This is a genomic window from Mycobacterium sp. E3198 (assembly GCF_001667015.1).
In the GTDB taxonomy this organism is placed as follows: domain Bacteria; phylum Actinomycetota; class Actinomycetes; order Mycobacteriales; family Mycobacteriaceae; genus Mycobacterium.
The window spans coordinates 1-53,980 of record NZ_LZIS01000257.1; the positions used below are offsets into that span (position 1 = coordinate 1).

The 53,980-nt window shown below is 67.9% G+C and carries 62 protein-coding genes and 1 tRNA gene (1 of these 63 cut by a window edge); 28 read left to right on the top strand and 35 right to left on the bottom strand.

The features are described from left to right. The 11 genes from A5673_RS25855 to A5673_RS25905 all read right to left on the bottom strand — a co-directional run. A partial coding sequence (locus tag A5673_RS25855; protein ID WP_156748642.1) for an MCE family protein occupies positions 1-1,311 on the bottom strand: 1,311 nt, incomplete at its 3' end. Between the two features lies 1 nt (position 1,312). Beyond that, complete coding sequence (locus A5673_RS25860; RefSeq protein ID WP_068239163.1) at positions 1,313-2,449, bottom strand: virulence factor Mce family protein; 1,137 nt, start codon at positions 2,447-2,449, stop codon at positions 1,313-1,315. Further along, on the bottom strand, positions 2,446-3,687 hold the full coding sequence (locus A5673_RS25865; RefSeq protein ID WP_156748647.1) for an MCE family protein: 1,242 nt from the start codon (positions 3,685-3,687) through the stop codon (positions 2,446-2,448). Before A5673_RS25865 ends, A5673_RS25860 begins: the two co-directional genes overlap by 4 nt. Beyond that, positions 3,687-4,922 carry an MCE family protein gene (locus tag A5673_RS25870; RefSeq protein WP_082958970.1) on the bottom strand — a complete coding sequence of 412 codons (1,236 nt, stop codon included), beginning with the start codon at positions 4,920-4,922 and terminating at the stop codon, positions 3,687-3,689. The genes A5673_RS25865 and A5673_RS25870 overlap by 1 nt, the downstream gene beginning before the upstream one ends. Next, positions 4,919-5,947 carry an MCE family protein gene (locus tag A5673_RS25875; protein ID WP_068239171.1) on the bottom strand — a complete coding sequence of 343 codons (1,029 nt, stop codon included), beginning with the start codon at positions 5,945-5,947 and terminating at the stop codon, positions 4,919-4,921. Before A5673_RS25875 ends, A5673_RS25870 begins: the two co-directional genes overlap by 4 nt. 27 nt (positions 5,948-5,974) lie before the next feature. Continuing rightward, entirely contained in the window at positions 5,975-7,402 is a 1,428-nt protein-coding gene (locus A5673_RS25880) for an MCE family protein (RefSeq protein ID WP_068239173.1), read from the bottom strand. A gap of 2 nt (positions 7,403-7,404) precedes the next feature. Beyond that, on the bottom strand, positions 7,405-8,256 hold the full coding sequence (locus tag A5673_RS25885) for an ABC transporter permease (protein ID WP_068239178.1): 852 nt from the start codon (positions 8,254-8,256) through the stop codon (positions 7,405-7,407). Further along, positions 8,253-9,017: an ABC transporter permease gene (locus tag A5673_RS25890; protein ID WP_082958971.1), complete on the bottom strand. Its 765-nt coding sequence runs from the start codon at positions 9,015-9,017 to the stop codon at positions 8,253-8,255. The genes A5673_RS25885 and A5673_RS25890 overlap by 4 nt, the downstream gene beginning before the upstream one ends. Before the next feature lie 5 nt (positions 9,018-9,022). Continuing rightward, on the bottom strand, positions 9,023-9,373 hold the full coding sequence (locus tag A5673_RS25895) for a DUF732 domain-containing protein (RefSeq protein ID WP_068239180.1): 351 nt from the start codon (positions 9,371-9,373) through the stop codon (positions 9,023-9,025). Continuing rightward, the gene (locus A5673_RS25900; RefSeq protein ID WP_156748648.1) at positions 9,370-9,825 is read right to left on the bottom strand and encodes a CAP domain-containing protein; all 456 of its coding nucleotides are present in this window, start codon (positions 9,823-9,825) and stop codon (positions 9,370-9,372) included. The genes A5673_RS25895 and A5673_RS25900 overlap by 4 nt, the downstream gene beginning before the upstream one ends. 41 nt (positions 9,826-9,866) lie before the next feature. Next, complete coding sequence (locus A5673_RS25905) at positions 9,867-10,253, bottom strand: STAS/SEC14 domain-containing protein (RefSeq protein WP_231971460.1); 387 nt, start codon at positions 10,251-10,253, stop codon at positions 9,867-9,869. Between the two features lie 256 nt (positions 10,254-10,509). Between A5673_RS25905 and A5673_RS25910 the strand changes: the two genes are divergently transcribed. The 4 genes from A5673_RS25910 to A5673_RS25925 all read left to right on the top strand — a co-directional run bounded on the left by A5673_RS25910 (position 10,510) and on the right by A5673_RS25925 (position 14,271). Beyond that, positions 10,510-10,800, top strand: a complete 291-nt coding sequence (locus A5673_RS25910; protein WP_156748643.1) for a hypothetical protein — start codon at positions 10,510-10,512, stop codon at positions 10,798-10,800. Between the two features lie 200 nt (positions 10,801-11,000). Then, complete coding sequence (locus tag A5673_RS25915) at positions 11,001-12,512, top strand: Hsp70 family protein (RefSeq protein ID WP_068239200.1); 1,512 nt, start codon at positions 11,001-11,003, stop codon at positions 12,510-12,512. A 34-nt stretch (positions 12,513-12,546) separates the two neighbouring features. Beyond that, complete coding sequence (gene ppk2 / locus A5673_RS25920; RefSeq protein ID WP_068239204.1) at positions 12,547-13,425, top strand: polyphosphate kinase 2; 879 nt, start codon at positions 12,547-12,549, stop codon at positions 13,423-13,425. Between the two features lie 18 nt (positions 13,426-13,443). Then, the gene (locus A5673_RS25925) at positions 13,444-14,271 is read left to right on the top strand and encodes an oxidoreductase (RefSeq protein WP_068239207.1); all 828 of its coding nucleotides are present in this window, start codon (positions 13,444-13,446) and stop codon (positions 14,269-14,271) included. A 3-nt stretch (positions 14,272-14,274) separates the two neighbouring features. Here A5673_RS25925 and A5673_RS25930 read toward each other — a convergent pair whose 3' ends face one another. After that, complete coding sequence (locus A5673_RS25930; protein WP_068239210.1) at positions 14,275-15,231, bottom strand: LLM class F420-dependent oxidoreductase; 957 nt, start codon at positions 15,229-15,231, stop codon at positions 14,275-14,277. A 136-nt stretch (positions 15,232-15,367) separates the two neighbouring features. On the opposite strand from A5673_RS25930, the gene A5673_RS25935 reads away from it, so the two are divergent. The 3 genes from A5673_RS25935 to A5673_RS25945 are packed head-to-tail and all read left to right on the top strand — an operon-like array spanning position 15,368 to position 18,581. Beyond that, the gene (locus A5673_RS25935) at positions 15,368-16,144 is read left to right on the top strand and encodes an enoyl-CoA hydratase/isomerase family protein (RefSeq protein ID WP_068239212.1); all 777 of its coding nucleotides are present in this window, start codon (positions 15,368-15,370) and stop codon (positions 16,142-16,144) included. Then, positions 16,141-17,403, top strand: coding sequence for a CaiB/BaiF CoA-transferase family protein (locus tag A5673_RS25940; RefSeq protein ID WP_156748644.1), 1,263 nt, complete (start codon positions 16,141-16,143; stop codon positions 17,401-17,403). The genes A5673_RS25935 and A5673_RS25940 overlap by 4 nt, the downstream gene beginning before the upstream one ends. Beyond that, positions 17,286-18,581, top strand: coding sequence for an acyl-CoA dehydrogenase family protein (locus A5673_RS25945; protein ID WP_068239214.1), 1,296 nt, complete (start codon positions 17,286-17,288; stop codon positions 18,579-18,581). The genes A5673_RS25940 and A5673_RS25945 overlap by 118 nt, the downstream gene beginning before the upstream one ends. 9 nt (positions 18,582-18,590) lie before the next feature. Here A5673_RS25945 and A5673_RS25950 read toward each other — a convergent pair whose 3' ends face one another. Continuing rightward, a complete protein-coding gene (locus A5673_RS25950) occupies positions 18,591-19,274 on the bottom strand; it encodes an MspA family porin (RefSeq protein ID WP_231971461.1) in 684 nt (227 codons plus the stop codon). 186 nt (positions 19,275-19,460) lie between these two features. Between A5673_RS25950 and A5673_RS25955 the strand changes: the two genes are divergently transcribed. After that, the gene (locus A5673_RS25955) at positions 19,461-19,688 is read left to right on the top strand and encodes a hypothetical protein (protein ID WP_068239220.1); all 228 of its coding nucleotides are present in this window, start codon (positions 19,461-19,463) and stop codon (positions 19,686-19,688) included. On the opposite strand, the gene A5673_RS25960 is transcribed toward A5673_RS25955, so the two are convergent. Together A5673_RS25960 and A5673_RS25965 are read right to left on the bottom strand one after the other, a co-directional pair. Continuing rightward, positions 19,685-20,644 carry a phosphotransferase family protein gene (locus tag A5673_RS25960; RefSeq protein ID WP_068239223.1) on the bottom strand — a complete coding sequence of 320 codons (960 nt, stop codon included), beginning with the start codon at positions 20,642-20,644 and terminating at the stop codon, positions 19,685-19,687. The two genes, A5673_RS25955 and A5673_RS25960, sit on opposite strands and share 4 nt — an antisense overlap. Continuing rightward, on the bottom strand, positions 20,645-21,436 hold the full coding sequence (locus A5673_RS25965; protein ID WP_068239224.1) for an SDR family NAD(P)-dependent oxidoreductase: 792 nt from the start codon (positions 21,434-21,436) through the stop codon (positions 20,645-20,647). A 123-nt stretch (positions 21,437-21,559) separates the two neighbouring features. Between A5673_RS25965 and A5673_RS25970 the strand changes: the two genes are divergently transcribed. Beyond that, positions 21,560-21,805 carry a hypothetical protein gene (locus tag A5673_RS25970; protein WP_068239228.1) on the top strand — a complete coding sequence of 82 codons (246 nt, stop codon included), beginning with the start codon at positions 21,560-21,562 and terminating at the stop codon, positions 21,803-21,805. A gap of 2 nt (positions 21,806-21,807) precedes the next feature. Here A5673_RS25970 and A5673_RS25975 read toward each other — a convergent pair whose 3' ends face one another. Next, positions 21,808-22,224, bottom strand: a complete 417-nt coding sequence (locus tag A5673_RS25975; protein ID WP_068239231.1) for a DoxX family protein — start codon at positions 22,222-22,224, stop codon at positions 21,808-21,810. Further along, positions 22,221-23,138 (bottom strand): alpha/beta hydrolase, encoded by a 918-nt coding sequence (locus tag A5673_RS25980; protein ID WP_068239234.1) that lies wholly within the window; start codon positions 23,136-23,138, stop codon positions 22,221-22,223. The genes A5673_RS25975 and A5673_RS25980 overlap by 4 nt, the downstream gene beginning before the upstream one ends. Positions 23,139-23,206: 68 nt before the next feature. Between A5673_RS25980 and A5673_RS25985 the strand changes: the two genes are divergently transcribed. The 3 genes from A5673_RS25985 to A5673_RS25995 are packed head-to-tail and all read left to right on the top strand — an operon-like array spanning position 23,207 to position 24,661. Then, positions 23,207-23,602, top strand: a complete 396-nt coding sequence (locus tag A5673_RS25985) for a hypothetical protein (RefSeq protein ID WP_068239241.1) — start codon at positions 23,207-23,209, stop codon at positions 23,600-23,602. Positions 23,603-23,606: 4 nt separating this feature from the next. Next, positions 23,607-23,930, top strand: a complete 324-nt coding sequence (locus A5673_RS25990; RefSeq protein WP_068239252.1) for a multidrug efflux SMR transporter — start codon at positions 23,607-23,609, stop codon at positions 23,928-23,930. A gap of 26 nt (positions 23,931-23,956) precedes the next feature. Next, on the top strand, positions 23,957-24,661 hold the full coding sequence (locus A5673_RS25995; RefSeq protein WP_369806530.1) for a hypothetical protein: 705 nt from the start codon (positions 23,957-23,959) through the stop codon (positions 24,659-24,661). On the opposite strand, the gene A5673_RS26000 is transcribed toward A5673_RS25995, so the two are convergent. From A5673_RS26000 to A5673_RS26010, 3 genes are all read right to left on the bottom strand, one after another. Beyond that, positions 24,651-25,496 (bottom strand): alpha/beta fold hydrolase, encoded by an 846-nt coding sequence (locus A5673_RS26000; RefSeq protein ID WP_068239258.1) that lies wholly within the window; start codon positions 25,494-25,496, stop codon positions 24,651-24,653. The genes A5673_RS25995 and A5673_RS26000 overlap by 11 nt on opposite strands. Positions 25,497-25,644: 148 nt before the next feature. Then, on the bottom strand, positions 25,645-26,451 hold the full coding sequence (locus A5673_RS26005; protein WP_068239401.1) for an SDR family oxidoreductase: 807 nt from the start codon (positions 26,449-26,451) through the stop codon (positions 25,645-25,647). Then, positions 26,451-27,947 (bottom strand): PE-PPE domain-containing protein, encoded by a 1,497-nt coding sequence (locus A5673_RS26010; protein ID WP_068239404.1) that lies wholly within the window; start codon positions 27,945-27,947, stop codon positions 26,451-26,453. The genes A5673_RS26005 and A5673_RS26010 overlap by 1 nt, the downstream gene beginning before the upstream one ends. A gap of 122 nt (positions 27,948-28,069) precedes the next feature. Here A5673_RS26010 and A5673_RS26015 point away from each other — a divergent pair, with 122 nt between their 5' ends. The 4 genes from A5673_RS26015 to A5673_RS26030 all read left to right on the top strand — a co-directional run bounded on the left by A5673_RS26015 (position 28,070) and on the right by A5673_RS26030 (position 32,221). Next, positions 28,070-28,354 (top strand): hypothetical protein, encoded by a 285-nt coding sequence (locus tag A5673_RS26015; RefSeq protein ID WP_068239265.1) that lies wholly within the window; start codon positions 28,070-28,072, stop codon positions 28,352-28,354. Positions 28,355-28,365: 11 nt separating this feature from the next. Further along, a complete protein-coding gene (locus tag A5673_RS26020) occupies positions 28,366-28,791 on the top strand; it encodes a hypothetical protein (protein ID WP_068239268.1) in 426 nt (141 codons plus the stop codon). A 164-nt stretch (positions 28,792-28,955) separates the two neighbouring features. After that, positions 28,956-29,399: an MmpS family transport accessory protein gene (locus tag A5673_RS26025; RefSeq protein ID WP_082958959.1), complete on the top strand. Its 444-nt coding sequence runs from the start codon at positions 28,956-28,958 to the stop codon at positions 29,397-29,399. Further along, positions 29,396-32,221 carry an RND family transporter gene (locus A5673_RS26030; protein ID WP_068239280.1) on the top strand — a complete coding sequence of 942 codons (2,826 nt, stop codon included), beginning with the start codon at positions 29,396-29,398 and terminating at the stop codon, positions 32,219-32,221. Before A5673_RS26025 ends, A5673_RS26030 begins: the two co-directional genes overlap by 4 nt. 7 nt (positions 32,222-32,228) lie before the next feature. Here A5673_RS26030 and A5673_RS29360 read toward each other — a convergent pair whose 3' ends face one another. After that, positions 32,229-32,381 carry a long chain fatty acid-CoA synthetase Faa4p gene (locus A5673_RS29360; protein WP_156748651.1) on the bottom strand — a complete coding sequence of 51 codons (153 nt, stop codon included), beginning with the start codon at positions 32,379-32,381 and terminating at the stop codon, positions 32,229-32,231. Positions 32,382-32,655: 274 nt separating this feature from the next. Here A5673_RS29360 and A5673_RS26035 point away from each other — a divergent pair, with 274 nt between their 5' ends. Continuing rightward, positions 32,656-33,405 (top strand): alpha/beta fold hydrolase, encoded by a 750-nt coding sequence (locus tag A5673_RS26035; protein WP_068239283.1) that lies wholly within the window; start codon positions 32,656-32,658, stop codon positions 33,403-33,405. Positions 33,406-33,412: 7 nt separating this feature from the next. Here A5673_RS26035 and A5673_RS26040 read toward each other — a convergent pair whose 3' ends face one another. Then, complete coding sequence (locus A5673_RS26040) at positions 33,413-34,153, bottom strand: SDR family NAD(P)-dependent oxidoreductase (RefSeq protein ID WP_068239285.1); 741 nt, start codon at positions 34,151-34,153, stop codon at positions 33,413-33,415. A gap of 38 nt (positions 34,154-34,191) precedes the next feature. Here A5673_RS26040 and A5673_RS29755 point away from each other — a divergent pair, with 38 nt between their 5' ends. Beyond that, positions 34,192-34,350, top strand: coding sequence for a hypothetical protein (locus tag A5673_RS29755; RefSeq protein ID WP_197518474.1), 159 nt, complete (start codon positions 34,192-34,194; stop codon positions 34,348-34,350). A gap of 18 nt (positions 34,351-34,368) precedes the next feature. Here the strand turns inward: A5673_RS29755 and A5673_RS26045 are convergent, their stop codons facing one another. From A5673_RS26045 to A5673_RS26060, 4 genes are read right to left on the bottom strand one after another with little or no spacing between them, the layout of a single operon-like run. Continuing rightward, positions 34,369-35,637 (bottom strand): amidohydrolase family protein, encoded by a 1,269-nt coding sequence (locus A5673_RS26045; protein ID WP_068239287.1) that lies wholly within the window; start codon positions 35,635-35,637, stop codon positions 34,369-34,371. 14 nt (positions 35,638-35,651) lie between these two features. Beyond that, on the bottom strand, positions 35,652-36,866 hold the full coding sequence (locus A5673_RS26050) for an amidohydrolase family protein (protein ID WP_068239291.1): 1,215 nt from the start codon (positions 36,864-36,866) through the stop codon (positions 35,652-35,654). Between the two features lie 4 nt (positions 36,867-36,870). Beyond that, entirely contained in the window at positions 36,871-37,674 is an 804-nt protein-coding gene (locus A5673_RS26055; protein WP_068239294.1) for an acetoacetate decarboxylase family protein, read from the bottom strand. Next, a complete protein-coding gene (locus A5673_RS26060; protein ID WP_068239407.1) occupies positions 37,671-38,600 on the bottom strand; it encodes an SDR family oxidoreductase in 930 nt (309 codons plus the stop codon). The genes A5673_RS26055 and A5673_RS26060 overlap by 4 nt, the downstream gene beginning before the upstream one ends. 65 nt (positions 38,601-38,665) lie before the next feature. Between A5673_RS26060 and A5673_RS26065 the strand changes: the two genes are divergently transcribed. Further along, positions 38,666-39,544: an IclR family transcriptional regulator gene (locus A5673_RS26065; protein ID WP_068239296.1), complete on the top strand. Its 879-nt coding sequence runs from the start codon at positions 38,666-38,668 to the stop codon at positions 39,542-39,544. On the opposite strand, the gene A5673_RS26070 is transcribed toward A5673_RS26065, so the two are convergent. Continuing rightward, entirely contained in the window at positions 39,541-40,812 is a 1,272-nt protein-coding gene (locus A5673_RS26070; RefSeq protein ID WP_068239299.1) for an amidohydrolase family protein, read from the bottom strand. The genes A5673_RS26065 and A5673_RS26070 overlap by 4 nt on opposite strands. A gap of 88 nt (positions 40,813-40,900) precedes the next feature. Here A5673_RS26070 and A5673_RS26075 point away from each other — a divergent pair, with 88 nt between their 5' ends. Beyond that, positions 40,901-41,788 (top strand): TauD/TfdA family dioxygenase, encoded by an 888-nt coding sequence (locus A5673_RS26075; RefSeq protein ID WP_068239303.1) that lies wholly within the window; start codon positions 40,901-40,903, stop codon positions 41,786-41,788. A gap of 12 nt (positions 41,789-41,800) precedes the next feature. On the opposite strand, the gene A5673_RS26080 is transcribed toward A5673_RS26075, so the two are convergent. Then, on the bottom strand, positions 41,801-42,145 hold the full coding sequence (locus tag A5673_RS26080) for a hypothetical protein (RefSeq protein ID WP_068239304.1): 345 nt from the start codon (positions 42,143-42,145) through the stop codon (positions 41,801-41,803). A gap of 54 nt (positions 42,146-42,199) precedes the next feature. Between A5673_RS26080 and A5673_RS26085 the strand changes: the two genes are divergently transcribed. From A5673_RS26085 to A5673_RS26100, 5 genes are all read left to right on the top strand, one after another. Then, positions 42,200-43,606, top strand: coding sequence for an adenylate/guanylate cyclase domain-containing protein (locus tag A5673_RS26085; protein WP_068239307.1), 1,407 nt, complete (start codon positions 42,200-42,202; stop codon positions 43,604-43,606). A gap of 138 nt (positions 43,607-43,744) precedes the next feature. Continuing rightward, positions 43,745-44,539: a DUF1906 domain-containing protein gene (locus tag A5673_RS26090; protein WP_068239311.1), complete on the top strand. Its 795-nt coding sequence runs from the start codon at positions 43,745-43,747 to the stop codon at positions 44,537-44,539. Positions 44,540-44,644: 105 nt separating this feature from the next. Continuing rightward, a complete protein-coding gene (locus A5673_RS26095) occupies positions 44,645-44,962 on the top strand; it encodes a hypothetical protein (protein ID WP_068239410.1) in 318 nt (105 codons plus the stop codon). After that, positions 44,959-45,180, top strand: a complete 222-nt coding sequence (locus A5673_RS30540; RefSeq protein WP_082958960.1) for a YlcI/YnfO family protein — start codon at positions 44,959-44,961, stop codon at positions 45,178-45,180. The genes A5673_RS26095 and A5673_RS30540 overlap by 4 nt, the downstream gene beginning before the upstream one ends. A 218-nt stretch (positions 45,181-45,398) precedes the next feature. Further along, entirely contained in the window at positions 45,399-46,637 is a 1,239-nt protein-coding gene (locus tag A5673_RS26100; protein ID WP_231971459.1) for a DUF6880 family protein, read from the top strand. A 247-nt stretch (positions 46,638-46,884) separates the two neighbouring features. On the opposite strand, the gene A5673_RS26105 is transcribed toward A5673_RS26100, so the two are convergent. Both A5673_RS26105 and pgm read right to left on the bottom strand, forming a co-directional pair. Further along, positions 46,885-46,957: transfer RNA gene (locus A5673_RS26105), tRNA-Ala, on the bottom strand. A gap of 61 nt (positions 46,958-47,018) precedes the next feature. Beyond that, the gene (pgm, locus tag A5673_RS26110; RefSeq protein WP_068239319.1) at positions 47,019-48,647 is read right to left on the bottom strand and encodes a phosphoglucomutase (alpha-D-glucose-1,6-bisphosphate-dependent); all 1,629 of its coding nucleotides are present in this window, start codon (positions 48,645-48,647) and stop codon (positions 47,019-47,021) included. A 133-nt stretch (positions 48,648-48,780) separates the two neighbouring features. Here pgm and crcB (A5673_RS26115) point away from each other — a divergent pair, with 133 nt between their 5' ends. Continuing rightward, the gene (gene crcB / locus A5673_RS26115) at positions 48,781-49,179 is read left to right on the top strand and encodes a fluoride efflux transporter CrcB (RefSeq protein ID WP_068239322.1); all 399 of its coding nucleotides are present in this window, start codon (positions 48,781-48,783) and stop codon (positions 49,177-49,179) included. Further along, positions 49,176-49,541, top strand: a complete 366-nt coding sequence (crcB, locus tag A5673_RS26120) for a fluoride efflux transporter CrcB (protein WP_068239325.1) — start codon at positions 49,176-49,178, stop codon at positions 49,539-49,541. The genes crcB (A5673_RS26115) and crcB (A5673_RS26120) overlap by 4 nt, the downstream gene beginning before the upstream one ends. Here crcB (A5673_RS26120) and A5673_RS26125 read toward each other — a convergent pair whose 3' ends face one another. From A5673_RS26125 to A5673_RS26135, 3 genes are read right to left on the bottom strand one after another with little or no spacing between them, the layout of a single operon-like run. After that, positions 49,542-50,171 (bottom strand): GNAT family N-acetyltransferase, encoded by a 630-nt coding sequence (locus A5673_RS26125; RefSeq protein ID WP_068239328.1) that lies wholly within the window; start codon positions 50,169-50,171, stop codon positions 49,542-49,544. Positions 50,172-50,184: 13 nt separating this feature from the next. Further along, a complete protein-coding gene (locus A5673_RS26130; RefSeq protein ID WP_068239331.1) occupies positions 50,185-51,057 on the bottom strand; it encodes an LLM class F420-dependent oxidoreductase in 873 nt (290 codons plus the stop codon). A 21-nt stretch (positions 51,058-51,078) separates the two neighbouring features. Further along, the gene (locus A5673_RS26135) at positions 51,079-51,474 is read right to left on the bottom strand and encodes a DUF488 domain-containing protein (protein WP_068239334.1); all 396 of its coding nucleotides are present in this window, start codon (positions 51,472-51,474) and stop codon (positions 51,079-51,081) included. On the opposite strand from A5673_RS26135, the gene A5673_RS26140 reads away from it, so the two are divergent. Further along, a complete protein-coding gene (locus A5673_RS26140) occupies positions 51,473-52,723 on the top strand; it encodes an HNH endonuclease signature motif containing protein (protein WP_068239338.1) in 1,251 nt (416 codons plus the stop codon). The two genes, A5673_RS26135 and A5673_RS26140, sit on opposite strands and share 2 nt — an antisense overlap. Here the strand turns inward: A5673_RS26140 and A5673_RS26145 are convergent. Then, a complete protein-coding gene (locus tag A5673_RS26145) occupies positions 52,685-53,401 on the bottom strand; it encodes a DsbA family protein (RefSeq protein WP_068239341.1) in 717 nt (238 codons plus the stop codon). The genes A5673_RS26140 and A5673_RS26145 overlap by 39 nt on opposite strands. A gap of 16 nt (positions 53,402-53,417) precedes the next feature. Then, positions 53,418-53,980 carry the 3' portion of a CoA ester lyase gene (locus A5673_RS26150; RefSeq protein ID WP_068239413.1) on the bottom strand. Its footprint extends 373 nt past the window's final position, so the window shows 563 of its 936 coding nt (coding positions 374-936); its start codon lies off the right edge, out of view — the gene reads right to left on this strand; it ends in the stop codon at positions 53,418-53,420.

A 53,980-nucleotide genomic window follows, 5' to 3' on the forward strand; every position in this document is an offset into this window, starting at 1 on the left:
CAGCACCAGATCGGCGGCCGCGGCGGCGGCCAGCCGCGCGGAGATCACCTCCCACGGCTTGAGCTGGCCGGACAGCGTGGCGTTCGGGTCGCCTTTCCAGTTGTAGCCGTCGTTGAGCGGGACGTAGTCTTCGTCGCTCTCACACATCTGGACCGTAGGGGCGCGCTTGCCGGGATGGCCTACGCACGGCGTGTTTCGGACGCCGCGGACGTTCTGCGGCGAGTCCTGGGGCACCCGGCAGTACAAGTCGCCATCGGGTCGATCCGGGTAGTCCTGCCACGACGGCACCCGCTGTTGCTGGGCGGGCAAGAAGCCGGTGGTGCACGGTGGCGGCAGGTTGAGGCGCAAGTTGAAGCTCAGGAAGACGCCCTTGTAGCCCTGCTTGGTGTTCCGGTTCGGCACGCCGATCGCCTGGACGGTGGCCACCGCCTGGGGCAGCAGCACCAAGAGTTGCTCGAGGCCGGCGTGATAGGCCACCGCCACCTGCCCGACGCTGATCAGGTTGGCGAGCAACACCGGCACCGCCGGGTTGACCCGATCGAAAAGCTGACGAACTTCCGCGGCGGCGGCGCCTCCCCGCTGCAGCACGCCGTGGACGGCGGGGTCGTTCGCCTTCAGCCCTCGGGTGATGTCGGCCAGGTGAGCGGCCCACGCCTGCACGGCATCACGCGAACCGGTCTGGCTGTCCAGGAGCGGCTTGGACTGGTCGATCAGAGTGAGCAACGCCCCCAGATTCTTGCGGGCGTCGATGGACAGCGAGCTGGTGCCGGCCACCAGCCTGGACAAATCCGGCCCCAACCCGCCGATCGCCGTGTACGCCTCGTCGACAACCGTCTTGAGGTTTTCGCGCGGCACCGACTCCATGCCCTTGTTCACCGAATCCAACAGCGTGTCGAGATCCGGTGGCACCGAGACGCGGTCGACGGGGATGATGTCACCGTCCTTGAGGGGCCGGGAATCTCGGCGTGGCAGCAGCGTCACGTACTGCTCGCCGACCGCCGACTGGCTGTGCACCTGGGCCTCGACATCCGAGGGGATGTTGATGCCGGACTTCAACGAAAGAACCGCCGCGACACCGTCGTTGGTCAGGTGCACGCTCTCCACCCGGCCGACCTCGGTTCCGCGGTAGGTCACATTCCCGCTGGCGTAGAGACCGGCGGCCTGGGGCAACTCGACGGTGACCCGATAGCGCCCGATCCCGAACATGGCCGGCAACTGGATGTAGCCGAACACCATCACCCCGCCGCCGATCAGCGCGACAACCCCGAAGATCGCCAACTGGATGAGGATTCGTCTCGTCAAGGGCGGCATGTCAACGACCCTGATCCCAATGGTAGGGCGCGACAAGGGGATTGCCCGCGGTGTACGGGCTCGGCATCTGGCCGATGGTGCGTCCCCACTGCAGCTCCAGCTCCGTCAGATTGCCCTCCCAGCGAGTGCCGGTGAAAAACGATGCGTCGAGGCGGCTCAGCGTCAAATCGATGATGGCCGTCAAGTTGGCATAGTCGCCGCGCGCCCACTTGCTGATGGTGTCCTTGGGAAACGGGTAGGTGGGCAGGAGGCCCAGCGCGCGGGTCAGGGCTGGACCGGCGTTGGCCAGTGACTCCAGCACCGGCGCCAGGTCCTTGAGCTCCTTGACCAGAGCTTCCTTGGTCTGGTTTGTGGAGTCGGCCGCCAACGCGCTGAACTTGCCGAATTGATCGAGCGCATCCACCAGCTGCTGCCGCTCGTCCTTGAGGGTCCGCAGCGCATCCGGGATGGTTTGCAGCGCCCGGTCCACCACGGGGGTCTGGTCGGCGAACTGGCCGACCAGATTGTTCAGGCTGTCGGTCGCGGCGATGATGTCACCGCTCTGGTCGCCGACGCGGCCGGTGAAAATGTCCAGTTGTTCGATCAGGCTGCGCAGGTCGTCGGCGCGCCCGGCCAATGCCGTGCTCAGCGACTCCGTGACGTCTTGAATCTGCCCGATGCCACCGCCGTTGAGCAGCAACGAGATCGCGGCGAGGGTCTGCTCGGTCGTGGGGTAACTGCCGGCCGAGGCCAGCGGGATCAGCGATCCCTCTGTCAACCTGCCCCTGGGCGGGACGCCCGTCGGCGGGGCCAGCTCGATGTGCAGCGAGCCCAGCAGGCTGGTCTGGCCGATCGTCGCGGTCGCATTGGCCGGCAGATCGACGTCGCCGTTGAGCCGAATTGTCAGCAGCGCATGCCACCCCTGCCGCTGAATCCTGGTGACGTTGCCCACCGTGACGTCGCCCACCTGTACGCGGGAGTTCTGTTCGATGGTGCCCACGTCCGGCAGCTGGGCCTGGATCGTGAACGCACCCGGCCCCCGGCCCGCGGTGCCCGGCAGGGCGACGGAGTTGAGGCCCCGCCAACCACAGCCGGCCAACCCGGCCACAGCCAGCGCCACCAGCAGACCCGCCCCGGCCCGCCGAGACCGGGCCGTCATGACCCGCCCCCGTCGGGCAACAGCAAGCCGCGCAGGCCGTCCGCGGGGTTGCTCTTCGGCTGCGGCGGAACGTAATCCGGTCGCAACCAGTCCTCGCTGTAGGTCACCTCGTTGGGCCGTGCCGCGGCACCCACGATCAGGTTCTCCCCCAGCGGCGGGAAGTTGTACTGGCGGTTCTTGAAGATCGGCGCCAGATACTGGACACACAGCTTCGACGACTGCTCCCAGCCCAGGCGCGATGCCGCTTGAACCGCTCCGCACAGGAACGCGATCGGGTTCGCGAAGTTATTGAAGGCCGGCGCACCGCTCAGTGTGCCCTGGGCGGGCTGATAGATGTTCATGAAGTTCTGCAGCTCGGTCGGGGCGATGTGCAGCGCCTGCTTGATGTCGTCGAGACTGCTTGCCAGCGCGGTGGATAACGACGACAGCTTGTCCGATGTCGTGCCCAGCGCCTCGCGGTTGTCGGCCACGAAGCCCGCGACATCGCCGACCACCTCGTTGAGGGCCGCGACGGCATTGCCGACCTCGTTCGGCTCGTTGGCGAGCAGCCCGGTCACCGAGGCCAGGTTCTGGTTGAGCTGCCGCATCAGGTCGGTGCTGCTCTGCAGCGCCGAAACCAGGATCGACAGGTTCTTCAACGCGCTGAAGGCGTCGTTGCTGTGATCACCGAGTGCCGAAACCGCTTGCGACAGCTTGACGAGGGTGTCCCTGATGGTCGCTCCCTGCCCTCGCAGGTTGTCGGCGGCCGTGTTCACCAGCGACCCCAGCGCGCTGACCCCGCCGGGCTGCGTGGGCTGCAGCATCTGGGTGAGCTTCTCGAGGTCCTTGCGCAGGTCGTCCCACTCCACCGGAACGGCGGTGCGCTGCAACGGAATCACCGCACCACTTTGCAGCTGCGGTCCACCGGTGTAGGCCGGCGTGAGCTGGATGGCCCGCGAGGTCACCAAGGACGGCGACAGGATCACGGCCTTGGCGTCCGCGGGCACCTGGTATTTGCCGTCGTAGGAGAAAGCGATCTTGACCTGCCGGGCCTGCGGCTCGATCTTGTCGATCCTGCCGACGGCCACGCCGAGGATGCGCACTTCGTCGCCGACGAAGATGCCGTTGCTGTTGGTGAAGTAGCCGATGACCGTCGTGCGGCGGCCCGCGGCAACCGAGTGCCACGCCACCGCAAGGCCCGCGGCAAAGGTGAGCACCAGCATGGCGGCCACACCGATACGGACGTTGGCGCGGTTCATCATTGGCCCGCCGTCTTGGGGCCCGGGGCCGGCGGGCCCGGCGGCGGCCCGCCCGGGGGCGGCGCCGGCGGCGGCTCGCGGTAGGGGTAGCGCGGATCGCCCGGACTTCCGGTGATGGCGTCGGGAAGGGTCAGCCGCGGCTCGCCGCCCTGACCTGTGCGTGGGAACGGCACGGGCAGCGCCGGTGTGCCCGGCTGGCCGACTTGCGGATCGGTGAGCTGCGAGGGCAGCAGCACGTTGGGGTCCAGACCCAGGTCTTTGAACGCGGCATCGACGAAGGGCTGGATGAACTGCCCCGGGATCAGGTTGGCGATATAGAAGTTGAACCATGGGCCCGAGGACATCGACTCACCCAGCGACAGTGCGTAGGTGTTGAACTTCTTGATCGCCAACTGCACCCGCTCTTTGCGGTGGTCGACGATCGCCATGACCTCGTTGAGTTTGTCCAGCGCCGGCTTGAGCGCCTGCCGGTTATCGGCGATGAATCCCTTGAGCTGGCGGCTCACGGCGGAGATGTTGCCGGAAATCTGGTCCAGGGAGCGGCTTTGGCTTTCCAGCTGGGCCAGCAGCGCGTTGCTGTCGGCGACCAGGCGGACAATTTGGTCGCTGCGCTCCGACAGCACCGTCGTCGCTTTATTGGCGTTGGCCAAGAGGTTTCGCAGTTGCGCGTCGCGGTCGTTCAGCGTCTTCGCGAACCGTGCGACACCGGCCATCGCGATTCGCAGGTCCGATGGGGTATCGGAAAACGTGCCCGCCAACACGTTGAGCGATTCGGACAGCCGTTCGGTGTCGAGCCCGCTGATGGTGGTGGCGAGGTCGCCGAGTGCGTCGGGCAATTGGTAGGGAGCCGTCGTGCGCTCGAGCGGGATAGGCCGGGACAACCTGCCGTCGCCGCGCGGCGTGATCTCGAGGATCTTCGCGCCCAGCAGGCTCTTCGTCTTGATCGCCGCCTCGGTGCGATCGCCCAGCCGGATGTGCTTGTCGACCTCGAAGGTGACCAGCACCCGGGGCCCGTCCAGCGAGACGCTGTTGACCTTGCCGGCTTTGAAGCCCGAAACCTGGACCGCGGTGCCGGTCAACAGGCCGCCGGCCTCGGCGAAATACGCCGAATAGTCCCTGTCGTCGTTGAACAGCGGCAGCTTGCTGTAGGTCAGCGACGCCCCCACCAGGCCGGCGACGACCACGACGCCGACCGCTCCGACGGCGACCGGATTGCGTTCGGAGAAATACTTCATCGCGGCGTGCACCTCCCCGAGGGCTGGCCGATCACCTTGACGTAAACCGGTTGGCCCCCTTTGCCATTCACCTTGAACAGCAGCTCGCACAAATAGAAGCTGAAGAAATCGCCAGACAGGCCCTGCCGGTTGAGCATCTGATAGGCATCGGGCAGCGTGTTGATCAGGTTGTCGAAGTAGTCGTGATCGGCCAGTATCAAATCCGCTATCCGATCCGATTCTTCGACGATCTTGGCCAGCGGCGCGCGCCCCTGCGCGACGAGGTCGGCGACCGAACCGGCGGCCGCGTTGGCGTAGGCGATGCCGGTACTGATGTCCTGCCTCCGGTCCGCCAGGGTTGCCAGCAAGTGGGACAACGAATCGACGGACTTTGCGAACTGGGTGCTTTGGCCACCGAGTGAGCCAAGAACGGTGTTCAGGTTGGTGATGACCTGCCCGACCAGCCGGTCGCGATCCGCGAGCGTGTTGGTCAGCGCGGCGGTCTTCACCAAAAACGAGCCGATCGTCGCGCCCTCGCCCTGGAATGCCTTGATCAGCTCGCTGGACAACGAGTTGATCTGGTCGGGATTGAGCGCGTGGAACAACGGCCGGAAGCCCCCGATCAAGGCGTCCAAGTCCAACGCCGGCGCCGTCCGGTCCAGCCCAATGGTGCCGCCGCGGTCGAGTCGTCTGGTGCTGCCGGAGCCTTCCTCGAGCGCCAGATAGCGCCCGCCGATGAGATTCTGGTAGCGGATGACCGCCTTGCTGCCCTCGGTCAGAACCACCGAGTTGTCCACGCTGAACTCGACGAGCGCGGTGCCGTCGTCCCCGATCGAGATCTTGCGGACCTGGCCGACCTCGACCCCCGCGATGCGAACGAAGTTGCCGCCCTCGAGCCCCGACACGTTGCTGAATTGAGCCTTGTACGCGGTCTCTTCCCCGAACCGCAGCTGAGCGAATATCGCCAGCATGGCAAACAGGCCCAGCGCGCACGCCGCCATGAAAATCGCCAGGCGCCAGATGGCGCCCCGCAAGTTCTCTCTCATCCTGGCTTCTCCTGCCTGGCGTCCATGTCAGGGCGACGGTGTCGGGGTGGGCTGCAGTTGCGCCGGCGCCGGGGGGACAAACGGCTCGGATCCCGGTGGGACAGGGCCCGATTCGCGCGGCGCGCCCGGCGGCGGTGCCGGCGGCAGGCCCGGGTAGAGCGGGGTTCCGTCCGGCGCGTACTGCGGGGCGCCGTAGGGCGGCGCGCCGGGGAACGGGATGGGTCCGGGCGCGGGCCCACCCGGATACCTGATGCTGGGCGGTTCCGGCGTGCCCCGGGTGACCGGTAGATAGTCGGCGTAGCCCGGGAATGCGATTCCGGGGTTGGGCCGCAGGTCCAGCCCCGTTCCCCATCCGGTGTTCGTAACCAGTTGGCGCAGCGGCCAGTTCGCTGCGACGTCGGGCAGCGATCCGCAGCCCGGTTTGCCGCCGGGTCCGCCCTTCGCCCCGACGATGGGCAGGTTCTGCGGGTAGCGGTATTGGTCGGCGCCGAACAGCGGAGTGCTGTCGATGATCAGTGAGTACCCGTTGGCGCCGCCCGTGGCGTCCAGGTACCCGGTATCGAGCGCAGTCTTGGCCCCGACCAGCATGCACGTCAGCATCGGGTTGTACTTCATCAGCAGGCTGGTCGTCGGGTCGAGCAGGCTGACGGCCCGGACGAGGTTGTCCTTGTTCGGGCCGACGAGCCGGATGCCGCTGCGCGAGAGCCCGATCATGTCGGCGAGCAGCGAGTCCAGCGCCGGGGCGTCACCGGTGATGGTGGCGCTGGTGACGGCGGAAGCGTCCAGCACGCGCAGGATGTCCTGCGCGGCGGCGCTGTACGTGTCGGCGAACCCCTTGGCGGCCCGCGTATCCGCCCGGATCGTCTCGGCGCGCGGATTGAGCTCGCGCAGCACCTGGTTGGCGTCGGTGATGCTTTGCCCGATGATGGCACCGCGGCCACGCAGACCGTCGGCGAGCGCGGACAGCACCCCGTTCAGTTTCGCCGGGTCGATCTGATTCAAGATCTTCACCAGGTTGGCGAACATGTTGTTCACCTCGGTGCCCACACTCTCGGCCTTGAGCACCGCTCCGGCGGCGAGGGGCTTGCGGCTGGGGTCGCTGGGATAGACCAGGTCGACATATTTGCCGCTGAACAACGTGGTGGCGCGGATGCGCGCCCGCACGTTGGACGGGATGTATTTGATTTCGTCCGGGTAGATGTCCAGCGTGAGGCGCACCCGATCGTTTTCGGCGGCGATCTCGCTGACCCGGCCGACCTGCACGCCCCGCATCTTGACCTTGCCGCCACGGTCCATCACCAGGCCCGCCCGGTCGGAGATCAGGGTCACCGCGACGTACGACGTGAACGAGCCGCTGAACAGCGCGGACGTCAGGGCGACGAGCACGCCGACCGCGACGACCGAAATGAGCGTCCACCATGCGGGATGCATTCCCGCCGAGCGCGATTCCGACATCGCTACCCCGACAGGTTGAAGTGGCCGGACTGGCCGTGGACGGACAGCGAGATCGACAGCACGATGAGCGTCAACACGATGAGCGAGGTCCGCACCGAATGGCCGACCGCCTCGCCCACCCCGGCGGGTCCGCCTTTCGCGTTGTAGCCGTAATACGTGTGCACCAGCATGATCGCGACGGCTGCGGTGATCACTGTGAAGAACGACCAGAGCAGGTCGGTCGAATTGAGAAACGTGCGGAAGTAGTGGTCGTAGACGCCGGTGGACTGGCCGTAGATCCCGGTCGTACCGAACCGGGCGGCCTGGAAGGCACAGACCACGGCCACGCAGTACAGCGGGATCACCACGACGACCCCGGCCACGACCCGGGTGGACACCAGGTACGCGACGGAGCGGACGGCCATCACCTCGAGCGCGTCGATCTCATCGGCGATCCGCATCGCGCCCAGTTGCGCGGTTGAGCCCGCGCCGATGGTCGCGGCGAGGCCGACGCCGGCGACAGCGGGCGAGATGATGCGCACGTTGACGTAAGCGGAGATGAAGCCCGTCATGGCCTCGACGCCGATGCCCGACAGCTGGTTATAGCCCTGCACGGCGATGACCGCGCCGGTCGACAAGGTGAGGAAGCCGACGATCACCACGGTGCCCCCGATGACGGCCAGCGCGCCGGTGCCCAGGCTCATCTGGGCCACCAGTCGCAGGATTTCCCTGCCGTAGCGGCCGAAGGCCGTCCGCATCTCGGTCAACGTTCTGGCGTAGAAAGCCACTTGAGTGCCAACGCGATTCCAGCCGGCGGCCGCGCCGCTCGCCGCGCGACCGAGCCACGCGAATCGCCGCTCCGCCGCGCTCGTCATTGCGGCCCCGTGTAGAACACGGCCGTCGCGATGATGTTGATCACGAACAGGGCGATGAACGAGTACACGACGGTTTCGTTCACCGCGTTGCCCACGCCCTGCGGACCGCGCCGGACCGAGACGCCCTTGTAGCAGGCGATGAGGGCGGCCGCCATTCCGAACAGCGCACCCTTGACCAGACCCAGCACCAGATCGGGCAGGTGGGTGAGCAGTGTCAGGCCCGCGGCAAAAGCGCCGGGAGTGACGTGCTGGACGAACACCGAAAAGAAAAACGACCCGGCCAGGCCCACCAACGTCACCAGGGACACCAACGACACCGCAACCACGGTGGCCGCCAGCACCCTCGGTGCGGCGAGCCGACGAACCGGGTCGACCCCCATCACGCGCAGCGCGTCGAGTTCGTCGTGGATGGCGCGCGAGCCGAGGTCGGCACACATCGCGGTCGCTCCCGTGCCGGCGACGACCAGGACCGTGACCACCGGCCCGATCTGGGTGACCGAGGCAGTCGCGGCGCCGGTGCCGGAGAAGTCGGCGGCGCCGAACTCGACGAGCAGAATGTTCATCGTGAACACGACGAGCACGGTGAACGGAATCGCAAGCAGCAGAGTCGGAATCACCGATACTCGCGCCACGAACCAGGTCTGGAGCAAGAACTCGCGCCACGGGAAAGGCAATTTGAACATCGCCACGAAGGTGTCCAGTGACATGGCAAAGAATTCACCTACCGAACGGAGGGGCTTGATTGCCGCGTCATAAGACATCGCAGTCACGACCCCGCGGTGGGAACATACCCGGCGGCCGATTGCCGCAACTGCCAAATTTGTGCAGGGCACAATTCGCCGACGGCCTGACCGACCAAATAGCCGGCCTGATACTCATCCGACGTGCCGAAGTCCTTTTTGACCCCGGTCAGGATTTGCGCGTAGCGTTCCCCGGCCCGCACCCTGTCGCAGATGCCGTTCCCGTAAGCCAATGCGGCCTCGGCATCGGGGAAGTTGTAGCCCGGTCGCACCGTCACGTTGACGAGGTAGGCCACCACATCCGCATGCGCGGGAGGCGGGCCGGTCCACAGAAAGCCCGCGACCGCCAGCGGCCCGACAACAACCCGACCGTTCATCGGGGCGCCCGCTCGGCCGGCGCGCCGTACATGGCGACGAGCACGCTGCGGTCAAGGCTGTTCTGAGACCACACACCCATCTGCGTGTAGGCGCAGTTCCGCATGATCGCCAGGTAGGCGGGGTTGTTGTACCACTGGTTGATCACCTCGACGTTGTTGATGGCCAGCGCCGGATTGATCGCCACGGTCTCGGCGACACCCCCGCGGTAGCCGGCGGCGCTTGCCCGCTGCTGCGGAGTCGAGCCATCGGATCCGACGTCACCGTCGAGGGAGCGGTTGCCGAGCACGTCGTCGGTGTGCCATTGCGCCGCCAATTGCAGCTGGGGGTTGATTTTCACATCGTTGGTGCAACCGGCGTTGTGTTGGACGGTGTAGACGTTCGCGACGACGCCGTCGTTGAGCCGCTTGTTGTCCGCCTTCACAATTGGCGCGCTGCCGAGGGTTTGACCCATGACAATGGTCAGTATCGGCAGCCACGCGGCGTGGTGCGGTTTCATCCGCCAGCGCGCTTGCCGTGGGGCTGCGCGATCCATTGGCGCGCATCATCGGCTTTCGCCTCGTCAAACGTGCGGTACCGCCCGGGCCACAGAAACCCGAAGAGCTCGCTGAATTTGGCCATGTGCTTCACCCATTCCGCATCGCTGACGATCGCGCAGCGATCCCAGTCGAAGTAGTGACCGATACCGAACTTGGAATCCGCCCAGATCGCGCCGGGACCGAAGCTGGCAAAGTCGGGCGCGATCTCCAGATAGATGCCCACCCTTTCGTGCCGGCCCAGCTTGTCTTCGAAGCCGGGTATCAGCACCTCGTCGTAATCCGCCTTGGTCACGTGCCCGTGGAAAGCAAACGCGGCGACGTCGTCGGGGAAATCCCGGAGCATCTCGATCACGAAGCCTCCTCACCGGACAAATCGCAGGTGGGGTCATCGTCTCCGCGCCGAACGTGGCCGCCTAGGGGCCAAAGTCATCGGAACATGCGACCGCTGGCAGCTATTTCGGAGCGCCGACGGCCCCGCACGCCCCGCGCGCGACTGAGGTAGTCGACTACGCATGCCACGGGGCCATCGTCGGCCTTACGGTTGGTGCGCCAACCACCGCTTGCCCGGTCAAGGCGCCACATCGGAAAAGAGGAAGACGATGTTGGGATCACCCACGGGCCTCGACGAGCCCATCAACCGACAGCCCCCGGCTGCCCCGTCGGTGGAGGTGACATCCACCGAGGTACTGATCAGCACGCAGCAGGTGGTGTTCGGCACCGCGGCCGCGCTGGGGGCGCGCCGCACGAGCATCGGCGGCCGGCTGGTCGCCACCGCGCGGCGGATGCTCACCACCGCGACCGATGCGTCGGTCCCGGAGCGCCGGCATTACCCGAAGCGTTACGGGTTCCTCGAGAACGCCCTCATGGCACGCGAAATGGAAAGATTATGAACGTTATCGTCGCACTTGCGTCCGCGATGTTGATGGTGATGATCGCGAAGGGGATCTACAGCCTGCAGTGGTGGCTCGAGCGCAGCGACTACATCCGTCATTTCGAGGACTGACCGCCCGCGCCCGGACGGCTGCCGCGGCGGCACGCCGAGGAAAGAGTTCGTGCCGAAATCCCGTGGCGCCTCCTAGAATTGTGCGGAATGAGGGTCGGCATCGACTTTGGCACCACCCACACCGTCGTTGCGGCCGTCGACCGCGGTAATTATCCGGTCATCTCGTTCGACGGGCTGGACGCCTGGCCCTCGGTCATCGCCGCCAACGCCGCTGGGGAGCTGCGGTTCGGGGCGGACGCGGCCGCCGTCCGGCACGAGCCGGGCTGGTCGGTGCTGCGGTCGTTCAAACGCCTCCTCAACGAGGCCGGACCGCAGACCGAGGTGACCCTGGCCGGCCGCAGCCACCGGTTGGCCGACCTGCTCACCGGCTTTCTGGCCCAACTCAAACGCGATCTGCAGCGTCGCTCGAACGCCACCCTGGCGCCGGGCGAAACCATCGAGGCGGCGATCAGCGTGCCCGCCAACGCCTCCAGCGCGCAGCGGCTGCTGACGCTCGACGCGTTCGTCGCCGCAGGTTTCCACGTCGTCGCGCTGCTGAACGAGCCGTCGGCCGCCAGCCTGGAGTACGCGCACCGGTACCGCTCCACCATCACCGCCAAACGCGAGTACGTCCTCGTCTACGACCTCGGCGGCGGCACGTTCGACGCGTCGCTGCTGAAGATGACCGGGCACGAGAACGAGGTCGTCGTCAGCGAAGGCATTCAGCGCCTCGGCGGCGACGACTTCGACGAGGCGATCGCGGATCTCGTCCTCGCCCGGCTGAACTTGCCGGGGGTGGACCCCGCCATTCGCGAGTTACTCCGGGAGGAGTGCGCCGCCCGCAAGGAGGCCGTCGGGCCGCAGACCCGCCGTTTCCTGGTGGACCTCACCGGCGTCGACGCGGTCGACCGGCCACCCTTCTCCTGCGGCATCGACGACGTCTACTCCGTCTGCGCGCCGCTCGTCGACACGACGACCGAACTGCTGCACCGCGTCCTGCACGGTCCCGCTCCCGGCGTGACGTGGTCGGAGGTGGCGGGCATCTACGTGGTCGGCGGGGCGGGCGGCTTCCCGCTGATTTCCCGGATGCTGCGCACGGCATTCGGCGAGAAGCGGGTGAAGCGCTCGCCGCACCCGTTTGCCGCGACGGCCATCGGCCTGGCGGTCTTCCTGGACAAGGAGGCGGGTTTCGAGTTGTCCGAACGCTTTTCGCGGCACTTCGGGGTCTTCCGCGAGGCGCAGGCCGGCACCGACGTGGTGTTCGACCCGATCGTGCCGAAGGACGCCTCGCTCCCCGCGGACACCCCACTGGTCGTCCGGCGGACCTACCGGGCGGCGCACAACATCGGGCATTTCCGGTTCGTGGAGTGCAGCCGGCTGGTCGACGGGCGCCCTGACGGCGACGTGACGCCCTACGATCCGGTCCTGTTTCCCTTCGACCCCGCCCTCTACGACCGCGACGACCTCGGGCGGCAAACGGTCGGCCGCTTCAGCGACGGACCCGACGTCGAGGAGCGCTACGTCGTCGCCCCCGGCGGCGCGGTGGAGGTGACGCTGACGACGCACCCGGCCGGCTTCGAGCGCACGTTCCGGCTGGAGCGGTGTGCGGTGGCGAGTTAGTGAGTCTGTTCCGCCGCGGCGATAGCGTCGGACTATGGCACAGATCGATTTGGACGCGCTGTCCACCCCCGAACACGGCTACACCGTCAACGACGAGGACGACGACGACCCGGTCCTGCTCGATCGGGACGGCAATCACGTCGACACGTGGCGCGAGCGATACCCCTACGACCAGCGCATGCCGCGCGACGAATACGAGCACCTCAAGCGCCGCCTGCAGATCGAACTGCTCAAGCTGCAAAACCACAGCAAGCGCACCGGCGCCCGGCACGTCATCGTGTTCGAGGGACGCGACGCCGCCGGCAAGGGCGGCACCATCCAGCGATTCATGGAACACCTCAATCCCCGCAACGCGCGGGTGGTGGCCCTCGAGAAGCCGTCGGAACGCGAACGGACGCAGTGGTACTTCCAGCGCTACATCGGCCACCTGCCGGCCGGCGGCGAGATCGTCTTGTTCGACCGCTCGTGGTACAACCGCGCCGGCGTCGAGAAGGTGATGGGCTTTTGCACCCCGGGCCAGTACGCCGAATTCATGGAGCAGGCGCCGCCCTTCGAACGGATGCTGGTCGACAACGGGATAAGCCTGACCAAGTTCTGGTTCTCGGTGTCACCCGCCGAGCAGCGGACCCGGTTCGCCGTCCGGTTGGTCGACCCGGTCCGGCAGTGGAAGTTCTCGCCGATGGACCTGGAGTCGATCAACCGCTGGGACGACTACACCGAGGCCAAGGAGGCGATGTTCGAGGCGACCGACACCAATGTCGCCCCGTGGATCGTGGTGCGCAGCAACGACAAGAAGCGCGCCCGGATCAACGCCATGCGCTACGTTCTCGCCAAGTCCGATTATGACGACAAGGACGACGAGGTCGTGGGCGAGCCGGACCCGCAGATCGTGGGCCGCGCGCTGACGGACTGACCGAAGGGAGGCATCCTCATGTCCACCTGGCTGATCACCGGCTGCTCGACGGGGCTGGGCCGCGCGCTCGCCGAGGCCGTCATCGCGGCCGGCCACAACGCCGTCGTCACCGCGCGCGACGTCGCGAAGGTCGCCGACCTGGCCGAGACCACGCCGGAGCGGGTGCTGGCCGTCGCCCTCGACGTCACCAAGCCCGCGCAGGTCACCTCCGCCGTGCGGCGGGGTCACGAGCGGTTCGGCGGGCTCGACGTCCTGGTCAACAACGCCGGCTACGGCTACCGCGCCGCCGTCGAAGAGGGCGACGACGCCGAGATCCGGGAGTTGTTCGAGACGCACTTCTTCGGCACCGTCGCGATGATCAAGGCGGTGCTGCCAGGCATGCGGGCGCGCCGCAGCGGCGCGATCGTCAACATCTCCTCGATCGGCGCGACGGTGACCCCGGTGGGATCCGGCTACTACGCGGCGGCCAAGGCCGCCATGGAGGGCATCAGCGGGGCCCTGCGCGGTGAGCTCGCGCCGCTGGGCATCTCGGTCACGGTCGTCGAGCCCGGCGCCTTCCGCACCGACTTCGCCGGTCGCTCGCTGGCGCAGTCGGCCGCGGTTATCGACGACTACGCGGCCACCGCCGGGCAGCGGCGCAAGGAAAACGACACCATGCACGGCAACCAGGCCGGCGACCCCGCCAAGGCCGCCACCGCGATCATCACGGCCGTCGAGTCAAGCGAGCCGCCCGGGTTCCTGCTGCTGGGCCCCGACGCCCTGGCCCTCTACCGCCATGTCGCGGACGCCCGCGCCGGCGAGATCGCGAAATGGGAAGGGCTGAGTAGCGGCACCAATTTCGACTGAGCCTCAGCCGCGCACCGCGGGCAGCACGTCGCGCTCCCACGCCGCGAAGAACCCGTCCATGTCCGGACCGATCTGCTGCACGTAGACCTCGTCGATGTCGGCGTCGACGTACTTGCGGACCTGGGCGATGTGCTTGTCGGGCTCCGGCCCGCACGCGACGCTCTCGGCGACCGTCTCCGGCGGCACCAGCGACATGAGCGCGGCAAAGTCCTTGGGCCGCGGCAAGATCTGCGAGGTCTGCCCCGGCAGCCCCTCGTTGCCCCACAACCGGTGCGCGACCTTCAGCGCGGCGTCGGCGTCGGCGTCCCAGCTCACCTTGGTGCCGGCCTGCACCGGCTTGTCGCCCCCACCGGAGTCCCGGAACGTCTTGACCAGATCGGCCTCGGGCATCGCCAGCACGTAGCCGTCGCCGATGCGCCCGGCCAGCTCCGCGCCCTGCGGACCGAACCCGGACACGTAGATCGGCACCGGCCGCTCGGGCCGGGTGTAGATGCGCGCCTCCTGGACCTCGTAGTGCTTGCCGTGGTGGCTCACCTCGTCGCCCCGGTGCAGCAACCGGATGACGTCGACCGCCTCCTCCAGCATTTCCTGGCGTACCGCCACCGACGGCCAGCTGTCGCCCAGGATGTGCTCGTTGAGCGCCTCGCCGCTGCCGACCCCGAGCACGAAACGACCGTCGAGCTGCACGGCCGCGGTGGCCGACGCCTGAGCGACGATTGCCGGATGCGTCCGCACGGTCGGGCAGGTGACGGCCGTGCTGACGGGCAGCGACGTCGCCTCCGACAGCGCGCCGATCACTCCCCACACGAACGGGCTCTGGCCCTGCTCGTCGTTCCACGGATGGAAGTGGTCCGAGATCCACAGCGCATCGAACCCGGCGGCCTCCGCGCGCTTGGCCTGGTCGAGGAGTTCCTTCGGGCCGAACTGCTCACTGGACAGGAAATATCCGAACTTGGTCATGGCGGCGGGCTACCCCCTGCGCGGTGGCTTATGCCTCGCGCCGCCACCCGAGACCGATCCCCGCCCCGACGATAATCCCTTCGCTATTTAGGAGAAGGCTGTTCTCCTGAACCGAGAGACACCTTACGATCGGTGGGTGCCCCCCACGCTGGAACTCGACCGGCCCCGCGACGGCGTCGTCGTCGTCCGGCTGAACCGTCCGGAGCGGCTGAACGCCGTCAACGCGGCCATGCAAACCGAATTGGCGGCCGCCCTCGGCGATTTGGCGGGCGATTCCTCGGCGCGTGCCGTCGTGCTCACCGGCGCCGGTCGCGGCTTTTGCGCCGGGATCGACGTCCGCGACTTCGGGCCCGACGTCCCCGAGGCAACGGCCCCGGCGCTGGACCGGATGCGCTTCCAGGAGGGCATGGCCGCGCTCGCCGAACGCATCCGGGAGGTGCCGCAGCCCGTCATCGCCGCCGTCAACGGCCCGTGCGTCGGCGCGGGTTTCGCGCTGTGCCTGGCCGCCGACATCCGAATCTGTTCGGCGCAAGCCTCGTTCGGCAACGGGGCCATCCTGCTCGGCCTGTCGGGCGCCGAGATGGGCATGAGCTATCACCTCCCCCGCATCGTCGGCACCAGCGTCGCGGCCGACTGGATGCTGACCGGACGCACGGTATCGGCCGGCGAAGCCGATCGGCGGGGGCTGGTCAGCGAGGTCGTCGAACCCGATCGCCTGGCCGGCCGCGCCGTCGAGTTGGCGTCGCTGATCGCCGGGCTCGCGCCGCTCGGCGTGCAACTCACCAAGCGCGCGCTCCAGGTCAATACCGACGCGGCGGGCCTGCCCGCGGCGCTGGAACTCGAGAACCGTAACCAGGTGATCGCGCATGCCACCGAGGAAGCGGCCGAACGCCGCGCGAAGTGGTCCCGGTGACCGGCCCGCTGACCGGCGTGCGCATCGTGATGATGGGCGGCCTGGGGCCGGCCCCCTTGTGCGGAATGTTGTTGGGCGACTTGGGTGCGGACGTGGTTCGCGTGGACCCGGTCTCGGGTGTGGACGGCGCGCTGCCCATCGACTACACGGTCCGGCGCAGCCAGCGGTCGCTGGCCGCCGACGTCAAGGATCCCCGGGGCGCTGAACTGGTGCACACCCTGGCCGCCGACGCGGACGCCTTCGTCGACGTCTTCCGGCCCGGCGTTGCCGAACGGCTGGGCATCGGGCCGGACGCCTTGCGGGAGCGCAATCCTCGCCTGGTGTATGCCCGGATGACGGGCTACGGCCAGGACGGGCCGCTGGCCGGGCACGCCGGCCACGACATCAATTACATCGCGCTGGCCGGAGCCCTGCACGGCATCGGCACCGCCGAATCGCCGCTGCCGCCACTGAATCTGGTCGGCGACTACGGCGGCGGCGGCATGCTCCTGGCCGTGGGGCTGCTCAGCGCGATCCTCGAAGCCCGCCAGTCCGGTGCGGGTCAGGTCCTCGACGTGGCGATGGTCGACGGCGCCGCGACGCTGATGGCGCCGTACTTCGGGATGGTGGCCGCGGGCACCTGGCGCGATCACCGGCAGGACAATCTGCTCGACGGCGCGGCCCACTTCTACGGCACCTACGCCACGGCCGACGGGGGCCACGTCGCCGTCGGCGCGATGGAACGAAAGTTCTACGCCGAGCTGTGCGATCGCCTCGGCGTCGACGTGCCCCAGGATCAGGACCGGCCGGCGACGTGGGCCGCCCACCGCGCCGAGCTGGCCGGGCGCTTCGCCGAAAAGACCCGCGACGAGTGGGAGCGGATTCTCGATTCGCCGGGATGCTGTGCGACGCCGGTGCTTTCGCTGCACGAGGCGCCCCTGCATCCCCACGCCGCCGCGCGCCGCGCCTTCTCGAGGTCGACGGCGTCACGCAACCCGCGCCCGCGCCACGCTTCTCGCGCACCCGGCCCGCGGCGCCGTCGGGCCCCGCGCTGCCGGGCGACCACACGCGCGCACTGCTGCGCGAGCTGGGACTGGACACCCGAGCCATCACCGAACTCGTCGATACCGGCGTGGTGGCACAGAGCAAGAGGGGACGATAAATGGCGTGGGACTTCTCCACCGACCCGCAATGGGCGCAGCAACTGGACTGGGTCGAGGAGTTCGTGCGCAGCGAGTGCGAACCGATCGACCTCATCGTCAAGGAGTCTCACGACCTGAGCGACCCGGTGCGCCAGGCCCTGATCCCACCGCTGCAGGAAATCGTCAAGGAGCGCGGCCTGTGGGCCACTCACCTCGGGCCGCACCTCGGCGGACCGGGTTACGGCCAGGTGAAGCTGGCTCTGCTCAACGAGATCCTCGGCCGCTCGGAGTGCGCGCCGATCGTCTTCGGCTCGCAGGCCCCCGATTCGGGCAACAGCGAAATCCTCGCCCATTACGGCACACCCGAGCTCAAGGCGCGCTACCTCGAGCCGCTGCTGGACAACCGCATCGTCTCCTGCTTTTCGATGACGGAGCCGCAGGGCGGAGCGGACCCCAAGGTGTTCCGCACCACCGCGGTGCCCGACGGCGATCACTGGATCATCAACGGGGAGAAATGGTTTTCGTCGTTCGCCTCGATGGCGTCGTTCATCATCGTGATGGCGATGACCGATCCCGAAGCGCCGCCTTATCAGCGCTACTCGATGTTCGTCGTGCCGGGCGACACCCCCGGCATCAACGTGCTGCGCGACGTCGGGCTGGGGTATCAGCCGTCCGGCAGCGGGCGGGAAGGGTACGTCCGTTACGAGAACGTGCGGGTGCCCGCCGATCACATGCTGGGCCCGCGCGGTGGGGCCTTCGTCGTCGCCCAAACGCGCCTGGGCGGCGGGCGAATTCACCACGCCATGCGCACGGTGGGGCTGGTCCGGCGCATCTTCGACATGATTTGTGAGCGGGCGGTGTCCCGGTACACGCAGGGCGAGGCGCTGGCCAACAAGCAATTGGTCCAGGAGATGGTCGCCGACTCGTGGATGGAGATCGAGGCCTTCCGGCTGCTGACCCTGCAAACCGCTTGGAAGATCGACCAATTCAACGACTACAAGGCCGTGCGCGCCGACATCTCGGCGGTCAAGGCGATGATGCAGAAGGTGTTGCACGACGTGTCGGCGCGGGCGCTGCAGTTGCATGGGTCGCTGGGCACCACCCACGAGATGCCCTTCGTCCAGTACCTGGTCGAGTCGTTCGTGCTCGGCCTCGCCGACGGCCCGACCGAGGTGCACAAGGTGACGCTGGCCCGCCTGCTGCTCAAAGACCGCCCACCCGCGCCCGACCTGTTCCCCTCCGAGCACCTGCTGCGATTGCGCGCGGCCGCCGAGGCCAAGTTCGCCGACCGGCTGGCGGGCATCCCGCGCGGATAGCCCCGCTGGTCACACGGCTTTGGTGACGCCGACGTAGGACAGCACCACGTCGGATTGATCGGTCTCGCGCGTCAGCGTCGCGTAGGAGCGGATGAACGACTGCCCCACGCAGCCGTCGATCTTGACGTGGAAGTTGCTGATCATCACCCAGGGGCTCGCACCCTTGAACGCCTTCTTGACCACCGGCACCACGATCACCAGCCCCGGCTTGAGGCCCACGGTGATGACACCGTTCACCGGGACCGTAATCAACGGGATAGGAGTCGGAGCGCCGGCAAACACGCCCGCCAGGCCGAGCCCCGGGGTGACGCCGGCGCTGCCGCCCATCGTGACGCCGTTGGACGTGCTCATGTCGATGCCGCAGCCGATCTCGTAGCCCACCTCGAGGGTGCCCCGGGGCTGCTCCGGTCCGATCAGCGAGCCGACGAACGTCCCGCTGGCCAGGTATTCACGGGACGAGACGGCGGTGGTCAGCGGCGCCACCGGGATCTGCGACTCGTCCTTGGCGCCGAGGCCCAGGGTCCAGCCGTCCGGGGTCTTGAGGATTGCCGGCGGGTTCGAGGCCACGGCGCCGTCCGGTGCGGGCACCGTCACGGCGGCGGGGTCGGCATCCGGATCGGCGCCTACCGACGGCGCCGTGACGACGGCCATGACGAGACAAACCGCGACAACCGCAACGCGGCGAACGACCACGGTTATCGGCCTCACGCGCGACACCGTAGGCGCGGAGTGAAACGGGTCAGGGAATTTGCTGGGCAACCGGCCGAAGTCGTTGTGCGTTCGTGACAGATCCGCGATACGGGCCCAGATCGCTGCGCCGATCCTGTATCGGTTTGTTTGCCGGACCGCTAGAATAGGCGGGCGACGGAGAGGGCGGGCATGAAGCGCGTTGTGGTGGCCATCGCGATGAGCGCGCTGGCTCTCGCGGCCAGTTCGGCCGTGGCGAACGCCGACTCCGATCCCTTCACACCGGGGCCCGGGGTAGTCGATCTGATCACGACGGAGAGCCCGGGACTGTTCGTGGACCCCTCGGACGAGGGCGGCCCGTCGATGGCCTGGGGCGGCGCCGGCATGTATTGCCAGAATCTGTATGTCAAGTGCCACTAGCCCAGCACGGACCGCGCTCGCTCGAGCAACCGCGGCAGCGTGGGGGCCATGGCTTCCCATTCGGCTCGCGGTGAGCGCCTGCGGCGGTTGTGCTTGACGATCAGCGACCACGTCGCCGCCGACTTGAAGCACGCCAGTGCGCTGAACCAGCCCAAGTCGTCGACGTCGCAACCCAATTCGCGCCCATAGAGTTCGGCGAGTTCAGCGGTCGGGGGCGCCACACCCGCGGAGTCCGGAAAGCGTTGGTACGTCGCGGGGTCGCCGTTGATCAAAAACCAGCCGACGTCGATGCGCGGATCACCGATCGACCAGATCTCCCAATCGATCACGGCGGTGATCCGGGTCCCGACGGCCATCAGGTTGCCCAACCGGAAGTCGCCGTGCACGGCGCTGGGCCCCATAGCCGTTGGCGCACACGCCAGTAGGGCGTCGCGCACGCCACGCCAGCCCGGGACCAGCGCCGCGTCGACGGTGCATAGCGTGTCGGACCAGCGCTGGACCTCGGCTCCGGGATCGACGACCGGTTCCGCGTCCAGGCCCAGCTCGCGCGGCGACAGGCGGTGCAGGGCCGCCATCGCCCGGCACGCGTTGCGGTAGCGCTCGGCAAGCTCGACGTCCGGCGGGCAACCGTCGAACAGCGGCTCCACGCAGTCGCCTTCGACGTGGGACATCACGAACAGCGGCGGAACATCGGGCGGCTCGCCCGGATCCTCCCACACCACCTCCGGCACCGGAACATGTGTCGGCGCAAGCGCTTTCATGATCCTCGCCTGACGCAGCACGTCGCGATGCCCGACAGGTTCGACGCCGGGCGGGGCAACCTTGATCACCACCCCCCGGCCGTCCCGTTCGCCGGAGAACGTGAGGCTGGAGGCTCCCCCGGCCAGCGGGGCCAGGCCGGCAACGTCCGCGGCCGCGAGTCGCCGGCGCAGCTGTTCGAGATCGAGCTCGGGCATTCAGCCGGCCCAGCCGACCTCGGCCAGGAAGGGTTGGGTGTGTGCGATGCGCCCGGTCATCGTCTTCGGGTCGCAGGTGCACAACCTCAGGGCGGTCTCGGTGATCAGTTCGATGTCCTCGGTGTCGGTCTTGGCCAGGTCCAGCGTGCCCGCTCCGGGCGTTGCGACGGGGTTGGACGGAGCGGCGGCGTTGACCGCGATGCCGTCGCCGTAGAGTTCGGCGGCAAGGCTTTTGGTGAGCCGGTTCAGCGCGGCCTTGGCCGTTCCGTAGATGCCGAAGCCGGCGCTCCGGTCGAATTCGGAGAACGGCGGTCCGGGCGGCAGGTCGCCGCCCACCGACGTGAGATTGAGGATCCAGCCCCGCCCGCGCTCGCGCATCGCGGGAATTGCCAACTGGCTCAGGTGCAGCGGCCCCAGGACGTGCATCTCGATCATCAGCCGGGCCCGCCGTTCCGGGAACCCGTCGAGCGACCGCAGGAAGGTGACCGCCGCATTGTTGACCAGAATGTCGGGGGCGCCGACGGCACCCACCGCCTCCGCGAAAAGCCGTTCGCGTTCCTCGGATTGGGAAAGATCCGCCGGAATCGCCACCGCGCGGCCGCCGGCGGCGACGATCTCGTCGCGGGTCTGGCTCAGCGATCCCTGGTATTTGGGATCGGGGTCCATCGTGCGTGCGGTCAGCGCCACCGTCGCCCCGCGGGCGGCGAGCCGGGCCGCGATCGCCTTGCCCAGGCCCCGGCTGGCGCCGGTGACAAGGGCAACCATCCCGTCGCACCGCGGGTCTGCGCCCATCGTCTACCTCCTCGAAAATCCCGCCGCGGAAACGGCTTCTCGAAAAGAGAGAATGCCATTATCGTCGCCCGAGTGGAAGGGCGGCCAGGATTCCTGCGACAACTGAACGGGAATCCCCGGCGAATGAGCACACCGCCAGAGGTCGTCGAGTTGATCGATGCGCTCGCCTTCGACATCTACGACGCCTACGACCGCCCGCGCCTCTACCCGGCGCCGGAGAAGGCGAAGGCGATCACGGCGTCGCGCTACCTGGCCCGACAACTCGTCCGGAAGGGCTGGCGCAACGACGGCGCCGCCGAACTGCCCTGCTGCCCGTACGGGACCGTGACGTGCTTTGACCCGGCACCGCACGCCCACTGCGAAATGTAGGGTCAGCCCCCGGCATTGCCGCGTAGGGCGTCGAGGGAGTACCTCCCGCCGCCGACGAAGACCAGCAGCAGGAAACCGAAGCAGAAAAGTATCGCCAAAGCACCGCCATTGCCCGCGGGCGGATCACCGATGGGCCAGAGCGCCCGCGGCTGATGCATCCAGAAGTAGGCGACCGCCATTTCCCCGGACGCGATGAAAGCGACTGCGCGGGTGAACAATCCGGTCGCGATCAGCAGTCCCGCGACCAATTCGAGCAGGCCGGCGTACCAGCCGGGCCAGACTCCGAACTCGACGCGCCAGCCGGGACGCACGGGCCAGCGCAACGCGCTCGTCGAGCCGTACGCGGCGAAGAGCAACCCATAGACCAGCCGATAAAGGCTCAGCACGGCCGGCGCAAACCGGTCGAGAACGTTCGTCATCCCCCAGAGGTTACGGTCGCCACCCAGCCAAGCAGGCGGCGCCACAGCCGGTGGCGGCTCGACGCCATGTTGTGGCAGTGCGCGCTGTCGGCCAGGACGACCGTGGTGATGTCGGGGCTGCTGCGAAACAGGGCGGCTTCCGCGCGCGGGTCCGGGGAGACGTCGACGACGCCGTAGCCGAGGAGCACCGGAACGCCGATCTGCGCCGCGTGCTCGGCGACGACGCCGGGGACCATCGCCGTGCCGAAGACGCGCGGCACCACCGACTTTGCCGTGACGCAGTCGGCCGCGACCACATCGGCGGGTACGTCGGCGAGGTGAAACCAGCTCTGCAGGTACTCGCGCGGACCCTCGGCGTAAGGCTCGGGCAGGGCGGCGAGGATCTGCCGGGCCAGCTCTTCGCGGCCCTGCGGGGTGGCCGCCCGGGCGATGAACGCCGGATCGAGGTTCAGCGGTGCCACGTGCTGATTGGTACAGCCGAGGGCCGCCAGGCCGACGTAGCTGGAGAACAGCGACTGCTGAACGATCGCGAGGTAGGCGCCCAGCGAATGCGCCACGGCCACGGCGGGCGCGTCGTCGTCGGTGACGCCGGGCAGCGCGGAGACGGCCCCCGCGAGCGCGGCGGCGATGTCGGTGAAGCCGAAATCGCGCACGGGCCTGGAGCTTTCGCCGGTGCCCAGCGGGTCGATCGTGACGACGCTGTACCCGTTCCCGGTGGCGAACTCGGCGAAGCTGTAGCCGCTACGGCCGGCAATGTTGAGGTCCCAGTATTCGCGGCTGTAGGTGCCGCCCGGGAGGCAGACGAGCACGGCGCCCGGGGCGCCCCGCGACGGGTAGTACGTCGCCGCCAACGACGCCCGCTCGCCGACCACGTCGCTGACGTCGAAGCGCATCGGTCGTGGGGAAGCGGTCATGGCGCGCCTTCCGTCGTAGCGTCATAGTTGGTTCAGATTGAACCGCGCGGTGAGGTGGGGAGTGGGAAATGGCTGAACAGCCCGCAACCGGGCACCCGAGCCCGGCGGAACGCGCTGCACAGGTGGAGCAGCGGGTGAAAGAGCTTCGAGACCGAAGGGCCGAACTGGCCGCCGGCGAGCCGCCATCCAAGGAGTCGGTCAGTGTCGCGCGCCACCGCGCCGAGGAATCGCTGCAGTTCGCCACCGCCGCCCACCACGCCGCCGCCCAACGGCACGAGGAGCTGGCGCGCGTGCACGAGCGCACGGCGAACACCTACCAGCGCGCCGCCATGGACGGGCGCGGCTCCCCCACCCGGCTGCAGCAGGCGGCCGACCAGCACTGGCAGGCCGCGCACGACAGTCACCTGGACGCCGTAGCGGACGAGGCGCTGGCCGAGGACCCCGAGAAGTCGACGTCGGGTTAGCGCGTTGACCTACCTGTTGCTGCTGGGCGCGATCTTCGCCGAGGTGGTCGCGACCAGCTTGCTGGGGAGCACCGAGGGATTCACCCGGTTGTGGCCGACGGTCACCTGTCTGGTCGGTTACGCCGTGTCCTTCGCGCTGCTGGCGGTGTCGATCTCGCGCGGCATGCGCACGGACGTCGCCTACGCGTTGTGGTCGGCGATCGGGACGGCCGCGATCGTGCTGATCGCCGTGCTGTTCCTCGGCTCGCCGATATCCGTGGCGAAGGTCGTCGGCGTCGGGTTGATCATCGCCGGCGTGGTCACGTTGAACGTGGCCGGCGCGCATTAGGTAACGCAGGGCGCCCGTTCTCAGACATTCACACCATGATGGTCACCCGGGCCGCCGGCGCTGCCACGCTGGCCGGTGCCGCCGCGCTGCTCCTCGCGGTCGGCACCGCGCGCGCCACGCCGGCCCCACCGCGCGGCGAGGGCATGCTGTACGGAAACCCCGCGGCGGCGGCCGAGTTCTGGCGTTACCAGGGATACGACGACGACTGCGTGGAAATGGCGGTCGCCGACGTGGTGGGTGAGCTGACCGGTCGGCAGCCCTCCGAGCAGGCCATCGTCAAGGTGGCGCAATACACCCCCAGCACCGTGCACCCCGGGCCGGTCTACACCAAGCCGAAGAAGCGCAAGCCCGGCAGCGGCACCTCGTTCGACGACGAGCCGGCGCTGCTCGCCCACTACGGCGTCCGCGCGGTGTCCACCGACAAGGCACGCGCCGCGAACGCGGGCACGCCCGAGGGACTGAACGCACTCGAGCAGGACCTGGCCAAGGGCCGCAAGGTGATCGTCGGCGTCAACTCCGAGCTCATCTGGCGCGAGCCCGTCGAGGACAAGACGCCCGACGGCCGGCCGGAGGCCGACCACGCCGTCGTGGTGACCGGCGTGGACACCGCGGCCGGCGTCGTGCACCTCAACGACAGCGGTCTCGAGCAGGGCCGCGACGAACAGGTGCCGATCGACGTCTTCGCGCAATCGTGGGCCACCAGCGACGACCAGATGACCGTCACGGATTAGCGACGGGAGCCACGTTGAGCAGGCTCACCAGCGCATCGGTCACCTCGCGGGGACGCTCCTCCATGACGTAGTGGTCGGCGCCGCGCAGGCGGGTCAGCGTGGCGTGGGGAATGCGGTCGGCGAGTTCGCGTGCGGTGTCGAACGGGACGTACGGGTCGCGGTCGCCCCAGATCACCGCGACGGGGCGGCGTATGCCCGCGAGCCCGTCGGTCAACCACCGGACCGCGGGCACCGGGTACTGCGCGAAAAACTCCCAAAACGTGCGCCGGCCTCGCGCCGTGTCCATCCACCCCAGGTATTCGGCCTCGACCGCGGTGTCGAAACAGCCAAGCTTGCGGTAACGCGCCAAAGCCAAGTGGTGCAGCGACCCCAGTGGCAGGCGCCGCGCGGCCGCGGACAACACGGGGTGGGTAGCGATCCGGTGCTGCCCCAACGAGAACCGGTAGAACCACGGTCGGAAGACGCCGTGCGCGCGGGTGTTCAGCAAGGCGAGCCGTTGCACCCGGTCGGGGTGGCGAATGGTGTAGCCGAGTCCGATGAAGCCGCCGTAGTCGTGGGCGAAAAGGTTGAATCGCTGCCACCCCAACCGCTGCACGAACCGTTCGATCCGATCGATCTCGTTGTCGAAGGTGGGCGGGGTTGATGGCGGATCGGACCGGCCGAATCCGGGCCAGTCGGGCGCGACGACGTGATGGTCCTCGGCCAGCGCCGCGATCTGGTGGCGCCAGCACGAGGCGCTCTGCGGGTAGCCGTGCAGCAGCAGCACCGGCTCGCCGCTGCCGGTGGTCACCCCAAACACCTTGCGTCCGTCGACATCCCAGTGGGTCGATGCCATCACCGGAATCTATTCGAAATTCGCGGCGCGCCGCCCCACGCTTCAGGACGGGCGGCGCTCGATTGCCGCCATCGACACCCGGACTGGGATTTCGCCATGTCGGGCCCGAGAACTTCTTCCTGTTCGGCCTCCGCTGGGCGTAAAAAATTTAGCGGTAGCCCGGCAGATCCGGCACGCCGCTGGCCGTCAGCCAGCCCCCGCCGTCGACGACCAGCGTCGCGCCCGTGACGTACGAGGCCGCGTCACTGGCCAAAAACAGCACGGCCTGGGCGACCTCGGTGGTCGAGCCGGGGCGCCGCAGCGGGTTCTGGGTGGTCCGGTGCTGATTGTCCCCGGTGATCCGCCGCACCCCCTCGGTGCCCGACATCGCGCCGGGCGCAACGATATTCACGCGCACCCCGTCGGGGCCCCATTCGACGGCGCAGGTGCGGGTCAGCGCGTCGATGCCGGCCTTCGCGGACACCACGTGCGCCTGCAGCGCCATGCCGCGGTAGTGGGTGGCCGCGCTGACGTTCACCACGGCGCCGCCGTGCTCGCGCAGCCAGCATTCGTAGGCCGCCTTCGACACGTTGAAGGTGCCCAGCAGGTCGATGTCGACCACGGCCTTGAATCCGTTGGCACTCAAGTCGCTTATCGGCACGGGGAAGTTTCCGGCGGCGTTGTTGACGACGACGTCCAGCCGGCCAAAGGTGCGCACCACCTCCTCGACGACCGCAGTGACCTCGTCGTAGCGGCGCACGTCGCAGACACCGTAGATCGCCTCGATCCCCGCACCCTGCAACTGCGCAACCGCCGCTTGCAGGTTGGCCTCCTTGCGGCTGCAGATCGCGACGCGGGCGCCGTGACCGCCCAGCACCCGGGCGACCTGAAGGCCGAGCCCGGTGGCGCCGCCGGTCACCAGCGCCACCTGCCCGCGCAGGAGGTCGGGCCGAAACGGGCTGGGGCCGTCGGTCATCAGCCGTCCCAACTCGGGACCAGGCCCAGCGCGCGCATCAACTGGCCCTCGAACCCGGTCAGCAGCGAGACCTCGGTGACCGACGACTGCGGCAGCGGGAAGTTCAGCCCGGGGTCGAGGGCCGGATTGAACGGGTAGCCGGTGGGCATCATCGACGGCGGCAGCAGCCCGAGATCGACCAGCGCCGCCTGCGGGCCCTGCACCGCGCCGTGCGCCAGGGCCGGCACGATCGTGAACGGGTTGGGCAGTTCGAACAGGCTGGCGGGGGTGGGGATGTCGGCGTACTCCCCCGACCCGTAGCCCATGTCGACGATCACCCGCAGATCCGGCTGCAGCAGGTCCGCCAGGGCGTTGCCGAAGGGCGCCGGCACGTACAGGCGCAGCGGCGCGACGAGCGGCAGGTTCTGCGTCAGCAGCTCGTAATAGCGGGTGGAACCGGTGTAGCCGGGTGAGGTCGGCAGCTGGATCGCGCCCCCGACCTGCCCCGGTGTCAGATCGACGTAGTCGTGCGTCCCGTGGTAGAGCGCGAACCCCATGAACGCGTTCAGGTCGCTGACCGGGTTGAGCACGTACCGCGGCAGGTTGGTCACCATGTCGTACTGGTTGGTGAAGATCACCGTGGGATACGGCGAGTTGGGGGGCGTCGCGCCGTTCATCAGGACGTCGAAGAGCGGGATGTAGAGGCCCGGGAAGCGTTCGAAGAACCCGCCGTTGGGGTTGCCGGGGTCACCGGTCAAAAAGAACGAAAGCGTGCTGGGGTCGGGCGGATTGGCCATGGCCATCAGGTTGCGGATCTCGTTGGTAGCCACCAGCGAACTCTGTGAGGTGCCGTAGACGACCACCTTGTTGCCCGCCGCCAGCTCGGTGTTGATGGCGGTGTCGAGCAGCTGCACGCCCTGGGCCACCGACTGGCCCAGGGTCAGGTTTCCGAGTTGCGGGGTGAACGGCCAGAACTGCTCGGGCGTGTAGAGCGACTGCCCCAGCGCCCCCGTGAGCGGCGACAGCGTCGGGTTGTTCAGGAAGGTGGCCATGATGTTGCCGACGTACTTGGCGTCCGGCAGGGGGAACGTGGTCCCCCCGACGATCAGCGCCACCGAGCTGTTCGACGGCACGATCAGCGGCGGGATGCTCGTCGGAGCGGGGTTCTCGGCCTGCGTGGCGAGTGAGACCAGCGGCGCTTCCCACGCACCGACCGCGTCCCGCAGCGCCTGCTCCGCGGCCTGCTCGGTCGCGACGTAGGCGACGCCCGCCTCGTTCAGCAGTTGCATGAACCGCTGCTCGAAAGCCTGGCCCTGTTCCGCCAGTTCCCGGTAGATCCTCGACTGATCGATGAACAGCGGGGTGATCGCCGCACTGACCTCGTCGGCCCCGGCGGGCAGCACGCCGCCCGTCCGCAGCGCCGCGACCGCAGCGGCCTCGTCGAGCGCGGCACCGATCCTGCCGACGTCCTGCGCGGCCGACGCCAGCTCGCCAGGCATAACCTGCATGACCGCCATCTGGAACATTCTGGGCAATGACGGGCGGGGCCGCGACCCGTTTGACGAAGCTGGGCTGGGCGCCCGGGCGGCGCCGAGATTTACACTGGGCCCGCAAGGCGTGCGAGCGAAGGTGAACACCAGTGAGGATCACGAAAATCGCCGCTGGCGGGCTGGCTGGGCTGGCCTCGCTGTTCGGCTCGGGCATCGGCCCGGGCATAGCGCGAGCCGACAGCGGCCAGGAGCAGGAGGCCTGCCAGCTGATGGACGATCCGGCCGGTCCCGAATCGGGTTACCTGCCAGCCGAATACGCATTCATGCGGCTGCGTGCCAAGATGTCGGCCGAGGACGCCCGCAATGCCATGTCCGAGGGCGCCCACGACTACTGCCCCAACCACATCATCGACCTGCCGGCGGGCTGGCGGTAAGGAGAACGGAAATGGACACCGCATTGTTTGGCCTCCTGACCGTGGTCAGCCTCGCGGCGGCGTTGGTGTTCATCGCCATTGCCGGCGTATACGTCAAACGGCTGGGGGATCGCGAGACTCTGCCGATCAGCGACGAAGTGGGAAGCGCCAAAAGGGTGGTGACCAAAGTTCGCAAACGCCAACCCATGTCGGACGAAGAGTTGGCTTATGCGAGGCAGCTCGTTGGCGTTCGGAGCTCACCGATGGCGCTCTGCATCCCCGGCGCCTTGTTCTCGGTGGGCTGCTTCTATGTGTTCGGCAGTCTTTATCACTTGCACGGGGCCACGCCCTCCGAGCGGACCTTTCTCGGGGTCTTCCCCATGCTGGCCTCGATGAATTTCACGACCCAGATCCTCCGCAGCGCCCGGTTGAAACGGCGACTGCGGAAGATGCCTTGACGCAGCCGAGGCACGCCAACGGGCCCCCCGGGTCGCGCTCCCGGACCAGGGCCGTTACTCTTTGCACGATGTCCATTGGGCACATGACCGTCTACTATCTGCATGGGCCTGTGGGCGGGAGCGGGGAGAAGACGATGTCCGGACCGAGCTTCGAGAGGTGACGAATGAGCCCTCGTTCGGTCGGCAGGACGATCCTGGCACGGGTCTGGATGCCGTTGGTGGCCGTCGTCGCGCTCGCCGTGGGGGCGGTGGGCATGTGGAAGGTGCACCAGTTCTCCGCTCCCCCGCCCGTCGTCACGGTCAACGGCCCCGCGGCGCCCCCGGAGTTCAACCTCAAGCGGCTCACCTTCGAGGTGTCCGGCTCCGTCGGGCAAGGCGGGATGCTCGTCTATGTCGATGTCGACGGGCACCCGCACCAGGTCGACCTCACGGCCCTGCCGTGGTCGCACACCGAAACGACCACGCTGACCGTGGTGTCGGGCAGCATCTCGGCGCAGGTGCATGGCGGTCAAGTCGGCTGCCGGGTGCTGGTGAACGGCGTTGTCCGCGACGAACATTCCGATAACCATCAGGATGCGCACGTCTTCTGCCTGGTGAAGTCCGCATGAGCGAGCAGCCGGCGGAGCAGCGGCCGCGACGCCCCTTCGTCCCCAGAATGGTTCGGATCTTCGCGATCCCGATCATCGCCTTCTGGGCCCTGCTCGCGGTGTCGACGACCACCTTTATGCCGCAGGTAGAACGGGTCGCCGAAGAACTCGCCGGGCCGGTCGTGCCGCACTACGCGCCGTCGCAGCGGGCCTTGCTGGCCATCGGTGCGAAGTTCCACGAGTCCGATTCGACGAGCCTGGCCATGCTCGTGTTCGAGTCCGACCGGCCGTTGGGCGACGCGGACCACCGCTATTACGACGACCTGGTGCGCCGCCTCAAACAGGACCCCAGGCACGTGCAGTACGTCATGGACCTGTGGGGGAAGCCGATCACGGCGGCCGGGGCGCAGAGCCTCGACGGCAAGGCCTCGTACGTGCTGTTGCGCCTGGCGGGCGATATCGGCCAGATGCAGGCGAACGAGTCCGTCGCCGCCGTGCGGCATGTGGTCGCGAAGGACACGCCGCCGCCCGGGCTGAAGGTCTATGTCAGCGGCGCGGCTCCGCTCGCGTCGGACACGGTGGCCATCGCGAATTCGAGCCTGAACGACATCACGATCGTGACGATCTTCCTGATCATCGGGATGTTGCTGCTGGTCTACCGCTCGATCGTCACGCTGTTTGTGCCCCTGGCCGGCGTTTTGTTCGAGATGCTGGTCGCGAAGGGTGTCATTTCATTCCTCGGGCATTTCGGCTACATCGAGCTCTCGTCGTTCGCCGTGAACATCGTCGTCGCGCTGACCCTGGGGGCGGGGACGGACTACGGCATCTTCCTGATGGGCCGCTATCACGAGGCGCGCCAGGCCGGCGAGAGCAGGGAGGACGCGTTCTACACCGCGTACAAGAGCGTCACGCCGGTCATCCTCGGCTCCGGGCTGACCATCGCGGGCGCGTGCTATTGCCTGACGTTCGCGCGACTCAACTACTTCCACACCATGGGGCCGGCCGTCGCCATCTCCATGCTGTTCACCATCGCGGCGGCGCTGACGCTCGGCCCGGCTTTCTTGACCGTGGGCAGCCTGTTCGGGCTCTTCGACCCGAAAAGCAAGGCCAAGGCGACGCTGTATCGGCGGATCGGCACCAGCGTTGTCCGGTGGCCGGTGCCGATCCTGGTGGCCAGCGCCGGCGCCGTCGTGTTCGGGGCGGTCTTCGTGCCGACGTACCGGCAGAACTACGACGACCGCCAATACCAGCCCCACAATTCCCCCGCCAACCTGGGTTTCGCGGCGGCGGATCGGCACTTCCCGAAGAGCAAGCTGTTCTCCGAGATGCTGATGATCGAGACCGATCACGACATGCGCAACTCCGCGGACTTCATCTCGCTGGACCGGGCGGCCAAGGCCCTCATTCGGCTTCCCGGCGTCGCGATGGTGCAAAGCATCACCCGCCCGCTGGGCCGGCCCCTGGAACACGCCACCATCCCCTACCTGTTCACGACGCAGGGCAGCGGCAGCGGTCAACAGCTCCCGTTCACCAGGCAGCAGAACGCCAATACGAGCCAGCAGGCGCAGATCACGCAGCATTCCGTCGAGGTCTTGCGCAAAGAGATCGTCTATTTCCAGAACATGTCGGACGAGCTGCACAAGACCGTGCTCACAGTCGAGGATCTGCAACGGCTCACCGCCGAGATGAATCAGGAAATTTCCAACGTCGACGATTTCTTCCGGCCGATCAAGAGCTATTTCTACTGGGAGAGGCACTGTTTCGACATTCCGATTTGCTGGTCGTTCCGATCGCTGTTCGACGCGCTCGACAACATCGACAAGCTGGCCGACGACATCACCGACGCCAAGACCTCCCTCGAGGCGATCGACAAGATCTTGCCGCAGGTGATCACGCAGCTGAAACTCACCGCCGACGACTCCGAGGCGCTGGCCGGGCTGCTGGTCAGCAGCTACGGGCAGTCGGCCCTGCAGTCCACCCAGACCGCCCAGACGTTCGACGACCAGGTCAACGTGGGACTGGACTTCGACCAGGCCCGCAGTGACGACTTCTTCTACATCCCCCATGAAGGTTTCGACAACGACGACGTCAAGACGGGCATGCAGCTGCTGATGTCGCCGGACGGCAAGGCCGCCCGCATCATCGTCACGCACGAGGGCGACGCCAACGGCCCGGAGGGCGTGCAGCACGTCGAACAGTTCCCCTCGGCGATCACCATCGCGCTCAAGGAAACCTCGCTGGCCGGCGCCCGCGTTTATATCGGCGGCTCGGGATCGACGAACAAGGACATCAAGGAATACGCCGCGTCCGATCTGCTCATCGTGGCGATCGCCGCCTTCGTGCTGATCTTCTTGATCATGTTGGTGCTCACGCGAAGCCTGATGGCCGCGCTCGTCATTCCCGGCACCGTGGCGTTTTCGTACGCGGGGGCGTTCGGGCTCTCGATACTGGTCTGGCAGCACCTCATCGGCCTGCCCCTGCATTGGCTGATCTTGCCGCTGACGTTCATCATCCTGGTGGCGGTGGGTTCGGACTACAACCTGCTGTTGATCATCCGTGTCAAAGAGGAGTTGCACGCCGGGATCCACACCGGGCTGATCCGCGCGCTGGGCAGCACGGGTGGCGTGGTGACGTCCGCGGGTCTGGTGTTCGCCTTCACCATGCTGGCGATGCTCACCAGCGATCTGCGGACCATCGGTCAGGTGGGTTCGACCGTGTGCATCGGCCTGCTGCTCGACACCCTGATCGTGCGGTCGTTCGTCGTGCCGTGCATCTTGCGGATCCTCGGCCCGTGGTTCTGGTGGCCGACGCTGGTGCGGTCGCGCCCGCTACCGCAGCGTTGAGGCCAAATCAGCTGGTGCTTGCGGTCTCTCGCGCGACGAAGACCGAGACGTAGCCGATCGGGATGCCGGTGCGGGTGGCGATGCACCGCCGCGCCGCGACGTCCACCTCGGCCCGACGGCTGACGCGGACGAGGCCACCGATCTCGGGAATCCGGATCATCCACCCGTCGGCGTCTCGGGCGACTTCGATGTCGAAGCACTGACCGACCGTTGGGCAGTTCACACGGGGAGCCGCACGTCGCGTACGGCTGCGGCGCAACGCGTTTGGGTGCCGCAGACTGGGCTGAATGGGCATGTCCGCTTTCCTGGGTCAGAAATGGGCCGCGGGCAAGAGTAGTCCGATTTGCGCCAAGAACCTAATCGGCCTATGCAGGGGCCCACGGTTGCTGGCAGAGTCGAGCTGCGCCGACGTGACCCCCTGAGAGGAGAGCGCCGTGACTGTCGTTTTGGTGCATGGCAATCCGGAGGCCGACGCGATCTGGGACCCGCTGGTCGACGCGCTCGGGCGAACCGACGTGGTGCGGCTTTCTCCCCCGGGATTCGGGGCGCCGCTGCCCGACGATTTCCCGGCGACCTACCTCGCCTACCGCGACTGGCTCGAGGGCGAGCTGGAGCGCATCGGCGAGCCCGTCGACCTCGTCGGCCACGACTGGGGCGGCGGGCACGTGGTGAACGTGGTGATGCATCGACCCGAGCTGGTGCGCAGCTGGGTCAGCGACATCCTTGGTTGTTTCGACCCCGACTACGTCTGGCACGACATGGCGCAGGTATGGCAGACAGCCGAGGAGGGCGAGAAGCTGGTGGACGCCTTGGTGGGCGGGACGCTCGAGGAGCGCGCCGCCCGGATGGTCGAAATCGGCGGAATGCCCGCCGACATCGCGGCCTCGGTCGCGGCGGCGCAGGGCCCGGAGATGGGCCGGGCCGTCCTGGCGCTCTACCGTTCGGCCCGGCAGCCGGGGATGGCCGAGGCCGGTCGCGACCTGGAGAAGGCCGCGGCCCGACCGGGGCTGTCCATCCTGGCCACCGAGGACGGCTACGTCGGCTCGGAAGCCATGCGGCGCCGGGCGGCGCAGCGAGCCGGGGCCCACACGGAAGTGCTCGAGGGGCTCGGGCATTGGTGGATGCTGCAGGACCCGGCGCGGGGAGCCGCGGCTCTCACGCGGTTCTGGGCGGAGCTCGACTGAGCGCCCGCTAGCCGGCGCCCTTGCCGTTGTCCACGCGATAGACGGCGCCGTGGACGGCGGCCGCGGCGTCGCTGGCCAGGAACGCGATCACGTTCGCAACGTCGAGGGGCGCCATCATGCCGCGCGGCGAGGCCGTCCGCAGGATCAGGTCGTAATTCGGATTGTCCGGCGCACTGAACTTTTCGATCTGCGGGGTCAGCATGCCGCCCGGGCACACCGCGTTGACCCGCAACCGGTCCGCGGTGTACTCCACCGCCAGCGCGCGGGTGAGACCGATCAGCCCGTGCTTGGCGGCGCAGTAGCCCGCCGAATAGGCCTGGCCCTCCACGCCGGCGATGGAGCTGACGTTGACGATGTTGCCGCCGCGCTCCAGCAGATGGGGCAGCGCGGCCCGGCACAGATAGAACGGCCCGTTCAGGTTGACCGCGAGGTCTTCGGCCCAGTCGTCGTCGCTCATGGACTCCGTGCGTCGCATCTGGTGCCGCCCGGCGATGTTGATCAGGACGTCGAGCCCGCCGAGCTCGCTGACACACTGCCCGACCGCATCCCGGCAGGCCTGCGCCGAACCGACGTCCACCGATGCGTAGGCGCCCCGTTCCACGTCGGCGAACACCTCGGCCAGGCGTCCGGCATCCCGGCCGATGCCGAAAACCGTTGCGCCCTGGCGGGAAAGCAGCCGGGCCGTATCGGCCCCCAGCCCCGACGACGCGCCGGTCACGAACGCGACCTTGCCCTGTAGTGGTGACATGTCGCGCAACGCTACCTGGCCAGAGGGACAATCACGTGGTGTCCAACGAACCCCCACCGCCGCCGCGCCCCGCGCCGAAACCGCCGAGGGCACACCTCACGCCCGAGGACTTGGACAGGTTCGGCGACGAGGAGCAGGCGCGCGCCGCGTCGGACGAGCGCCGGCTGCGCGACGAGCGACCCCCGCACCACGGCTAGCCCGCCGCGCGGGCGTTGTCAGTTCTCCACCAGGTCGGGGATGGGCTCGGCGTCGGTCAGCCAGTGGCGGCCGGTCCGGCGGGCGGCCTCCCACTTGGGGATGCTGACGCCGTCGTCCTGACCGAGGTCCGCAGGCGTCGGGCCGATGCGCTCGGCCAGCCCGGCGAGGGCATCCAGGTCGAAGTTGTACACCTCGGCCGCCGCCAGGCCGAGCATCTGCCGCGTCTCCTCGACCGGGATGTCCCAGAAGGACCGCTGCAGCCAGTCGCGGGTGTGCGGCCAGGTCCCCTCCGGATGGGGAAAGTCGTTGCCCCACAGCATGTTCGACACACCGATTTCGTAGCGTCGCGCCAGCTCCCTGCGCTCGGTGGTGGTGGCCCCGATGAAGCAGTTCCGGTCGAAGTAGGCCGACGGCGGCATCGTCAGATCGCCCTCCATCTGATGACTCATCTTCTTGGCCGAATGCTCCCGCAGGTACCGGGTGTCCATCAGCCAGAGCAGGTCATTGGCCCAGAACGCGCCGCACTCCGTGACGCCCCAGCGCAGCCGGGGGAAGCGCTCGAACACGCCCGACCACAGCGCGAACCACAGCGGCCGGGCTCCCCACCAGCGCACCTCGGTGACATAGATGCCCAAGTGCCCGCCGTACTCCTCCTGCGGCGCGGGACCGGAGTGGGTGTGCACGGGCATCTGCAGGTCCTGGCAGGCGGCCCACACCTTGTCGTAGCGACGGTCGTGGTAGGGCGGATACCCGACCCAGCGCGCCGGGATCAGGATCCCGCCCCGCAGCCCGGACTCCGCCGCGCGGGTGATCTCGGCCACCGCCGCGTCGACGTCCGCCAGAATCGGCACCACCGCGACCCCGGCGCGCCGCTCGGGGCTGTGGCTGCACAGCTCGGCCAACCACCGGTTGTGGGCTCGCGCCCCCGCCATGGCGCGCCCCGGGTCGAGATCGCCGGACTGGCCCAGGCCGGCCCCGAACGGGGCCCCGGCGACCCCGGTCACGGCGTCGGCGTCGGGGAAGATGACCTCGCCGACGACCCCGTCGCCGTCTAATTCCTTGTCCCGCAGGCCCACATCCCAGCCGCCGGCGATGCCCTCACCGTGCTCGGAGAACCACTGCTCGGCGAACTCCTCGTCGATGAATCCCCCCGCCTGCGCCGCGGCGGTCTTCTCGGCCAGGTAGACCTCGAAGTCCTCCCGGTATTCCGGGTCGACGTATTCGCGGTACCGCTCGGTCGGCAGCTCGGCGTGGCAGTCCGCCGAGATGATGACGTAGGGCTTCATGACGAGTCCTTTCGCTACCAGGCACGGATGGGGTCGGGCTCGAAGACGGTGCTGCTCGCGTCGGCGGGCACGGTGGCCAGCGGCTCGGCCACCTCGGCGACGGTCGGGCCGATCCGGTCGACCAAGGGCGCGAGGGCGTCGAGGTCGAAGCCGTAGACGGCCGCCGCGGTCCTCCCGACCATGTCCGCCACCTCGTCGGCCGGCACGCGGGAGAACGTGTGGCGCAACGCCTCCCGGGTGTAGGGGGCGGTGCCCTCCAGGTGCGGATAGTCGCTGCCCCACATGATCTTCTCGACGCCGATCCGGTGCCGCTCGGCACATTCGACGGGTCGCATGAAGCTGGCGCCGACGTAACACTGGCGGGACCAGTACTCGCTGGGCTGCAGGCTCAGCGAGCCGGCGGTGGGCCCGGCGAAGCGGGCGATTGCGGAATTCGCTCGCCCGTAACGCGCGGCCGCCACGTCGAGCGAGTCGAGCGTCGCAGGTATCCATCCGGCGCCCTGCTCGGTGAAGACCACGGTGAGGTCCGGATGGCGATCCAGCGCGCCGCTGAAGATCAGGTGCCATAGCGCCCGGTGCGCGAACCAGTGTGTCTCGTACACCCACACCGCGAACGAGCTGCCCCAACCGTCCGTCGGGTTGGGTCCGGCGTTGCCGCCGTGGTGGTTGACCACCACGCCCGCGTCGTCGCACGCCGCCCAGAGCGGCTCCCAGTGCTCGGCGTAGAGCTGGGGGATGCCGGCACCCGGCGGGATCCCGGGCAGCAGGACACCGCCGCGCAGGCCCAGCTTGGCGATCTGCGCGACCTCGGCGACGGCCTCGTCGAGGTCCCCGAGCAGGATCTGGCCCACCCCGGCGCGCCGTTCGGGTGACAACGAGCAGAAGTCGGCCAGCCAGCGATTGTGCGCGCGCAGGCCCGCCCAGCGCAGCTCGAGCTCGCCGGCGGTAACCGGTTGGGGGGCGGCCAGACTCGCCTGGGGGAAGAACGGCGGCACGGTGTTGGGGTAGAGGACCTCCCCGGCGATGCCTTCGACGTCGAGCTCCGAGTCGCGTCGAGCGCTGTTCCAGTTGCGTTCGGCGTCGGCCTCGGTGAGGTCGCCGAACGGGTTGACGTATGTCTTTGCCCAGCCGTCGAATTCGTCCCGGTACTGCGGATCGAGGTACTCGCGGTAGTCCAGCAGATCGGCGCCGGCGTGGCAGTCGGCCGAAATGACCGTGTACCGGTCCATCGCGCTAGGCCCGCGCCGGCTCGGGCCTGGGGGCCGCGAGTAGCGCCACGTCGTCGTAGCGCTGGTGCACGTACGGCAGCAGCCACTCGTGCGGCACCCGCTCCGCGATCCGCCCGACCTGGATGGTGCGCCGGCGGCACCAGGTGATCGAGCGTATTTCGCGAATCACGATGTCGGCCACCGGGTCCAGCGGCGACTCCCCCAATTCGACGGTGCCGTCGATGTTTTCCAGCAGCTCGTAGTGCCGGTGGTATTCGCCGTAGACGAGGTGGGGGTCGGTGATGCCGCTGCCGTCGGGGGCGCGCAGGAACTTGAAGTAGAACTCGGTGTTCACCTGGTCGGGCGGCAACTCCGCCGGGCCGGTGATCCGCCCAGTCACCCGGATGAGCTGATAGCCCAGCCGGTCGATGGCGGCGGTGACGCGGTCGCCGTCGCGCTCCACCTCGATGTGGGCCAGTTTCTTTGGCTCGCCGAATGTTTCGCGCCCGCCCGTGACCGACTGTTCGGTGGACTGGGGCATGAAGAGGGGGTAGTCGCCGGCGAGGTCGCCGTGCCGGGCGGTCACCGAGAACACCGCCGACCCGAACGGGGGCCTGCCCTCGATCTGGACCCGCTGCAGCTGGATGCGCACCACCGGTTCGGCCGCCGGCTGAAGCGGCTTGGGCAACACGGCCGCGACGATCTCCGGATCGGTGCGGTAGGTGACGGTGATCGCCTCGGTGGCGATGGGCGCCTTGGTGGCGTCGATCTCGTGGTCGACTTGCGCCTCGGGTGGACGAGGACCGTAGCGAATTTCGTTGGTGCTCAACGTGTTCCTCCTTCGGTTTTCTCGGCATGCTTTCCGAGGACGTCGACCAGGTAGTTGGGCTCGCCGCGGGCGAGGATCGATGCCGCCTTGTTGCCCACGACCTGATCGGCCGGGGTGGGCGGCCCCATCATCCAAAATCGGTCCGCGCGAATCCCGTCCACGACCAGGTCGGCGACCGTCTCGAGCGGGGTGAACTCGACTCGCGCGCCCGCGGACTCGAAGCGGGCCACCACGTTGGCCAGTGTCGTCTCGGGGGTGCGGCGTTTCTGGGTCGCGGCGTAGCGCTCCGGGCGGTGCCGCCACGACTCCCAGATGCCGGTGTTCAAGAAGCCGCCGGGGAAAAGGACGTGCGCGCGCACCCGCGTCCCGGTCATCTCCAGGTGGGTGTAGAGGCTTTCGGTCAGGCAGAGCACCGCGGCCTTGGTCATCGGGTACACCGCGTTGGCCGGTCCGCCCATGGCGCCCCGGGCGATCGGCGCGAATCCCCCGTTGCCCGAACAGGTGTTGACGACGTGTCCCTCGCCCTGTTCGAGCAGCAGGGGCACGAAGGCCTTGATGCCGTGGATGACGCCGAGCACGTTGACGTCGATGCCCCAGCGCCAGTCGGCCAGGTCGTGTTCCCACATGTAGCCCTCGGAGACCCCGCCGGTGCCGGCGTTGTTACACACCACGTGCACCGCGCCGAACCGGTCGAGCGCTTCCTTGGCGAGCGAGGAGACCGAGGAATAGTCGGTGACGTCGGTGCGGACCCCGATCGCGTCGATGCCCTCGTCCGTGAGCGCGCGGGTCGCCTCGTCGAGGGGTTCGGCGAGGACGTCGGCCAGCACCACCTTCATGCCCTCGCGGCCGAAGCGCCTGCCCATGGCCTGGCCGATGCCTCCGGCTCCCCCGGTCACGACCGCCACCTTGCCCTGAAGGTCAGTCATCGTGGCCATCGTCACATGGTCGCGCATGACACCGCAAGGAGTCGCACTATGCGACCATTGCCCCTATGGCACCCCGCCCGTCGCCGCAGACCGAACGGGTGGTGAAGCTGTTCGAGCAGCTGGCGGAGGGAAGCCGGGGCATGACGCTGGCCGAGGTATCGCGCCGGCTGAGCGTGCACAAATCCAGCTGCCACTCCATGCTGTCCGAACTGCTCCGGGCCGGCTGGCTGCTGCGCGACCCGGTGCGCAAGACCTACCACCTCGGTCCCGCCCTGGTCCGGCTCGGCCGGGAGGCGGCCGGCCGCTATCCCGCGCTGGTGTTGGCGCGCTCCGCGATGGCCGAACTCTCGGCCGCGACGGGCGCGCACTGTGTCGCCTTCTCGGTGAGCGAGGACTTCTCGACCGTCGTCGATCAGGTCCGAAGCCGGCACGGCGGCGGTCACCCGATGCCGGTCGGCACCCAGTTCCCGCACCGCCCGCCGTACGGGGCGTCGATCGTTGCCTGGGATGGGACCCAGGCTCGGGAGCGCTGGCTGGCTGCCCTGCCCGACGACGTGCGCGATCGCTATCGCGGGGCCCTCACCGCCGCCAAGCGTCGTGGCTACGCGGTCGGCCTGCACATCCTGCCCGATCTGCGCCTGCGGGAACTGGCGCAGATCGTGCGCAGCGCCGAGGTGCGGTCCACCCGGCTGAGCCGGCTGGCGCAGGAGTTGACCGACGAGCTCATCCACCAGGAGGAGTGGTTCCCGGTCAGATTGGACCCGGACCGCAGCTACGAGGTGAGCCACATCGACTCCCCGATACTCGACGGGTCGCGCATCGCCCTGATGCTCAGCCTGGTCCCCAGCGCCGAGCCGATGAGCGGCGCGGCCGTGACCCGCCTGGGCAAGCAGCTCGCCGCCGCGACCCGCCGGCTCAGCGCCGCCCTGACCGAAGAGTCCTAGCTTCGTTCCGGGGCCAGCCGCTTGAGGGCCAGTCCCCCTTCGAACGGGCGGAAGCCGAACGCGGCGGGGGCGCGATAGCCCGTGTCCTCCAAGGGTTCATGCACCTCGGCGACCGTGGGCCCGATCTTGGCGGCGACGGGCGCCAGCGCGTCGAGGTCGAAGCGGTAAAGCCGACCGGCGTTGCCGCCCAAGATCTTTCGGCACACGTCCTCCGGCCTGTCGTGCAGGGCCCAGCGAATGGCCAACTTGGAGTGGGGCGTAAAGCCCTCCTCGTGGGGGTAGTCACTGCCCCACATGATGTGCTCCGGGCCCATGAAATCGATCATCCCCGAGTCGATCGGGGTGAGCTCGGTGGCCAGGTAGCAGTTCCGCTTGACGTATTCGCTCGGCGCCATGGTCAGCTGGTCGACCGAGGATCCGCCGAACATGCCGTAGGTGCGGTTGTGAGCTTCCGATTTCATGGTGGGCACCATGGCGTCGAGCATGCCGATCTGCCCGGGCACCCAATAGGTGCCCTGTTCGGTCGGCGCGAACCGCAGCGTCGGGTACCGCTCGAACACCCCGGCCAGGATCAGGTGTCCCAGGGTGCGCTGGGCCCACATCGCCATCTCGGTGATCAACACCGCGTTGGACGCGGGCTGGTCCATCGGCATCTCCGGGCTGCCGGCGCCCGCGTGCTGCACCACCGTGAGGTCCAGATCCGCGCAGAGCGCCCAGATCGGTTCGTAGCGGGTGTGAAAGAGCGGGGCCACCTGCGGGTCACCGGGCGAGACCGCGGGAATGAGCACGCCGCCAAAGCAGTCCTGCTCGGCCCCCCACCGGATTTCTTCCAGCGCCAGCTCGATGTCGTTGGGGAAGATCTGGATCAACCCGCGGCGTCGGGCCGGGGCCAGCGAACAGAAGTCGATCTGCCACCGGTTGTGCGCCTGCACGCCGGCCCAACGCTTCTCGAACTCGTCCCGGGTGCGGGGCAGGCTGATGGTGATGTTCGGGGTGGTCGGGAAGAACGGCGGAATGGTGTTGGGCAGCAGCACCTCCGCGGCCACCCCGTCGGCGTCCATCTCGGCGACCCGCAGCTCGTGGTCCCAGTTCCGGTTGGCGGTGGCGATGACCAGGTCGTCGAACGGGCTGGCGTAGGCCTTGGCCCACGCGTCGAACTCATCGTGCAGCCGCGTCGGCAGATACGGTTTGTAGTCGAGCAGATCCGCCCCGGCATGCGTGTCCGTCGAAATGACGACGTAGCGATCCAACGTGTCCCAAGTAGCCATCGCACCTCCAAAGGTATGTGGAGTATAGGAGGAACGCGTCGGCCCGCGTAGGGTGCGACCCATTGAGCGGAACGCGTGGAGTTCGCCGATGGAAATCGTGCCGTTGGGCCCGGGCTTTGCCGCCGAACTGCGCGGCGTGACCATGCAGGACGTCGCGGAAAGCAAGTCCGCATACGCGGCGGTGCGCGCGGCGTTCGAGGAGCACTCGGTCCTGGTCCTGCGCGACCAGGACGTCACCGATGGCGCGCAGCTCGCGTTCTCGCGCCGGTTTGGACCGCTTGAGGTCACCAAGGTGGGTTCGGCGGGCTACGGCAGCAACCTCGTGGTCCTCCAGACCCTCGACGAGGCGGGCAACGTGGTGCCGGGCGAGCACCGGATCGCGTTGGAAAACAAGGCGAACCAGCTCTGGCACACCGACAGTCCCTTCAAGGAAGTGCCGGCGCTGGCGTCGGTGCTGTCGTCACGCATCATTCCGGGCCGGGGCGGCGAGACCGAGTACGTCTCCACCCGGCTCGCGTTCGAGCGCCTCGATCCGTCGCAGCAATCGCGGCTGGAGAACTCCTTCGCCTGGCACGAATACGCCTATTCGCGCGGCAAGATCGCGCCCGACCTCGCCAGCCCGGCGGAGCGGGCGGCGCTGCCGCCGCAATGCTGGCGTCTGGTGTGGACGAACCCCGTCAACGGCCGCAAGGCGCTCTACATCGCCTCGCACGCCTACGCGATCGAGGGCATGGAGCGTGACGCGGCGCAGGAACTGCTCGCCCAGCTGATCGACGCGGCGACCGCCCCCGGTGCAAGCTACCTGCACTCGTGGCGCGAGGGCGACGTGGTGATGTGGGACAACCGCGCGACCATGCATCGCGGCCGGCCCTGGCCGGCGTCGGAGCCGCGCTCCATGGTGCGCACCACGATTTCCGCGACGGAATCCGACGGGCTGGAGGCGATGCGTCGACGCGGCGCCGAGATCAGCGGCTAATGTCGAGAAGTCTCATGACGACCATCCGCGACCGCCTAACCACAGCGGCGGCTCCTGGCCGTTGTACATGCTCTCGGGGTGCCATCGCTGCCTGCGCAACAATCGACCGGCGTGGTGCTCGGCAACATCCTTCAGGTATTCCACGTCGTCGCTGGTCCACGGGTGCTGGCCGGTCCCGTCCAACCACCACCTCGGCTGGCCGTCCTGCTCGTAACGGGTTATCCGGTAACGCGACGCGACATGCCTGCCCTTGGCGTCAACCCGCCAGTCCAGCAGCCGCGGGCGGATCGCCTCGGGCGTCGACTGGAGAGATTCCCACGGGTGAGTTATCCGGATCTCGACGAACTCGCGACCCATGAATTAACCCTAAAGGAAATGATCGAGGCCGGTGATGCCGTTTAGCTTGAAGTGATGAGCGATCTTGAGTCCCAATTTTCGGCCCTGAGGCGAGCTGCCGATTCGGCCGTCGCGGATGCGATCGCGCGGCTGATCGAGGACGGTGAAGATCATGAGCTCAATCGAATCAACGCCCTGGACTTTTCCAAGCGCACCGGCCTCGACGAAGAGAAGGTGATTTCCGGCTTCCTGCATGCCGCGCGGCTCGGCCTGTTCGACCTCAGCTGGAACGTGCTTTGCCCCGGTTGCAGCGGCGTCCTGGACGCGCATGCCACGCTGAAATCGCTGCGTGATGACGACTATCAATGCGGATTGTGCGCCTGCGGCTACGAGCCTTCCGTTGACGAGCAGGTCGAGGTGGCCTTCACCGTCAGCCCCAAGGTCAGGCGGATCGCCGCCCACGATCCCAACACGCTGCCGCTGTGGGACTACTACAAGCAGGTGTTCTGGAGCTCGGGCATCGATATGGGCAAGGATTCCCTTGCCGCGCTGACCGGGGAAGTGACCTTGGATGCGCTGGAGCTGCCCGCCGGGGACAAGGCGGTGCTGTCGATGCGGCTTCCGCCGCAATTCATCATCGTTTTCGAGCCGGTGACGCATTCCGCGCATTTCATCGACGTCCAGGGCGGGCCGACCGCGGAACCTCAGCAGCTCGGGCTCATCTTCAACAAAGCGCATCCGCCGACCGGGTCCGTCACATTGCGTCCGGGCCCGTTGCGACTGGCACTCGACAACGAGTCCCCCCTGCGCACGCTGCCCACCGTCTTTGTCGCCGACGAGCTCCACCATCTGCTGGGCAAACGTCGGCCGTTCCTCACCGCGAAACGGATGCTGTCGAACCAGACGTTCCGCGAGGTGTTCAAGGCCGACAATCTCAACATCGATCAGCGCCTGAAGATCACCTCGCTGACGTTTCTGTTCACCGACCTCAAGGGGTCCACCGCCCTTTACGAGCGGGTCGGCGACCTCGCCGCATTCGACTTGGTGCGCGCGCACTTTCGGGCGCTCCTGGAAATCATCGCGGCCGAAAAGGGCGCCGTGGTCAAGACCATCGGGGACGCCGTGATGGCCACCTTTACCCAGCCGGACCAAGCGCTCGTCGCGGGCTTGCGGATGCGGGCCGCAATGGACAAGCTCAACGCCGAGCGCGGCAAGTCCGATCTGATCGTGAAGATCGGAATCCATGAGGGGCCTTGTCTCGCGGTGATGCTCAACGAGCGGCAGGACTATTTCGGCCAGACCGTGAATATCGCGGCGCGGGTGCAGAGCCTGTCGACCGCACAGGAGATCCACATCACCGGTCCCGTGATCGACGCCCCCGGCGTCGCCGCCATCTTGGACAAGGAGGCGATCCGGCCGATTCGGAAGGAGGCCGCGCTGCGCGGCATCGCCGACAAGATGGTGGTCTACGAGATTCCGTAACTCTGCACCGCGCGACACGCAGGAACCGTCGTCTCCGCTCCCGCTATTGACTCGACACGGTGAACCGCAAAGACCAATTTGATATCGACTGCCGCACGCTACTTCTGTTGACGAAAGTCAAATACTTAGCATCACGCGATGCAGGAAGCTATTCCCCGGCGCGACGTATTGCGCTACGCCGTCGCTATGTCTGCCCTGCCGGCATTATATGCGGGATCGGCGAGCGTCGCCGTCCCCAAGGCGGCTGCCGTCCCCACCACCGCTGCCGCCACTCCCAGACTGATCGACTTCGCCATGCGCCAAATTCCGGCGGAGCACATTCGAGCGGCCGGCTACGCCGGCGTCATCAACTACGTTTCGCTCTCGCGTCCCGGCTCGTCCATGGGCGCCAAGCCGATCACCCGCCCTTACGCCGAGCAGCTGACCGCCGCCGGGCTGGTCATCGTCAGCAACTACCAATACGGCAAGCCGGGCGGGACGGCGCCATCGGATTTCCGACGCGGGTTCGAGGGCGGCGTCGCCGACGCTCGCACCGCCTGGCAGCTGCATACCGCGGCGGGTGGCGGTCAGAGTGCGCCGATCTTCTTCAGCGTCGACGAGGACATCAACCGCGAGACCTGGAACAATCTGGCGCTCAAGTGGTTTCGCGGAATCAATTCCGTACTGGGAGTGCAGCGCACCGGTGTCTACGGCGGCATCGACGTGTGCCGGTGGGCCGCCGCCGACGGCGTTATAGGGAGTTCGCGCATCCCCGGCCACCGGTGGGCCTGGCAGACTCGGTCCTGGTCCGGCGGTCGGATCGAGCCCGCCGCGGTCCTGTATCAACGGGTGGTGAGCACGGCGTCGAATCCTGGCCCGGTAGTCGGGGGACTCGAAGTCGACGTCAACGACGTCCTCGCCGGGGATTGCGGTCAGTGGAACCTGCATCCCTGAGAACTGCGTCAAATTTGTGGAGCTAAGGGGACTCGAACCCCTGATCCCACCCTGCCAGGGCAAAGCCCCCGCGAGCCGGCCGCGTGTATCCGTTTGTATTACAATTTGGGGGATGTCGCGGGCGAATTGTTCGATCTGGATCTTCTCGACGAAGAGGATCCGTTCGAGATCGACGCTCAAGCCGCCCACCTGTTCAAGCACCCACGCCTGGGCATCGAGGACATCCGCGAAGTCTGGTCTTCCGACCCGATGTTCTACCCCGCCAAACCACCAGCCCACTGGCTGATGGTCGCCGAAGTGGACGGCACCGTCCTGATAGTGCCCCTCGCCCCCGCCCGCGACGGCAACCCACGACGATGTCGGCCCATCGGCTGCTATCGGGCCTCCAAACAGCTCGCCGACCAATACCGGAGAGACAGATGAACCACCCCATAACCCCCGACGAAGAATACGAGTTCTACGCGCGCCCGGAGAACCAGGAACCCCAGGGGCCAGGGCGCCGTCGGTTGAGCGCCACCGTTCCCGTTCGCTTCCCACCCGAGTTGTTGGAGCAAGTACGCGCCGCAGCGGCTGCGGACGACCGCTCCGTCTCCTCGTGGATTCGCCGCGCGGTCGAACACGAACTTCGCCACCCGGCATAAGTCGGGTAACCAACGACGTACCGACCGACGGTCCTCGACGGTATCGGTTTCGAAGTCGTTGTCCGGTTATGCGGCAATCGATTTGACCGAGATCGTCCGGCAAGAACACAGCGTATGCGCTGGTTCCCGATCGATCGCGGCGAAATCGTAGCGACTCGGGACCGAGATGCGAGGTCACGTCCTTGCGGTCTCGGACAGCGTTTCATCAAGATGACTTTGTGACTGCCCTCGCCGATGCCGTCCTTCCGCTGATCAGGACACGCGCGGAAGTATGGCGGTGGAACGTCGCCGATGCCCAGGGAGCCCGGATGCATGAGGCCGTTACGGCCTTACGCGAAGCCGCCGATACCGAAGACCCGACCGTTGTGTTCGCCGTAACTCAGAAGGCGATCGCGTCGGCGCTCAAGGTCATCATGCGCGCCGATGACTCCAGCGGAATCATCGGTGACGCCTGCCGCGATCTGCTGGACCTTCACCCCCGGTTGGCGGAATTAGCCCGTCCTGCCACCGCCCAGTTGATCGACTGGATGATTAAGTTCCAGTTCGAGAACGACTGTGACTACTTCACGATCGACCCGGTGGCGTACGCGCCCGCTCTCGGGGAGCGGGGCATCGCCAGGTACCGAGCGAAACTCGAGGCGATTGCAGCAAGTCTCGGCCCCCGCCCATCGGACGATCAACGATGGACAGCACCGCACGCCGGTGATTGGCTGACCCTCGACTGGAACGCGCAGCGCCTGGCCGTTCTCGATAGAGACGTTGACGCGATCATCCGTACCCATGCCCGAGACCGGCGGGTCGCGGCGTGGCATCAGAACACCGCCGAGGCACTGGAGGAAATCGGCCAGATCGACCTAGCGATCGACTGGGCCAAGCAGGCAACCGATTTCGACTCCGGCCACCAGTCGCGACGGGCCGCAAACTACTGGTGCGAACTCCTCGCTAGGTATAGGCCCGACAACCTCCTGGCCGCTCGGGCGGAGGTATTCCGCCGCTGGCCATCGTCGACCACGGCCGCAGACCTCTATCAGGCCGCCGGCGCAGCGTGGCCCGACTACCGCGAAGAAGTGTTCGCGCGCCTGGCAGCAATGTCGCCGCGCGACACCGTGGTCTTTGCGCTGGCTCACCTCAAAGACGTTCCCCTCGCTTGGAACCTGGCACACAACCTTGGCCTCGATGACGACCGCACCTGGAGTGACCTCGCCAAGGCATACGAGAAATTCGACCCTCTCGCCGTACTTCCGGTGCAGACCGCGCTGGCGGAGAGCGAGCTGGTCGAAGCCGATGCCCAGCGCTATCGAAGCGCCGCTCGACGGCTCAAGAGGATGCGCAAGCTCGCAGCTGGGTCGGATCAGGCCGCCGAGGTCGACGAGTTGATCGCCACCCTCCGCCATCGATACCACCGCCGGCCTCGACTCCAACTGGAGTTCGATCGCGCGGGGCTGCCCTCGCACTAGCCGTTTTCGAGCGTCCATACTCACCGTTTTCGACAGGCTGATTCACCCATCCCGGCAACCGCGGGCGATACACCAATATCCAGGAAGGGATCCCGCCCAGGAACCTGGACCATGTCCCCATACCTGGAATGTGGCGACACCCCAACCGCTCGTTGTCGTCAAAAATCCACAGACGACGCGGACAGCTAACGTCAAATTAAAGAATAAGGCCTGGCCGCGATCGATTATCCATTGGTGGAGCTAAGGGTGGAGCTAAGGGGACTCGAACCCCTGACCCCCACACTGCCAGTGTGGTGCGCTACCAGCTGCGCCATAGCCCCAAGTCGTGCCAATCGAAGCTACACCACTGGCCAGACGCGTTCAAAGTCGCTGGCCAGGCGGTTACCCGATGACCGAATTGACCACCTCGCGCGCGGCCTTCTGCACCTCGGCCAGGTGCTCGGGGCCGTTGAACGACTCCGCGTAGATCTTGTAGACGTCCTCGGTGCCCGACGGGCGGGCGGCAAACCACGCGTTGGCGGTCGTCACCTTCAGCCCGCCCAGCGGGGCGCCGTTGCCGGGCGCGGCGGTCAGCTTCGCGGTGATCGGCTCGCCGGCCACCTCGGTTGCGCTCACCTGCTCGGCCGACAGCTTGGACAGCCGCGCCTTCTGCTCCCGGTCGGCGGGCGCGTCGACGCGCGCGTAGAACGGCGTGCCGTACTGGGCGGTCAACTCCTGATAGCGCTGCGACGGGCTCAAGCCGGTGACGGCCAGGATCTCGGAGGCCAGCAGCGCCAGGATGATGCCGTCCTTGTCGGTGGTCCACACCGACCCGTCGCGACGCAGGAACGACGCCCCCGCCGACTCCTCGCCGCCGAAGCCGATCGTGCCGCCGATCAAGCCGTCGACGAACCACTTGAACCCGACCGGCACCTCGACCAGCTTGCGGCCGATGCCGGCGACGACGCGGTCGATGATCGACGAGCTGACCGCCGTCTTGCCGACGGCGATCCCGTCCGGCCAGGACGGGCGGTGCGTATAGAGGTAGTCGATGGCCACCGCCAGGTAGTGGTTCGGATTCATCAGCCCCGCATCGGGGGTGACGATGCCGTGGCGGTCGGAGTCGGCGTCGTTGCCGGTGGCGATCTGGTAGCGATTGCGGTTGGCGATCAGCGAGGCCATCGCGTCCGGCGAGCTGCAGTCCATCCGGATCTTGCCGTCGTGGTCGAGCGTCATGAACCGCCATGTGGCGTCCACCAGCGGGTTGACCACGGTCAGGTCCAACCCGTGCCGCTGCGCGATCTCGCCCCAGTAGTCCACGCTGGCGCCGCCCAGCGGGTCGGCGCCGATCCGCACCCCCGCCGCGCGGATCGCGTCGACGTCGACCACGCCTGCCAGGTCGTCGACGTAGGTGCCGAGATAGTCGTAGCGCTGGACGGCATCCAGCGCGCGGGCCAGCGGCACCCGCCGCACGCCCGACCCGTCGCGCAGAATCTCGTTGGCGCGCTTGGCGACTGCGTTGGTGGCGTCGGTGTCGGCCGGCCCGCCGTTGGGCGGGTTGTACTTGAAGCCGCCGTCCGGCGGCGGGTTGTGCGAAGGCGTCACCACGATCCCGTCGGCCAGCGCATCGGTACGGCCCCGGTTGTAGCGGAGGATGGCGTGGCTGACCGCCGGTGTCGGGGTGTAGCGGTCGCGGGAGTCGATCATCGTGACGACGTCGTTGGCGGCCAGCACCTCCAGCGCGGACACCCACGCGGGCTCGGAGAGGCCGTGCGTGTCGCGGCCGATGAACAAGGGCCCCGTGGTGCCGTGCGCGGCGCGGTACTCGACGATGGCCTGGGTGATGGCCAGGATGTGCGCCTCGTTGAACGCGCCGCCCAGAGCCGACCCGCGGTGACCCGACGTGCCGAACGCCACCTGTTGAGCGACGTCGTTGGGATCAGGCTGAATCGAATAGTAGGCCGTCACCAGGTGCGGCAGGTTGACTAGGTCTTCGGGCTGGGCCGGCTGACCGGCGCGCGGGTGGGCCATGGTTACCAATTCTGCCCGTGCCCGACGCGCCCCGTCGCCCCGGACTTCTCAGGTACTTCCCGGGTTCACCTTCTGGCAAGCCGACCCCCTACGCTGCTAAGCGCACCACTCTCGACTCGAAGGGAAGCCAACCGTGGCACACCGCGACTATCGCGAGCTGGCCGCGGTTTTCGTCGGCGGGGCGCTCGGCACCCTGGCCCGCGCGGGCCTGCAAGCCGTCGCCGTCCACGACCCGGAGCACTGGCCGTGGGCCACCTTCATCGTCAACATCGTCGGCGCGTTTCTGGTCGGCTATTTCACCACGCGACTGCTGGAGCGGCTGCCGCTGTCGAGCTACCGCCGCCCGCTGCTCGGCACCGGACTGTGCGGCGGGTTGACCACCTTCTCGACCATGCAGGTCGAAACCGTGACCATGATCCGGCACGGGCATTGGGCAACAGCCGCGGCCTACAGCACCAGCAGCATCGTGCTGGGCTTGCTGGCCGTCCACCTGGCCACCGTTCTGGTTCGCCGGGTGAGAGTGCGCCGATGACGACGATCTTGGTCTGGGCCGGCGTAGCGATCGTCGGCGGCTTCGGGTCGGTCATGCGCTTTGTGATCGACGGTGCGGTGGCCCGCCGGGCGGCGCGGGCCTTCCCGTTCGGGACGCTCGCGGTGAACGTCAGCGGCGCCGTGCTGCTGGGCTTCCTCGCGGGCCTGGTGTTGAGCAAGGACGCGGCGCTGCTGGCGGGGACGGCGTTCGTCGGCGCCTACACCACCTTTTCCACCTGGATGCTGGAAACCCAGCGCCTCGGCGAGGAGCGCCAGACGTGGACGGCGCTGGCCAACATCGTCGTCAGCGTCGCGCTCGGGATAGCCGCCGCGGCGCTCGGACAATGGCTCGCCCAGCGCTGATCAGGTGTCGCGAAGCTTCGGCACGTCACCGGGGTCGAGGGCCAACGCATACAAGGCCATTCGCCGGTTCGACATGTCGTGCTCGCCGAGGAACACGCAACCGGCGCGCTCGCAGAATCGCCGTGCCGTCTTGTTGCGGTAGTCGGGATCGAACATGATCCGCCGACACTGTGGATCCTGGCTGAGCACACTGGCCACGAAGTGGGGCAGCACATATCCGGCGATACCACGGTTCGCGAACTCTTCGTCGGCGATGGCGGCGTGGATTCCCAAGTCGTATGGGTCGGCTTCGTACCGGGTTGCGATGGAATCCTTTGCAGCCCTGTACAATTCGATGTAAGCGTGGTCCTCGCCATCTTGGCTGGCAAAAAACGGCCGCGAATAATTGCCGTCGAGTTGCGCGCGCAGGTGCCGACGCCAACGCTCGGCCGGCCAGGCGGATTCCCATGCCTCGGCGAGGGCGGGCCGGCTCATCCACTCGGCGACCATTTCGGCGTCGGCGTCGGGATCGGCGAGCCGGAAAGCGTACGGCGGGGGGACCTCCGCGACGCCCGGTGGCGGCGGCACGTTCCGCACCTCGTCGGTGATGTCGGTCAGTTCCCGCGGCAGGATCACTTCGGGTTCGCTCATGTCAACCGCCAGCCTACCGAGCCGCCCCCATCCACTTGTCGGCCAGCGCGGACACCCAGTCTTCGGCGGCCCGGGGGCGGTCCGGTGGGGCCTCCACCAGGACCAGTTCATCGACACCGCACTCGGCCAGGGCCCCGATATCGCCGACGCCGGGATTGCGCAGTGCCACTGACACATTCAGCCCAGCCCGGTCACGCCCGGACTCGGCACACAGCTGGTCGAGCCTGCTCGTCTTGTCGCGCACGGCGGCCGGCCCGTCCAGGTTGAACCCGTACCAGCCGTCGCCCCATGCGACCACGCGCCGCAGCGCGGCGTCGCTGTTGCCACCGACGACAATGGGGATGCGACGATCGCGCAGCGGCTTGGGGTTGACACGGATCGCGTCGAAGGCGACGAAATTCCCGTCGAACGAGGCGACGTCGTCGCGCCACACCGCGCGCATGGCGGCCACGTATTCGGCGGTGCGGGACCCGCGCCGCTCGAACGGCACCCCGAGCGCGGCGAATTCCTCCCTCGACCACCCGACGCCCACGCCGAGCGTCAGGCGCCCGCCGCTCAACCGATCCAGGCTCGCGGCCTGCTTGGCCACCACCACGGGGTTGTGCTCGGGGAGCAGGAGGACGCCAGTCGCGACGCCGATCCGGGAGGACGCGGCGGCCGCGAAGCTCAGCGCGATCATCGGATCGAGCCAATCGGCTTGCGCCGGAACGGCTATGACGCCGTCGTCGGAATACGGGTATCGGGACGCGGGTCGATCCACCATGACGACGTGTTCACCCGCCCAGAGCGTCGCGAAGCCGCAGTCATCCGCGGTCGACGCGACGGCGTCGATCACGGCCCGATCAGCACCGGCCCCAATTCCCAACGCGTGCAATCCGAGGCGCACGGCCGAATCGTCTCACGGCGATCAGCGGTTTTTGAGAAACTTCGCCAGCACCGCGGCATGACTCCCGTCGACTTCGCGGGTGGCCGTCACCAGGGTGACGACGCCGCGCCCCGCCAGCTTGCGCAGCTCCGCCAGCGCTGGGCTGTCGCGCAGTTCCTCGCGGTAGCGAGCCACGAACTGATCGAACTTTTCCGGGTCGTGGTGGTACCACTCACGAAGTTCCTTCGACGGCGCGACGTCCTTGCACCACGTGCCCACTCGCGGGTCGTCCTTGCGGAATCCCCGCGGCCAGATGCGGTCGACCAGCACGCGCTGCCCGTCGTCGGGGCCGGCGTCCTGGTACACCCGCGCCACGCGAATGCTCACACGACCAGCGTAATCAAGCCCGTCGGTGGAGTGTGTTATATTCGAACACATGTTCGATCAACATCAATCGGCGCTGATAGAGCGCATCGCCGAGCTGGAGAGGGTGAAGTCAGCGGCGGCGGCGGACCAGGCCCGGCTGGCGGTCGCGCTGGACACCGCGCGGCGCGCCGCCGAGGCGGCCGCCGGCGTCCCGGCGGCGCAGCGGGGGCGGGGCGTGGCCAGCGAGGTCGCGCTGGCGCGACGGGATTCGCCCGCCCGGGGTGGGCGGCACTTGGGCTTCGCCAAGGCGCTGGTGTACGAGATGCCGCACACGCTGTCCGCGCTGGACTGCGGGGCGCTCTCGGAGTGGCGCGCCACATTGATCGTGCGCGAGAGTGCCTGCCTGGACGTCGAGGACCGCCGGAAACTGGACGCCGAGATGTGCGCCGACCCCGCCGGGCTGGACGGGATGGGCGACAAGCGGGTGGCCGCGGCGGCCAAAGCGATCGCCTACCGGCTGGACCCGCACGCCGTCGTTGACCGGGCGGCCAAAGCCGAGAACGAACGTACGGTCACCATCCGGCCGGCGCCCGACACGATGACGTATGTGACCGCGTTATTGCCGGTCACCCAAGGGGTTTCGGTGTTCGCGGCGCTCAAGCGGGCCGCCGACACCACCTTCGACGACCGCTCCCGCGGGCAGGTCATGGCCGACACCCTCGTCGAACGGGTCACCGGCCGGGACGCGGCCGTGCCGACGCCCATCGCGGTCAATCTCGTGCTCACCGACGAAACGCTGCTGGGCGGTGCGGACGCGCCGGCCGACATCGCCAGCTACGGACCGATCCCGGCGGCCGTCGCGCGCGCGATGGTCACCGACGCGGTCAACGACCGGCGTTCCCGGGCGACGCTGCGCAGGCTCTACGCCCACCCGGCGGCCGGGGCGCTGGTCGCCATGGAGTCACGGGCACGGCTGTTTCCGCGCGGCCTGGCCCGCTTCATCGAGCTGCGAGACCAACAGTGCCGAACCCCCTATTGCGACGCGCCCATCCGCCACCGCGACCACGCCCAGCCCTGGGCCGACGGCGGGCCCACCACCGCGGACAACGGCATGGGCTGCTGCGAATGCTGCAACTACGCGAAGGAAGCCGCGGGCTGGCGGGTGCGCACGACGGTCGACGAAAATCACACCCACACAGCGGAGTTCACGACACCGACCGGCCACACCTACCGGTCGACCGCCCCGCCGCGGGCGCCCGCGATCACGGTCAGCGAGGTCGAACTACGAATCGGTGTCACGCTGGCTCGGCACGCCGCTTAGGCGCTCGACGTCGATGACCTCGCCGCGATTGATGCTGACCCAATCGCGTCCGTCGAGGTAGGGACGCAGGCTTCGGCCGATGAGTTCGAGATCGGCCTGCGCCTTGGGCCGCTGCAATTCGTAGACGTGCGGCAGCTCGGCCATGCCGGTCACGATGCTCCACAGCGTCAGGGCGGGCTGGCCGGTCGGCGGGTCCACCAGCACCGGACCGAACAGGCACTGACCCGACAAAAACAGCGTCGGCACACCGAATCCGCCGGCGTCGGTGACGCGCCGATGCTCCTCGCGAATCTCATCGTGGGTGGTCGGATCGGCCAGCGCCGCATCGAGCAACGCTGGGTCGACACCGATGTCGCCCAGCAGTTTTCGCGCCACCGCGGGATCGTGTGGCTTCCCGCCCAGGGTATGCAGCTCACGCCCGATCGCGGCGTACCACCGGTCCAGCAACGACATGTCCGTTCGGCGCAGCAGCGCCCCGATCCGCATCAGCGACCAGCCGTAGGACCACTCCCGTTCCCAGGGGTGCTTTTGGCCCTCCGACCGGTTGACCTCCTCCAGGCTGAAGAAGCGCCAGTTGACGGTGATGCCGAGCTGCTCGCGCACGTCGCGGATCCACAGCGAGGTCTGATAGGCGAACGGGCACATCGGGTCGAAGTGAAAATCCAGCACGTCGCTCATCGGAGGTGCTCCCCGGCTAGTAGTGGTAGGTGTCCGACGGCGCGGGCGAGTGCACCCGTTCTTCGTCGTCGAACTCGGACACCTCGATGCCATAAGAGCGGGCGAGCTCGAGGATCTTGGTCGCCCGCGCAATCCGCGGCAGGTCGGAGCCGTTACGGATCTCTCCCCCGTCGCGCTCGAACTCGGCGAAAAACTCCTTGGCCCAAGAGATCTCGTCCTGTGACGGCGACAGGCCCTCGTTGACCACCGCACACTGGTCCGGGGTCAGGCAGATCTTGCCCGTCATGCCGAACTCGACGGAAACCGCCGTGGCCTCGATGAGCTTCAACGCGTTGGAGCCGATCGTCGGCCCGTCGATGGCGCTCGGCAGGTTGGCCGCCTTGGCGGCGATCGTGAAGCGGGACCGGGCGTACGCCAGGGTGCTCGGGTCTTCCCCGAAACCGGTGTCACGGCGAAAATCGCCGATCCCGAACGCGAGCCGGAAGGTGCCCTTGGCCGCGGCGATCTCGGTGATGCGCTCCAGGCCGCGGGCGGTTTCGACGAGCGCCACGATCGGCACGTTGGGCAGCCGCTGGGCGG

What these genes read in the sequence shown, in the direction of transcription:
- A5673_RS26140 (WP_068239338.1), top strand. Translation starts at nt 51,473, where the DNA reads ATGTTCGATCAACATCAATCGGCGCTGATAGAGCGCATCGCCGAGCTG.
- A5673_RS25925 (WP_068239207.1), top strand. Translation starts at nt 13,444, where the DNA reads ATGTCCACCTGGCTGATCACCGGCTGCTCGACGGGGCTGGGCCGCGCG.
- A5673_RS29360 (WP_156748651.1), bottom strand. Translation starts at nt 32,381, where the DNA reads ATGATCCGGATTCCCGAGATCGGTGGCCTCGTCCGCGTCAGCCGTCGG.
- A5673_RS26060 (WP_068239407.1), bottom strand. Translation starts at nt 38,600, where the DNA reads ATGACTGACCTTCAGGGCAAGGTGGCGGTCGTGACCGGGGGAGCCGGA.
- A5673_RS25955 (WP_068239220.1), top strand. Translation starts at nt 19,461, where the DNA reads ATGAAGCGCGTTGTGGTGGCCATCGCGATGAGCGCGCTGGCTCTCGCG.
- A5673_RS25900 (WP_156748648.1), bottom strand. Translation starts at nt 9,825, where the DNA reads ATGGGTCAAACCCTCGGCAGCGCGCCAATTGTGAAGGCGGACAACAAG.
- A5673_RS25885 (WP_068239178.1), bottom strand. Translation starts at nt 8,256, where the DNA reads ATGACGAGCGCGGCGGAGCGGCGATTCGCGTGGCTCGGTCGCGCGGCG.
- A5673_RS26010 (WP_068239404.1), bottom strand. Translation starts at nt 27,947, where the DNA reads ATGGCGGTCATGCAGGTTATGCCTGGCGAGCTGGCGTCGGCCGCGCAG.
- A5673_RS30540 (WP_082958960.1), top strand. Translation starts at nt 44,959, where the DNA reads ATGAACCACCCCATAACCCCCGACGAAGAATACGAGTTCTACGCGCGC.
- A5673_RS25870 (WP_082958970.1), bottom strand. Translation starts at nt 4,922, where the DNA reads ATGAAGTATTTCTCCGAACGCAATCCGGTCGCCGTCGGAGCGGTCGGC.
- A5673_RS26030 (WP_068239280.1), top strand. Translation starts at nt 29,396, where the DNA reads ATGAGCGAGCAGCCGGCGGAGCAGCGGCCGCGACGCCCCTTCGTCCCC.
- ppk2 (WP_068239204.1), top strand. Translation starts at nt 12,547, where the DNA reads ATGGCACAGATCGATTTGGACGCGCTGTCCACCCCCGAACACGGCTAC.
- A5673_RS25985 (WP_068239241.1), top strand. Translation starts at nt 23,207, where the DNA reads ATGGCTGAACAGCCCGCAACCGGGCACCCGAGCCCGGCGGAACGCGCT.
- A5673_RS25895 (WP_068239180.1), bottom strand. Translation starts at nt 9,373, where the DNA reads ATGAACGGTCGGGTTGTTGTCGGGCCGCTGGCGGTCGCGGGCTTTCTG.
- A5673_RS25910 (WP_156748643.1), top strand. Translation starts at nt 10,510, where the DNA reads ATGTTGGGATCACCCACGGGCCTCGACGAGCCCATCAACCGACAGCCC.
- A5673_RS25980 (WP_068239234.1), bottom strand. Translation starts at nt 23,138, where the DNA reads ATGACCGCTTCCCCACGACCGATGCGCTTCGACGTCAGCGACGTGGTC.
- A5673_RS25860 (WP_068239163.1), bottom strand. Translation starts at nt 2,449, where the DNA reads ATGACGGCCCGGTCTCGGCGGGCCGGGGCGGGTCTGCTGGTGGCGCTG.
- A5673_RS25970 (WP_068239228.1), top strand. Translation starts at nt 21,560, where the DNA reads ATGAGCACACCGCCAGAGGTCGTCGAGTTGATCGATGCGCTCGCCTTC.
- A5673_RS26040 (WP_068239285.1), bottom strand. Translation starts at nt 34,153, where the DNA reads ATGTCACCACTACAGGGCAAGGTCGCGTTCGTGACCGGCGCGTCGTCG.
- A5673_RS26090 (WP_068239311.1), top strand. Translation starts at nt 43,745, where the DNA reads ATGCAGGAAGCTATTCCCCGGCGCGACGTATTGCGCTACGCCGTCGCT.
- A5673_RS26085 (WP_068239307.1), top strand. Translation starts at nt 42,200, where the DNA reads ATGAGCGATCTTGAGTCCCAATTTTCGGCCCTGAGGCGAGCTGCCGAT.
- A5673_RS25965 (WP_068239224.1), bottom strand. Translation starts at nt 21,436, where the DNA reads ATGGGCGCAGACCCGCGGTGCGACGGGATGGTTGCCCTTGTCACCGGC.
- A5673_RS26080 (WP_068239304.1), bottom strand. Translation starts at nt 42,145, where the DNA reads ATGGGTCGCGAGTTCGTCGAGATCCGGATAACTCACCCGTGGGAATCT.
- pgm (WP_068239319.1), bottom strand. Translation starts at nt 48,647, where the DNA reads ATGGCCCACCCGCGCGCCGGTCAGCCGGCCCAGCCCGAAGACCTAGTC.
- A5673_RS26050 (WP_068239291.1), bottom strand. Translation starts at nt 36,866, where the DNA reads ATGGACCGGTACACGGTCATTTCGGCCGACTGCCACGCCGGCGCCGAT.
- A5673_RS25880 (WP_068239173.1), bottom strand. Translation starts at nt 7,402, where the DNA reads ATGTCGGAATCGCGCTCGGCGGGAATGCATCCCGCATGGTGGACGCTC.
- A5673_RS25875 (WP_068239171.1), bottom strand. Translation starts at nt 5,947, where the DNA reads ATGAGAGAGAACTTGCGGGGCGCCATCTGGCGCCTGGCGATTTTCATG.
- A5673_RS25975 (WP_068239231.1), bottom strand. Translation starts at nt 22,224, where the DNA reads ATGACGAACGTTCTCGACCGGTTTGCGCCGGCCGTGCTGAGCCTTTAT.
- A5673_RS25915 (WP_068239200.1), top strand. Translation starts at nt 11,001, where the DNA reads ATGAGGGTCGGCATCGACTTTGGCACCACCCACACCGTCGTTGCGGCC.
- A5673_RS25905 (WP_231971460.1), bottom strand. Translation starts at nt 10,253, where the DNA reads ATGCTCCGGGATTTCCCCGACGACGTCGCCGCGTTTGCTTTCCACGGG.
- A5673_RS26065 (WP_068239296.1), top strand. Translation starts at nt 38,666, where the DNA reads ATGGCACCCCGCCCGTCGCCGCAGACCGAACGGGTGGTGAAGCTGTTC.
- A5673_RS26025 (WP_082958959.1), top strand. Translation starts at nt 28,956, where the DNA reads ATGAGCCCTCGTTCGGTCGGCAGGACGATCCTGGCACGGGTCTGGATG.
- A5673_RS25930 (WP_068239210.1), bottom strand. Translation starts at nt 15,231, where the DNA reads ATGACCAAGTTCGGATATTTCCTGTCCAGTGAGCAGTTCGGCCCGAAG.
- A5673_RS26145 (WP_068239341.1), bottom strand. Translation starts at nt 53,401, where the DNA reads ATGAGCGACGTGCTGGATTTTCACTTCGACCCGATGTGCCCGTTCGCC.
- A5673_RS26135 (WP_068239334.1), bottom strand. Translation starts at nt 51,474, where the DNA reads ATGTGTTCGAATATAACACACTCCACCGACGGGCTTGATTACGCTGGT.
- A5673_RS26125 (WP_068239328.1), bottom strand. Translation starts at nt 50,171, where the DNA reads ATGAGCGAACCCGAAGTGATCCTGCCGCGGGAACTGACCGACATCACC.
- A5673_RS26075 (WP_068239303.1), top strand. Translation starts at nt 40,901, where the DNA reads ATGGAAATCGTGCCGTTGGGCCCGGGCTTTGCCGCCGAACTGCGCGGC.
- A5673_RS26070 (WP_068239299.1), bottom strand. Translation starts at nt 40,812, where the DNA reads ATGGCTACTTGGGACACGTTGGATCGCTACGTCGTCATTTCGACGGAC.
- A5673_RS26000 (WP_068239258.1), bottom strand. Translation starts at nt 25,496, where the DNA reads ATGGCATCGACCCACTGGGATGTCGACGGACGCAAGGTGTTTGGGGTG.
- A5673_RS25945 (WP_068239214.1), top strand. Translation starts at nt 17,286, where the DNA reads ATGGCGTGGGACTTCTCCACCGACCCGCAATGGGCGCAGCAACTGGAC.
- A5673_RS26020 (WP_068239268.1), top strand. Translation starts at nt 28,366, where the DNA reads ATGGACACCGCATTGTTTGGCCTCCTGACCGTGGTCAGCCTCGCGGCG.
- A5673_RS25890 (WP_082958971.1), bottom strand. Translation starts at nt 9,017, where the DNA reads ATGTCTTATGACGCGGCAATCAAGCCCCTCCGTTCGGTAGGTGAATTC.
- A5673_RS25865 (WP_156748647.1), bottom strand. Translation starts at nt 3,687, where the DNA reads ATGAACCGCGCCAACGTCCGTATCGGTGTGGCCGCCATGCTGGTGCTC.
- A5673_RS26045 (WP_068239287.1), bottom strand. Translation starts at nt 35,637, where the DNA reads ATGAAGCCCTACGTCATCATCTCGGCGGACTGCCACGCCGAGCTGCCG.
- A5673_RS26005 (WP_068239401.1), bottom strand. Translation starts at nt 26,451, where the DNA reads ATGACCGACGGCCCCAGCCCGTTTCGGCCCGACCTCCTGCGCGGGCAG.
- A5673_RS25960 (WP_068239223.1), bottom strand. Translation starts at nt 20,644, where the DNA reads ATGCCCGAGCTCGATCTCGAACAGCTGCGCCGGCGACTCGCGGCCGCG.
- crcB (WP_068239325.1), top strand. Translation starts at nt 49,176, where the DNA reads ATGACGACGATCTTGGTCTGGGCCGGCGTAGCGATCGTCGGCGGCTTC.